The organism is Neobittarella massiliensis (ex Bilen et al. 2018) (genome assembly GCF_014269355.1).
GTDB lineage: Bacteria > Bacillota > Clostridia > Oscillospirales > Ruminococcaceae > Neobittarella > Neobittarella massiliensis.
In genome coordinates this window covers 57,672-115,342 of the sequence record NZ_JACOGI010000002.1, presented here as the reverse complement: position 1 = coordinate 115,342, position 57,671 = coordinate 57,672, and the positions used below count along the sequence as shown (strand labels likewise).

Here is a 57,671-nt window from a genome sequence, read left to right as displayed (position 1 = left end):
GCAATGCTGACCGTAGCGGTATCGGTCTGCAGGTAGGGGCACGCTGCAACAGTAGTGGAGATCTGCAGAGCTCCATCTTGCCCATACTGCAATGTGAGCCTTCCTGTGGCGGCGTCAAAAGTGAGGACGAGCGGTTTAGTCTGGCTCACGTTGGATGCATTGAGCTGTCGACTGGCATAAGTTACATCAAACAGACTCCCGTTCCAGTGGCGTATAAACATCCAGGGACCGATGTCATCGGTATAACCCACCTGTATCGTTATCATGCCTTTACTGCCTCTCAAGTAGATATCTGCCCGTGAATTGATGACCGACGACCGATTATCCATCGTGTAGTCTACCACCAGCTGCCAGCTGGATTCCATAGATACTTTTCGCTTGCTGTTGACAGATGTACTCTGCTCCCAGGCTCCTGAGTTCCAGCTAGGCACATACCACTTATCGCGGTTGTTCACAGGATCACAGAGCAAAAGGTTGTTCTCGTCGATAGCTAACGGGTTGCCCTGAAAGATCTCCTGCAGGTCAAAGCTGCCTACGAAGTCGCTGCTGTCGTCTTGGGCTGCGGCCGGAAACATACAGAGGCACAGCGCCGCCAGCATTAAAAAGGGGAGCAGGCGGCGCAGCGGGCGCCGCCGATATCGCCTATATCTTTTTCCCATCATATATCGTTTCCTCCTTGTGGGCGGTGCTGGCAGCCGTCCCCACACGGAGCTGCTCACCGCCTATATACTTTATGTGTGCGGCAGTGCGGCCAACATGTCACATTCTGTCAAAAAAATCAGCAGACGTTTTTCTTTTTGAGGTCGGCGTATACACGCTCTGGACGGTCATGGTATACTTGTAGAAACGACGCCTATCTACCCGCGGCACAAAGCAGGACCAAAGAGGAGCACATAGGATGCAGCAATTTACGCACCGGCAGCTGGCTTTACTGGTGGAGCGCGCCCAGAGACAGGAGCAGGGGGCATTTTCCGCCCTATATCACGCCACCTGTGACGCTCAGTACTATCAGGCGCTGGCCCTGCTGGGCGACCATCAGCTGGCGGAGGATGCACTGCAGGAGGTGTATTTGACGCTGCACAAAAATATAGCACAGCTTAAAAACCCGCAAGCGGTGGTGGCCTACCTGAACCGGACCACCTTTTTGGTGTGCCAGAACTACCGGCGCACGCAGAGCCGCCGATCGGTGGAACTGCCGTGCAGCGACTCTTTTCCCCAGCGGCCGGACGAGGACGTAACTGCGATGCCTGAGGAGCTGGCAAGTCGCCGGGAAATGATGGACGAGCTACAACAGGCGCTGTTGCAGCTCTCCCCTATGGAAAGACAGATCGTGGTATTGCGCTATCTGCAGGAGCGCAAGTTGGAGGAGATCGCCACTTTGACCGGTGTATCGCTGAGCACGGTACACCGCTGTTTGCGGCGGGGGAAAAAGCAGCTGGCCAAGTTGTTGCGGCCAAAACTGCCGGCTTTTGTTCCCGCCGGGCTGGTGTTGGCACGAGTATGGGGCCCCGGGCGGCTGGTGCCGGGAAAGAATGCCGCCAGACGCGCGGCACTCGCCACCGGGGCCGTAGTTCTGTGCGCAGTGACTGGTCTCGTGGCGGGCACCGCACTGCGGCCCCGCTTTGAAAATGTGGTGCTGGACACCAATTTTGCCCGCGACGGACAGCTGGTGCGTGCTTGGGCGGGCGGGTCCACCCAGGTTGTGTGGGCGGAAAACAGCGCTGGCCGGCACATAGAATTTACCGCTCACGCCGACGGCAAGTACAGCGGCGTGGTCACCGAAAACGGCAGGTGGGTACTGGTGGCACAGGGGGCTGGCGGCGACCGCGCCCGTTGCGAACTGCTTATTGACCGCGTAGACCGCCAGGCGCCTCACATTATAGAGGTGCGCGACGAAGGTGAACGGTTGGCGGTGGTACTGGGTGATGAAGGCGCCGGGGCAGACTTGTCGAGCGCTTTTATCACCGGGCCGGATGGCAGCCGGGTGGCGCCCATCCTAACAGATACCGCAACGAATACGGTGTATTTTTCTATTTATGACGGGATGCGCCCCTTCTCGGTGACCGACCGGGCGGGGAACACCGGGGCGGGCACGGTGGGCATCCCCGACCCGTAAAAGGTGATGTATAAAAGCGGTGAGCCACCCCAATGCCCGGGTCTGCTCACCGCTTTTTATTGTCAATTTTGGCTGCCGGTCACTGGCAGAGGTTGTACAGGTAGTCTTTAAAAGCCTTCTCGTCCAGGCGCTCACAGATGACGGCGTTATACTGCTCTTTGGGTGCATGGGTGGTATCGACGATCATCTGGCCATAGTTTTGCGGGCTTTTCGTCTCGATAAAGACATAGGCCGGAAAGCTCTCGGCGATACAGGCGGGGTGGATGGCGGCCGCCACGGCGGTGGGGTCGGGCAGGGTAATGACACTGCGGCCCCAGGTCTTTTCGTAAAACACCCGCAGCGAGTCGTTACAGCGCATACAGAACTGGGCCACCGGCCCGCCCCGATTAAAGCGGTCGATGTCCTCGGCGCGGAAAGCGCACTCGTTAAGACAGACATCCAGCTGCACGATCTGGATGGGGATGCCGCTATTCAAGACGATGGAGGCCGCCTCGGCATCGATATAGATGTTGTACTCGGCCATGGGGTGCCAGGCGGATGAGTGCGGTTTGGCGCCGCCCATGACGGTGATGCGCTTGAGCTTTTTCATGGTCTGGGGCGCCTGCAGGATGCACAGGGCCACATTGGTGAGCGGGCCCAGCGCGATGAGTTCCAGGTCGGAGGGGTCCTGCTCGATGCAGCGCAAAATGGCATCTACGGCGTGGCCGGGCTGCACCGGCACCTCCGGCTCGGGCAGGAACATATCGCCCATCCCGTCTTCGCCGTGTACTTTTTCACCGGTAATGAGGTCGCGGAACATGGGCTTAGATACGCCCTTGACAACAGGGGGGCGATAGGTGCCGGCCTCCTGTACCGAGCGGCGGGCATTGATGGTCGCCTGCTCCAGCGCCACGTTGCCGGCCACCACGGTGATGAGCTCGACCTTGACGGCGGGTTCACGCAGGGCCATGATAAGGCCGACGGCGTCGTCGGAGGCGGTATCGGTATCGATGATCAGTCGCTGCATAGTGGTTCTCCTTTTTTTACTGCTGGGCCGGGCTCCAGCGCAAACGGCTGGGGGTAGGGCTGAGCGTTTTTTGTCATTTGGATGGATAAGCAGTGTATGGCCGCTTTTCGGGTTCCCGTTGTATGCGGGACCTACGTATGTTATACTGGACTTGACTTCACCGGAATACACCGGGTGATAGAATTTGCTGCATACTAGGAGGTACATCTGTGTTTGGGATCTTATGGACGTGTAGGCGCACCCGCTAAAGCAAATTTTACCCAACGCGTGCTCAGGTTTACCTGGGCGCTGTTTGCCTTGTCATTTCCATAAGGAGAGAACATATGAATATAGCAGATAATATCCTGCGAGCACACCTGACAAACGTCTTTTTTGTGGGCGGGACCGCCTGTGGTGGAAAGACGACCATCGCACGGGCATTGGCCCAAAAACATGGTTTTACCCTATACGATATGGACGCCCGCTTTGCACAGCACCAAAAAATCGCCGACTGTGTCCACCAGCCCGCCATGACCCAGACTTTTGACAGCTGGGAGGCGTATTTCTGCCGCCCTTACTGGGCGTACAGCGCGTGGTTGCAGCAGAGCGTCGACGAGCAGCTTCAGATGGCGCTGATCGACCTGATCGAGTTGTCGAGAGAGCAGCCGGTGATCGCCGATTTGCACCTGTCGCTGGAAACGGCCAGACGGATCACCGACCGGCAGCACATGGTATTTTTGATCGCGTCGCCCCAGCGGGTGGCCAGAGACTACTACGCCCGGCCAGACCACCGGGATATCTGCGATTGCATCATGGGGCTGCCGGACCCACAAAAAGCGTTTGAAAATTGCAGCAAGGCGCTTATTTACACCACCCAGCCCTTTTATGATACCGTAAAAAGGAGCGAGATGTTTTGGCTGGAGCGGGATGAGAGCAGCACTGTAGCGGGTACGCTGGCCCGAGTAGAGCGGCATTTTGCCCTTGACGGGCAGCACCAGACAAAGGGCTGATCTGAACGCCCCCATCACCACGCTGCATTTTTATGCATAGCGGGTACTGGGCCGGGTGGCTAATCAGGCTGTCTGTGCGGGCAAGTCTTGCAGGTGCAACAGCCGCACAGCGTCTATTTTCTATTATAGTGTTATTTTAGCGGGGCTGCCAGAAGCAGCCCCGCTAAATTTGTCACGAAAAAACTGTTCACATAGCCCGGCACCCGCAGTGCGGGTACAAGCTGTCAGTTATGCCGGGCACGGCGGCGGTACCACAGGTGACCCGCAAGCGCGGCGGCCAGTATGGCGAACAGTACCAATACCAGCCCCAGCCAACCGGGGGCGGTGTGTCGATCCTGCTGGGGGTGGTAGTAGGCCCTTAAACGGGCATTGAACTGCTCGAGATCCAGCGGACCAGTACCGTTATCTTCGGAGAATAAAAAGTAACGGCGCTCCCCCTGCCCATTGACCGCGCTGACCGCCACCTGATCGCGGTAGGGTAGCAGCCAGACGTCACCGCCGTAACCGGCCTGCTCCCAGCAGAACTCCCGCTCCGCTGTGGAGGGCGCTTTGACCGGCTGTATTTTTTTGGTCTTGGGCCTGCCGCCGGCATCGACGGTAAAATAGAGCACGAATCCGCTCGGCCCGCCGCGGGCATCGTTGCCGACCAAAAACAGCGCGTAGAGCGGCTGCTCACGGGGGACCAGCACATCGCCCTGACCGTCGTAGCGGCGGTCCATCAGCGGCCTGGATACCTGCAATATCTGCTGGCTGTAGCTGGGAATATCGGTGATGGGGGCGGCGAGCTCATCGCTCTGCAGCTGCCGCCACACGGCGTCGCAGTCGCCCATAAAAAGCAGCTGGCGAAATACGTCGCCGGCATCGGGAAACAGCGGGTCCTGCGGCTCGAGCGCCCACACCGGCTGTTGGGCGGCGATGAGCAGACACCACAGCAACAACAGCATCCCAGTTGCCACACGTCGTACCTTGCCCATCCGAAAACAGCCCCTTTCTGACGGCGCCACATACAAAAGAACGCCATATGGTCTTTTGCACAGAATCAGTTCCTAGAATGTCCCTATTATACCAAAATTACCGGGCCCTCTCTAGTAAATAGCTGATTTTCTTTATATATGACCATTTTTCGACATTTGATTGGCAGAGATGCACAACTGCCGTTTAGCGGGCGCGCAAAAAAACAGGGCTCTGCCTACAGATAGACAGAGCCCTGTTTTAAATTGTGCATGTAGGAGGTAAAGACCTCTTTACAGGCCGCGCTTTACATAGCTGGTGTGCAGGATGCTGTGGGCCTTGTGGCTGCCAGGTTTCTCGAGGTACTCCTCGTAGACTTTTTTGATGACCGGGTTCTGGTGCGACTTGCGCAGCGGCAGGTTGCGGTCAGCCTCGTACAGGGCGGCTGCGCGCAGACCTTTGAGATCTATGTTGTTGCGGACCGCTGCGTGCTGGACCGGCTGGCCGCCGCCATTGACACAGCCGCCGGGGCAGCCCATGATCTCGATAAAGTGGTACTGCTTCTCGCCGGACTGGACCCGTTTGAGCAGCTCGTCGGCGTTGCGGGTACCGGAGGCGACCGCCACGTTGACATCCATACCGGCCACGTGATAGGTGGCCTCTTTGATGCCGGCAGTGCCGCGCACCTCGGTGAACTCGACGTTCTGCAGCTCTTCGCCGGTGAGGGTCTCGACGGCGGTGCGCAGGGCAGCCTCCATAACGCCGCCGGTAGCACCGAAGATGACGCCGGCACCGGTGGCCTCGCCCAGGGGATTGTCGAAATCCTCGTCGGGCAGATCGGTGAACTGGAGACCGGCGCGCTCGATCATGCGGGCCAGCTCGCGGGTGGTGAGAGCCACATCTACATCGGGCACGCCCGCTGCGGCCTGGTCGTCACGGCCGACCTCGAATTTCTTGGCGGTGCAGGGCATGATGCTGACCACGAAGATCTTCTTGGGGTCGATCCCCTCTTTCTCGGCGTACCAGGTCTTGGTGATGGCACCAAACATCTGTTGCGGCGACTTGCAGGAGGAGAGATTGCCGATCATGTCGGGGTAGTAGTGCTCGCAGAACTTGACCCAGCCGGGGGAGCAGGAGGTGATCAGCGGCAGCTGACCGCCGTTTTGCACCCGGTCGAGGAACTCGTTGGCCTCTTCCATGATGGTCAGATCGGCCGAGAAGTCGGTGTCGAACACCTTGTCAAAGCCCAGGCGGCGCAGAGCGGCGACCATTTTGCCCTGCACGTTGGTACCGATGGGCATACCGAAAGCCTCGCCCAGGGTGGCGCGGATGGACGGCGCGGTGTTGACCACCACGTATTTGTCGGGATCGGCCAGAGCCGCCCAGACCTCGTCGGTCTGATCTTTCTCGGCGATAGCGCCGGTGGGGCAGGCCACGATGCACTGGCCGCAGGAGATACAGCTGGTGTCGCCCAGACCCAGGTCGAAAGCCGAGCCGATGTGGGAGGCAAAGCCGCGGTCGTTGGGGCCGATGACGCCGACTTTTTGCAGCTTGGAACAAGCGGCTACGCAGCGGCGGCAGAGGATGCACTTGGAGTTGTCGCGGTACATGTGGGCGGCGGAGTTATCGATCTCGTACTGCTCGTTCTCGCCGTCGTAGTAGCCCTCGTCCTCGACCTTCAGGTCTTTGGCCAGCTTCTGCAGCTCGCAGTTGCCACTGCGCACGCAGGACAGGCAGCTGCGGTTGTGGGTGGAGAGGATCAGCTGCAGCGTCTTTTTTCTGGAATCCAGAACCTTGGGGGTGTTGGTGAACACCTCCATCCCCTCGTTGACCGGGGCACAGCAGGAGGCGACCAGACTGCGGGCACCTTTGACCTCGACCACGCAGATGCGGCAGGCGCCGATCTCGTTGATCTCTTTTAAATAGCACAGGGTGGGAATCTGGATGCCCGACAGACGGCACGCCTCGAGGATGGTGGCGTTTTTGGGGACAGAGACGGACATGCCGTTTATTTTCATGTTGATAGTTTCCACGTTTTGCACACTCCTTCTCTACTGGATCGAGATCGCGCCGAATTTGCACTTCTCGATGCACGCGCCACACTTGAGGCACTTGTGCGGGTCGATCTCATGGGGCAATTTGACCGTACCGGTAATGGCGCCGGCGGGGCACACTCTGGAGCAGAGGGTGCAGCCTTTGCACTTGTCGGGGTCGATCGAGTAGGTGAGCAGCGCCTTGCACACGCCGGCAGGGCACTTCTTGTCGACGATGTGGGCCACGTACTCGTCGCGGAAGTAGTGAAGGGTGGCCAGCACCGGGTTGGGCGCCGTCTGGCCCAGACCGCACAGTGCGTTCTCTTTTATGTAGTGGCAGAGCTCTTCGATCTTGTCCAGATCCTCTAAAGTGGCTTGGCCCTTGGTGATCTTGGTGAGCATCTCCAGCAGGCGCTTGGTGCCCACCCGGCAGGGGGTGCACTTACCGCAGGACTCTTCTACGGTGAACTCTAAGAAGAACTTGGCAATGTCCACCATGCAGGTGTCCTCGTCCATGACGATCATGCCGCCGGAGCCCATCATCGAGCCGATGGAGATGAGGTTGTCGTAGTCGATGGGGATATCGAAGTGCTCAGCCGGGATACAGCCGCCGGAGGGGCCGCCGGTCTGGGCTGCTTTAAACTTCTTGCCGCCGGGGATGCCGCCGCCGATCTCCTCGATGATCTCGCGCAGGGTGGTGCCCATGGGAACCTCGACCAGGCCGGTATTGTTGATCTTGCCGCCCAGGGCGAACACCTTGGTGCCCTTAGACTTCTCGGTGCCCATAGAGGCGAACCACTCGGGGCCGTTTAAGATGATCTGGGTGATGTTGGCGTAGGTCTCGACGTTGTTGAGCAGGGTGGGTTTTTCGAAGATGCCCTTCTGTGCCGGGAACGGGGGGCGGGGGCGGGGCTCGCCGCGCTGGCCCTCGACCGAGCGCATGAGCGCGGTCTCCTCGCCGCAGACAAAGGCGCCGGCGCCCAGCCGCAGCTCGATGTCGAAGTCAAAGCCGGTGCCGAAGATATCTTTGCCCAGCAGGCCGTACTCGCGGGCCTGATTGATGGCGATCTGCAGGCGCTTGACAGCGATGGGGTACTCGGCGCGCACGTAGATGAAACCGTGATTGGCGCCGGTGGCATAGGCGGCAATGGCCATGGCCTCTAAGATGGTGTGGGGGTCGCCCTCGAGCACCGAGCGATCCATAAACGCGCCCGGGTCGCCCTCATCGGCGTTGCAGGCCACATATTTCTGGTCGGCGTGGTTCTGGGCGGTGAGCTGCCACTTGACGCCGGTAGGGAAACCCGCACCGCCGCGGCCGCGCAGACCGGAGGCCTTGATGATGTCGATGACCTCTTGCGGGGTCTTTTCGGTCAGGCAGATACCCAGCGCCTTGTAGCCGTCCATGGCGATGTACTCGTCGATGTTCTCGGGGTTGATGACGCCGCAGTTGCGCAGGGCCACACGGTGCTGTTTTTTATAGAAGTTGGTATCGTTGAGGGAGATGACGCCGTTGTCGGTGACCGTCTCGTCGTACAGCAGGCGCTCGACCGGGCGGCCCTTAAGCAGGTGCTCAGACACGATCTCGGGGACGTCGGTCACCTCGACCCGGCTGTAGAAAGAGCCCTCGGGGTAGATGATGACGATGGGGCCCAGCGCACACAGGCCAAAGCAGCCGGTGCGGACGATCTTGACCTCGTCTTGCAGGTCGTTTTTTGCGAGCTCGGACTCGAACGAGTGGATGAGCTGGTCGCTGCCCGAGGACGTACAGCCGGTACCCCCGCAGATCAGTACTTGGGAACGAAACATATCTACTTCCTCCTCACTATTTTGCGTTGGCGCCGATGGTGTACTCGTGTACGATGTTGCCGCCAATGATGTGTTCCTCCACCACGCGGGCGGCCTTTTCAGCGGTCATCTTCACATAGGTGACCTTGGGCTCGCCGGGGACGAACACTTCGACGACCGGCTCGTACTGGCAGATGCCGATACAGCCCGTCTGGGAGACCATGACCTGGTGGGTGAGGTCGCGGTCGGCCACTTCTTTGGCAAAGGCATTGAGTACCGGGCGGGCGCCGGCGGCGATGCCGCAGGTGGCCATGCCCACGACGATGCGCTTGCAGTTTTTGTCTTCTTCGCGCAGCCCGATGCTGCCTTTCATCTTGTCTTTGATAGCCTGCAGTTCCGCTAAGCTCTTCATTATTCTATGACACCTCCGTAAAGTTCTGTAAGATGTTCCTGTATGTACTCTCTGATAAATTCCAGCACCTGCGGCGTTGCGAGGGGCACCCCCTCCAAGACCTGTTTAAACTCTCTGGTGTCGGCGGCAAAGCTGCGCCCGTCAACGGTGTGGGTGTACAAAAAGTCGGTCGACTCGTTGACCATGACGAGACTGCAGTAGGTGCCGGCCATGTCACCCAGGGGCATGCGGTCGATGTGACTGCGCACGAAAGTGCCCTGGATGAAAGTACCTTGCCCCACCCGCGAGCGGATGGAGAACTGGCCGCCGGCCATCTCGCTTTGCATTTTGAAAAACGGCACCCCCAGCCCCACCTTGCGGGTGGTGCGGGTAGTGTAAAACGGGTCGGTCACCCGGCGCTGCGTCTCCTCGTCCATGCCGCAGCCGTCGTCTATGACGGCGATGCGCATGAAGTCTTTGGCCCGGTCCTCCTCGATCTCGATCTGCACCAGCGAGGCGCCGGCCTTGATGGAGTTCTGGGCGATGTCGAGGATGTTCAGTGAGAGTTCCTGCATGGCTGCTACTTGTTCTGGTACTCGGCCAAAATACGATCTACATCGTCGACCACCAGGCGGCCGTACACCTCGTCGTTGATGGTCATGACCGGAGCCAGACCACAGGCGCCGATGCAGCGGCAGGCCTCGAGCGAGAAGCGGCCGTCGGCGGTGCACTCGCCGCCCACGATGCCCAGATTTTGACTGAGCTTATCAAAAATGTCGCCGGCGCCTTTTACGTAACAGGCGGTGCCCAGGCAGACGGAGATTTTGTATTTGCCTTTGGGATTGAGCGAGAACTGGGAGTAAAAACTCACCACACCGTAGATCTCCTCCAGCGGCACATCCATCTTATCGGCGATGATCTTCTGCACCTCGATGGGCAGATAGCCGTAGATATCTTGTGCCTGCTGCAGTACCGAGATGAGTGAGCCCTGTACGTCCTTATGGGCCTCGATCACCTCCAGCAGTTTCTGCTCCTGCTCTTGGGTGCCGCTGAAAGGCACCGATGAGATTTTTCCAGCCATGAAACTTGACCTCCTAACGGATTGTACAGATACAGGTGTAAAAACAACCTTCTCTATCTACTATAATTAACATATGAATTATATCAAAGCGCCGCGCGCAAAGTAAAGTGAAACTGGAAATAAGCGGAAATAAACAAAAAGTTCGACGTTTACGTCAATAAACCCATTTTTTCTTTGGTAGTATTGCCTGTTAAAATATTGTCATTTAGGGGGAAAAACGTTTGCGCCCGCCCGGGAGAAAATGCTATCATATCAGTAGATATTCTGTGCTGCCTCACCGCCCCACTGCGGCGGTGGGGCCGCGCGCATACCGGGCCGCACCGGCCCCGACTGGAGGGATACCAATTGACGATCCACGACATACAGCAGATACTCGACGCCCGCTGGATTTACGGCGAGGAGCTGGCTGACCGCGAGGTGCACACCGCCTGCGGCAGCGACATGATGAGCGATGTGCTGGCCTTTGTAAAGGACCAGTCGGTGCTGCTCACCGGCCTGGTCAACCCGCAGGTGGTGCGCACCGCCGAAATGATGGACATGGTGTGTATCGTGTTCGTGCGGGGCAAGACCCCGGACGAGAACATCACCGCTCTGGCACGGCGCGGCGAGATCGCTCTGCTGTGCACCGACGAGCGCATGTTCACCGCCTGTGGCAAGCTGTACGCCGCCGGACTGAGCGGCGGTGTGGGGGAGCGCCTCTCGTGAGCGGCGACTGACTGGCCGCGCCCGCAGCGGGCCGAGCCAGAGAAGGTGGGAGTTATAGTATGGGAGAACTGGTGAAACTGCATTACGACGTGCCGGGGGACGATTTTACCCGCGCGGGAGAGGCCTCCAGCGACGTGAAGAAAAAGCTCAAGACCCTGGGCATCGACCCGGGGTGTATCCGCAAGGTGGCCATCGCCATGTACGAGGGGGAGATCAACATGGTGATACATGCCCACGGCGGCACCGCCGACGTGGAGGTCACCACCGCCTATATCGACATTGCTCTGGCCGACCAGGGCCCGGGCATACCCGACGTGGCGCTGGCCATGACCGAGGGCTTTTCTACCGCCCCGGAGGAGGTTCGCAACCTGGGCTTTGGCGCCGGGATGGGCCTGCCCAACATGAAAAAGTACACCGACGACATCCGCATCGAGACCGAGCTGGGCGTTGGCACCACCGTGTATATGCGCGTCAACATCGCCTGATCGCGGGCCGCGCTGCAAGCGCCGGGCACCACCGCCCGGACACTTTTATTAAATAAGGTATACACGCAGAGAGGAGGCGCACAGAAATGGCCTACCGCAACAGCCAGATAGACCGGCAGAACTTCAGTTGGTTTGCCAGCGACCGCAAGGTAAATTCTCTGGTGGAGATCGAACTCGACCGGGGGCGCATCGCGCAGTTGGGGCCGCTGTGCGCCCACTTTACCTATCCTATGGCCGCCTTTTGCGGCGAGCGGGGGGCCGGCGGCAGCGCGCTGCTGGCGGTGGCGGCCTGCGCCTATCACGGGCGCAGCTGCCCGCCGGGGCGTCAAAAACCCTACTACACCTTTGGCGACTTCTTTACTTTTTCGGCCGATGACGCCCACATCAAGGGCTGCGTACTGCGCTATACCCTGCGGCTGCCGCTGATCGATGTGGTGGAGACCCGCCGCCGGGAACCCTGCCAGCGCTGGAACGACTACGCCCGCCGCAGCGAGCGGGCGGTGTACTACCTGGACCGCGACCGCGTGCCGGGCGCTGAGGCGGTGCTGGCGGCAGTGGCCGCAGTGGGCAGGGGCGGCATGGTGTGTGTAGAACAGCTGGAGTGGGGGCTCTCGGTCCCCCAGCAGAAAAAGCTGGTGACCGCGCTCAAGGCACTGTGCGCCAAAAATCACTGCCAGCTGCTGTGCACCACCCGCTCACCGGCCATACTGGCTGCACTGCCGCCGGCGGCGCGCTACCGGCTGGTGCAGCAGGATGGCCAGACGCTGCTGGAACACCCAGTGCCCCCGGAGGCGGCGCTGCCACAGCACCGTGAAAAGTTGCCGATATACCTGCAAAAAGAGGCCGGCCCCTGGTTTTGGGGGCTGGCACCGCTGGCGTTGCGGCAGCAACTTCAGCCGGTCTACTGCCATACAGCCGCCGAGCTGGCACAGCGACTAGGCGAAGACGACCGCGCCCCACTGGGGGCGTGTACCGCCCGCGCCGAAGGGCGCACCGCGGCACTGTTGCCGGTGGCAGCACGGCACAAGCTGCTATCGCTGCCGCCGCTGCTGGATGCGCCCAGCGAGCTGCTCAGCCGCCTGTGTCAGCTGTCGAGCCGCAGCCGGCTATGTGACAGCTGGGGCTGCGACGACACCGACTTGCAGCAGCTGCTATCTGACGCGGCAGCTACCGCCGACCCGCTGGGGGCGCTGGCTGCGACACTGGACGAACCCCGTGAGGCGCTGCAGCGGCAGCTGGCGGCAGCGGTGCGCGATACTGTTCACTGCCGGTCTTTTGCCAGCCGCTTAGAGGCACTGTTTGAATGAGTATTCTGCGAGAGGAGGCACCCCGGCCATGACCGACTTTTACCATTCGGTGACTTTGGACCCGGACAAGTGCAAAGGCTGTATCAACTGCATAAAGCGCTGCCCCACCGAGGCCATACGGGTGCGCAAAGGCAAGGCGTATATCATCAAAGAGCTGTGTATCGACTGTGGGGAGTGTATCCGCATTTGCCCCCACCATGCCAAACAGGCCACTTACGACCCGGTGACGGCAGTATTACAGGCACCTTACAAACTGAAGATCGCTCTGCCACCGCCGGCGCTTTTTGCCCAGTTCAACAACTTGGAGGACATGGATATCGTGGCCTCGGCCCTGCTGCGCATGGGCTTTGACCGGGTGTTTGAGGTGTCGCGGGCGGCGGAGCTGGTGAGCGACGCCACCCGACGCATCATGAAATACGGCGATATCAAGCGGCCGGTGATCTCGAGCGCCTGCCCGGCCATTACCCGGCTGATCCGGGTTCGTTTTCCCGAACTGTGCGACCACGTGCTGCCGCTGCACGCACCGGTAGAGGTGGCGGCGGCACTGGCTAAAAAAGAGGCCAGCGAGCAGACCGGTATACCGCTCGAGGAGATCTGCACGGCATTTATATCGCCCTGTGCGGCCAAGGTGACGGCGGCCAAGTCGCCCATTGGGGCCGAGCACAGCCAGATCGACTACGTGCTGGCCCTGAAAGACGTGTACCCGCTGCTGCTGGAACAGATGAGCGAGGAGCAGAACCAGCCGCTGACCAACACCGGCCGCATCGGCATCAGCTGGGGTTCCAGCGGGGGCGAGGGATCGGCGCTGCTGCTGGATAACTACCTGGCCGCCGACGGCATCGAGAACGCGATACGGGTGTTAGAAGATCTGGAGGACGAAAAATTTGACCGGCTGGACTTTATCGAGCTCAACGCCTGCAGCGGCGGCTGCGTGGGCGGGGTGCTGACGGTAGAGAACCCCTACGTGGCCAAGACCAAGCTGCAGCGGCTGCGCAAGTACCTGCCGGTGAGCTGCAACCGTCTGACATCGCCCATACCGGCCTTTTTTAAATGGGACCAGAAGCTGGAGTACCAGCCGGTAATGACGCTGGACAGCGATCTGTCGGTGGCTATGCAGAAGTTAAACGACATCGAGCAGCTGGCGGCGAGCCTGCCGGGGCTGGACTGCGGCTCGTGCGGGTCTCCCTCGTGTCGGGCCTTTGCCGAGGATGTGGTCCGCGGCAAGGCGGCGGTGGGGGACTGTATCTTCCGCATGCGCGACGAGATCGAACTGTTGGGCGGCGACCAGACCGACCTGCGCGACCTGGTGCCGCTGCCGTTTAGAAAGGAGGAGCGGGATAATGGATAACGTGTTGTTTTCGACCGCCGATCTGGCGGACTGCGCCGGCATTGAGCCGGTGTGCTGTAGCCAGGAGAGAGAGGTGACCGGGATCTACTGCTGCGACCTGCTGAGCATGGTGATGGGCCGGGCCCAGGAGGGGGATCTGTGGATCACGGTGATGGGCAACGTAAATGCGATCGCGGTGGCGGCGCTGGCTGACGTTGCCTGTATCGTGGTGGCGGAAGGGGCCGTGCTCGATGAGGAGGCCCGCACCAAGGCGCAGCAGCAGGGCATCAACGTGTACTGCACCGAGCTGCCGGTATACCAGACCGCTATGGCGGTGACCGCACTGGCCGCCGGAGGCGCGTGATGGGGGCGGGCCGGCTGGCCCGATACGACCTGCACCTGCACAGCTGCCTATCCCCCTGCGGGGACGATGAGATGACCCCGGCTACCATTGTGGGACTGGCCAAGTTGGGCGGCCTGGATTTTATTGCCCTGACCGACCACAACACCGTTAAAAATTGCCCCTATGCCCTGGAGGCGGGGCGGTTCTACGACCTGCCGGTGATACCGGGCATGGAGCTATGCACCCGTGAAGAGGTGCATGTGGTGTGCCTGTTTGACAGCCTGCCCGGGGCGCTGGCCTTCGGCGATGCGGTATATGAAAAGCTGCCGGATATTGCAAACGATGAGGAGATCTTCGGGCACCAGTATATCTGCAACACCGATGACGAGGTGGTGGGGAAGTTGGATAAACTGCTCATCAACGCCTGCGACATCTCCATTTACGATGCCGTGCCCATGGCCGCCCGGTTTGGCGGCATCGCCTACCCGGCCCATGTGGATAAGAGTGCCAACAGCGTGCTTTCGAACCTGGGTTTTTTAGACGCGGACATGGGGTTTACCATCGCTGAGTTGGCCGATATCGCCAAGGCGCCGGACCTCTTGCAGCGGGGGCTGTTGCCGCCGGATATCAAGACCATCACCAACTCCGACGCCCACTACGCCAAAGATATCAAAAATCCAGCTCGGCCGGAGTATCTGCCCAGTGAGATAGCAGGGTTGCTGGAGCGGCTGTTAAAAACTGCATAGCGGCAGTGCGCCGCGGGCAAACTGAGCTGTGAGCCCGTGGCCCGCGCCGGGACGAGGACGGCCCCTCGCCCCGGCTTTTTTCATATTTGTAAGCGGCAGATACCGGCGGCCACGCGCGGGGACAATAAAAATGCAGTGAGCGGTATTGACAAACTACACTGCTGTGGTATACTATACATACACCCCCTCCCCCTGGGGGTGTCTACCACACAGGAGGGAGACCTTATGAGACAGCAGAAATTTGACGTCACCGGTATGACCTGCTCGGCCTGCAGCGCCCACGTAGAAAAAGCGGTGCGGGGACTTGACGGGGTGGAGGAGGTCTCGGTCAACCTGCTCACGGGCAGCATGACGGTACAGGTGGACGACCAGGTGACCGACACCCAGATCGAGGCGGCGGTCGACGCCGCCGGCTACGGCGCTACCCCCCACGGACAGCAGATCGCCGACCGGACTGCGCCGGCTGGGCCCAGCCCGGTAGAGCTGCAGATCAAAAATATGAAGATGCGGCTGTGGGTGTCGTTTGGCTTTTTGATACCGCTGATGTACATCTCGATGGGACACATGGTCGGGCTGCCGCTGCCCGGTTTTTTGAGCGGCATCGAAAACGGCGTCACCTATGCTATGGCTCAGTTTTTGCTGACGCTGCCGGTGGTATATGTGAACCGCAAGTACTACCAGGTGGGTTTTAAGACCCTGTTTCGCGGGGCACCCAACATGGACAGTCTGATCGCCATCGGCTCGACGGCGGCGCTGGTGTACGGGGTGTTCGCCATTACCCGCATCGGCTACGGGCTGGGCATACAGGATATGCAACTGGCCCACCACTACCACATGGACCTGTATTTCGAGTCGGCGGCCATGATCCTGGCGCTGATCACCCTGGGCAAATATTTGGAGGCCCGCAGCAAGGGAAAGACCAGCGAGGCCATTACCAAGCTGATGGATCTGGCCCCCAAGACCGCCACTGTGGAGCGGGACGGCCAGGAGCTGGAGCTGCCGGTAGAGCAGGTGGTATCGGGCGACACGGTGCTGGTGCGGCCCGGCCAGAGCGTGCCGGTAGACGGGGTCATCCTCGAGGGCAACTCCAGCCTGGACGAGGCGGCCATCACCGGCGAGAGCATACCGGTAGACAAAGGGCCGGGGGATACGGTCATCGGCGCCAGCATCAACCGGGCCGGGTTTTTTAAGTTCCGCGCCACCAAGGTGGGCGAGGACACCACCTTGTCGCAGATCATCCGGCTGGTGGAGGACGCCAGCTCTTCTAAAGCGCCTATTGCCAAGCTGGCCGACAAGATCTCCGGCGTGTTCGTGCCGGTAGTCATCGGCATCGCCCTGCTGGCGGCAGTCGTCTGGCTGATCGCCGGGGCCACCGTGGAGTTTGCGCTCTCGGTGGGTATTGCGGTGCTGGTCATCTCGTGTCCCTGCGCGCTGGGCTTGGCCACACCGGTGGCCATTATGGTGGGCACCGGTAAAGGGGCCGAAAACGGCATCCTCATCAAGTCGGGCGAGGCGCTGGAGACGGCACACAGCATCGACACGGTGGTGATGGACAAGACCGGGACCATTACCCAGGGGCACCCGGTGGTCACCGATATCTTGCCCCTGGCCGGGCAAGAGGAGCCCGCTCTGCTGCAGTTGGCAGCCAGCCTAGAAAAGCGCAGTGAGCACCCGCTGGCCCAGGCCATTTTAGACCGGAGCGGCGAGATGGGGCTGACACTGGAGCCCACCGACGACTTTACCGCTATTTTTGGCAAAGGACTCACCGCCTCGATCGGCGGGCAGGCGTACTTTGCCGGCAACGAGGCCCTGCTGGCCGACAGCGGTATCGCCCTGAGCGAGCAACAGCAGGCCCAGGTGGCGGCGTTGGCCGAGGATGGCAAGACTCCGCTGCTATTTGCCGATAGCGAGCGACTGCTGGGCATCATTGCCGTAGCCGATACGGTAAAGCCCACCAGCGCTCAGGCTATTGCCGACTTTAGGGGGATGGGCATCGACGTGGTGATGCTCACCGGCGACAACGCCCGCACGGCTGGGGCCATCCAGCGGCAGCTGGATATCCCCCACGTCATCGCCGGCGTGCTGCCCCAGCAAAAGGAGCAGGAAGTAGCCAAACTACAGGCCGCCGGCAAAAAAGTGGCCATGGTGGGCGACGGTATCAACGACGCCCCGGCACTGGCCCGGGCCGATGTGGGTATTGCCATTGGCGCCGGCACCGATGTGGCTATTGAGAGTGCCGACGTAGTGCTGATGAAGAGCGACCTGCAGGACGCGGTGACAGCCGTACAGCTGAGCAAGGCGGTCATCCGCAACATCAAACAGAACCTGTTCTGGGCATTTTTTTACAACTCGGTGGGCATTCCGCTGGCTGCCGGGCTGCTGTACCCGGCGCTGGAGCTAAAACTAAGCCCCATGTTTGGCGCAGCGGCCATGAGCCTATCCAGCGTTTGCGTGGTGACCAACGCTCTGCGGCTGCGGGGCTTTCGGCCTAAGCGCACCGGTGCCAAGCTCCGCCACTCGGCAGAGCCGGCACCGGCCGATATACAGGAAGTACACCAGAGTGATCTACCCACACAACAAGAAGGAGAGAGTACCATGAAAAAGACCATTCACATTGAAGGTATGATGTGCACCCACTGCGTGGCGCACGTGGAGAAAGCACTGAATGCCATCGACGGCGTACAGGCCACTGTGAGCCTAGAGGACAAAAACGCTGTAGTCGAGCTGGAGCACGACGTGGCAGACGACGTGCTGAAAGCCGCTGTGACCGACGCCGGCTACACCGTCACCTCGGTAGAGTAACATGAAAGCCGACAAACAGACGGTGACCCGGCTGCTGAAGACGGCCCGGGGCCAGCTGGATGGGATCCTCTCGATGGTGGAGGACGACCGCTACTGCATCGATATCTCAAACCAGGTGATGGCGACCCAGTCGGTGCTGGCCAAAGCCAATCGGGAGATCCTAAAGGCCCACATGCTGGGCTGCGTAAAAGACGCCTTTGCCAGCGGCGATCCGGAGGAGAAACTGGACGAGGTGCTGGCTATCATCGACAAGCTGGCCAAATAGACAGGCTGCCTTGGGCGGCAAAAAGTGGGGCGGGCGACCAAATTGGTCGCCCGCCCCACGCTTATATGCAAGCTATATTACCTTTTTACTGGGTGCTTATTTACGAAATATCCATCCGGTGTACGGTGCACGAGTGTTCTTAGGCGCCTTTGACGATAGTGTAATCGTCATACTCCTCCTCGATCTCGGCCTCGGCCTGCTCCTGGGTCTCGATCTTGTCCCAGCTGCCGAAGTAAGTGCCGTACACATAGGCGTCGTCGGGGTCAAAATCAGAGTCGATACCGCTCATCTCGGTGTAGTAGTAAAAGTCGCCCTGCAGGTCCTCGTAGGTGGCACTGCTGCCGTAACCGTTTTTCTTCTGCCCCTTAACGGTGACCTTGTATAGCGCCACGTACACGTCGCTGTCGTAACCGCCCGGCTCACCTTTCATCAGGTACTGGGCCACCTTCTCGTACCCCACCAGCTCTTTATCCTTGTCGTAGGCAAAGTCGCCGGCATAAGAGATAGAGTCATAGCTGTTTTTTATGAGCTTTTCACTTTTTGCGTCTGACGTCTCGATCACTTCGTCGGGCAGGTCGGCCACATCTCCGTACCGCTCGGTAAGGCCCTGCACTTTAAAGGTGCGGGTATCTTTGGTGACCTTGATCTTGGCTTTTTTAGCTGTCTCTTTGGAGTAGACTGCTTTGACGGTGACCTTGTCGCCATTGGAGAGGCCCTCACTGGGCTCGATCTGGTATGTGACACTGCCGACGAAGATGCCCACCGCCGCGTCGTTTAGGTCGTAATCGATATCCTGTTTACTGACATAGGCCGTGCCGGCGCCCGACTCGTTATTGAAGGTGACCTCCACCCCCGAGACCAGGTCGAGCTTGGTGCGGGTGAGCACGCTCAGCAAAATACCGCCAGCGACCAGCAGCAGGATACCGCCGCCGATACAGCCCAGGGTGACTTTGCCCTTTTTGCTGCCCACGAACGCCCGCAATTTTTGAGCCGTCTGCCCCGGTGCCGCCACAGCAGGCGGCGCCGCGGTGGCTACCCCACCGGCGGCTTGGGTGGCGGTGACAATGGGCTGGCCGGTCATGGGGTCGAACCGCGGGGCCGGAGCACCCATCTGATGGGGCATTTTGCCCTTTTTTAGCTGCAGCAGATTATAGATATTATAGCCGGCCAGCGCCACCTGCAAAATGATGGCGAAGTAAAGAAAGTACAGCGCTGCCGCCATAGCCTGCAGCGACATGGCAGCCCCGATGATAGCCATATAGTCTCCGCCCAACAGGGCAAAGCCCAGGCCCACCAGGTGCAGATTAAACAGCAGGGCCAACGTGCCCACGATCCCCACCGCAAAGGTGGCGATCATGGGGATGGTGCGCTCTTTTGCCCCGAATAGCCGCAGGCCCGCCCCCGCCGCAAGGCAGAGGTTGGCGGCCAGTGAGACAAAATACACCAGCTCCAGCACCACCACGAGAAAGCCGGCCCCGCTCATGCTGCTGATCGCATGCTCGCTGACGGTGAGCAGCAGCCAGGCCAGTACGGCGCCGCCGCCCATGATCACCGAGAGCAGATAGAGCCGCTTAGCCGTTATAAAATCCCTCAATTTTTGCACGATATCTCCTCCTCTAGACAGCGCCACCGCCGGTATAGCTGTCTACCGACGGCGGCGTTTTACTGGTATCAGCATAGCATATATTTGCCGCTGCTGCCTATAGGGACATTCCTATTTCGCCAAAAATCGTCTATTTACACACTGGGCGACCCATTGGTTTGTAAATTCCGCCACCTGGAAGCTGCGCTCAATCCGCCGCCGGGTTTACATGCACCATGCAGTGCTTGACCTGGGGGAACTCGCGCTCGACCATATCGTGGACCTGGCGGGCGGTATCGTGGGCTTGCTGCAGAGTCTGCTGGCCGGGGGCGCTGATCTCTACATCCACGTATACCCGGTCGCCAAAGAGGCGGGTACTCAGCCGGTCCACCCCGGAGACCCCGGGCTGGGCGCCGATCTTTTGCCGCAGCTGACACTGTACCTGCTCGTCGCAGGCGCGATCGGTCATTTTGGCTATCGCCTCGCGAAAGATATCGATCGCCGCCTTGAGGATAAACAGGCAGATGAGTACGCTGGCGATAGGGTCGAGCACCGGCAGGCCCAGACGGGCCCCCAGTATACCGGCAAAGCTGCCCACCGAGGACAGCGCATCGGACCGGTGGTGCCAGGCATCGGCCATCAGGGCGCTGGAGGACAGCTTTTTGGCTGCTGCGCGGGTATACCAATACATGGCCTCTTTTATAATCACCGACAGCACCGCCGCCCACAGTGCCAGCGCCCCAGGCACCGCTAAGCTGCCGGCCGCACCGGAGAATATTTTTTGGCAGCCCGAGACGCCGATACCCAGACCGGTGGCAAACAGCACCGCTGCCAGCAGAAGTGCCGCCACACATTCCAGCCGCTCGTGGCCGTAGGGGTGGTCGTCATCGGGTGCCTTGCCGGCCATTTTGACCCCCACCATGACGATAACGGTGCTGAACACGTCGGAGGCGGAATGGACCGCATCGGACACCATAGCTCCTGACCTGGCCAGCAGCCCGGCAGCCAGTTTGCCCGCCGACAGCACCAGGTTCCAGCCGATGGTAACGGCTGAGACGTGCATAGCCAGCTGTTGGCCGAATCTTTGTTGTTTCATGAAAGTTACCTCCCTGTCGCTCGCAAAACAGCGGCATTTTTGATAACTCTGTGACACGCATCTGCCCAGATGACCGCAGCTTTTGGGTACCAAAAAAGCACACCTGCGGAACATACTACTGTCCCGCAGATGTGCCTGTGCATTTTCATCTGCTGCCGCGCGCTGCGGCCCGGCGCACCGTGCCCCACATGGGGGCGGCCGCCTGTTCAGTTTGTACTGTAGCGATATGCAGTGCAAAGAGATTACCCATTACTATACGGTATGCCGCGTGCGCTGTCAAGGGAACACTTAAGTTTTTTGGCCGTTCTGGGTTGCCCGCACCGGCGTGTAGGTGGAAAAGGCGGCCTCGACTTTCGCGCAGGCCTGATCCAGACTGTGCACCTCGTCGCGCCGGGAGAAGTAGCGGCCGGTGACCTGGGCTGCACCGGCCACAAAATCACTGTCGACACCACCCAGTTCGGTGTAATAATAAAAGTCCTGTTGGGCGGTGCGGTAGCTGCTCTCTTCTTTGACCTGGCCGCGTACCGTCACCTGGTAGAGCGCCACGTAGCGGTCGCTATTGTAGCCGCCGGGCTCGCTCTTCATCAGGTAACTGGCCACCTTTTGTGCCTTTACCAGCTCGCGCTCCCGGTCGTAGGCAAAATCGCCGGCAGCCGAGAGATAGCGCAGATTCTTTTTAATGAGAGAGCGGCTCTCACGGTCTGACAGGTCGGTGATCGCCGGGGGCAGGTCTTCGGGGGTGCGGTAGCGCTCGGTGAGGCCCTGCACCGAAAAGGTGCGGCTGGCGCGGCTGACCTGTATCCGCGCACGGCGGGCGGCAGCACTGTCGTACACCACCCGCACCTGGACCGGATCGCCGTTGTGCAGCCCCTCGCTGGGGGTCACCTCGTACCCGACACCACGCCAAAAATCAGCGGTGCGCCGATCGTCGGTATCGGGTAGCGGGGGCTGGTCTACGTAGGCCATACCGGCGCCCGACTCACCGTAAAATACCGGCTGTAGGCCGTCGGTGAGATCGACCCGAGTGCGCCCCAACAGCGCACCGCACAAGATGAGCGACCCCAGCAACAGCGCCCCAAAACCAGACAGCACCACCGCGCGCTGGCCGCCGGCGGTAGATGCCCGGCTGAGCCACCGGCCCAACCGGCTGCCGGCAGGGGGCGGGGCGGCCAGACCGCGGCCCAGCAGCTTGCCCAACGCCCAGACACCCACCACCGCCTGGGCGATAAGGTACAGCCGCAGCAGCGCGATACCCGCCCCCAGCGAGACCGGGTCCATCTCGGTGGCCAGCACCGACAGGTAGTCGCCCCGCAACAGCTGCCGGCCCAGGTGGGCCAGCGGGGCGTTGACCAGCAGCACCACCGCCCCGGCCACCGCGCACCAGAGCACTGCGCGCAGACCCGGTGGGCAGGGGCGTACAGCACTGCGGCGCAGGCCGGCCAGAACCGCCGTGCAGCACAGCAGTGCCAGGCCCAGCGCATAGAGCCCCTCCAGCAGCCACAGCGGGGCAGTGGCACCCTGCAGCTGGGTGATGGTGCCGCCGGCCACAGCCAGCAGCACGATTCCCAGCAGAGAGAGCGCGCCCGCCGCCGCTGTCAGCGCGTACAGGACGCGCGGCGCTATTTTTTTACCCAATGTGCGCACGGGCACACCTCCTTTTTTTAAACTGACACACCGGGGATATCCCCCCTTTTTGTGCGCCAAAACATCACTTACAGAGTACCACATCTAAAGCCTTTTTGCCTACACCTTTCGCCGGCAAATGACAAGTTTTGCCGGCTCGGGGCACAGCCAGAGGGCGCCGCCGCTCCCGCGACAGCGCCCCCAGCCTATGCCCGCCAAGCCGTTTGTGTGAAGACCTGCCGCCGGGCTATTTGAGCAGTTCGGTCAGCAGCTGCAGCACCCGCTGCTTATCCAGCTGGTAGACGATCTGCACATCGCCCTGCGGCTCGGAGTAGGAGCGGGTATCCACCACCAGACGGCCGTCGGCAATGTTGCCGCCAAAGTCGACGTCGCAGTTTTGACGGCGTTTTTGCAGCACGAAACTGTCGTCGATGAGATAGAGCACGCAGAATACATCGTGCATGGCGATGGAGTAGTCATCGTCGTTTTGCATGTTGTTGCGGATACCCAATAGCTTGAGCCGGTCGGTCCAGTGCTCGATGAGCGAACCGAAATACTCGGCACCGGGGGTGCCCACGGCGGCTATCTGGGCGGCGTCCGCTTTGTTAAAGAGGATGGAGGTGGTGGCGTCGAGGGGAAACACCACGATGGGGCAGTCGGCCCCCAGCATGATGTGGGCGGCCTCGGGGTCCCAGTAGAAGTTGGCCTCGGCGGCGCTGGTAATGTTGACCGCGTCGTGCCCGCCGCCCATGACGATGAGCCGGCGGATATTTTTGGCGATAGAGGGGTCCATTTGCAGGGCCATAGCGATATTCGAGGCCGGGCCCACTGCCACTACGGTGATGGGCTCGGCGGTATGGCGCAGGGTCTCGACCAGGTAGCTGACGGCGTGCTGGGGCTGGGGGGCGATGGTGGCTGCCGGCAGATCGAGATAGTCGTCGTGGATGGCGACCTGTTTGCCGCCGTGTTGCTGCTGGTACTTTTGCCGCCGCTGGTTTTGCAGCCGGCCGGGGGCCAGATGCTGTACCATAGGGCCGGGCATGCCGGCATACACCGGCACCCCGCCGCCCATGAGCTGCACCACCCGCAGGGTATTTTCGAGGGTATTGGGCAGCGGCCGATTGCCGTGGGTGACGGTGATGGCCAGCAGCCGCTCGCGCAGGGCGCTCATGGCGGTGATAATGGCCATGGCGTCGTCGGTGCCGGTATCCACATCTAAAATGATCTTGGAAGTATCTGTCTGCATACGGTATTCCTCCTACACGGGCTGGATGGACCCGACGAGCGGGCCGATGGGCGCTTACAAAATTATTATACCGCCACTGGCTAGACGGTGGCAATGACAGTTGTCCCGCAGCTCTGTCTCCCCTAAAATAAGCTATGGCCCCATCGCCGGGCGGCGGGGGCCATAACTGCCTGTATCATTTTTATAGCGCTGTCACCGGTCTGTAGGCCGGGTCAGGTCAAGGTCGGCATCGGCAGCTGCCGCTTTCTCCAGCTGCTGCCACAGCTGGGGAAAGCACTTTTTGACGCTGAGCGGCCGCATGTCGCGACCGACGAAACCGTGCTCTGTAAAACCGGTACTGATGGGGCTCATCTCACCCTGCCGCAGTACGGCGTACCCAAAGCGAATGCGCGCCGGGGTGAGCCGCTCTATCACCGTGCGCACGGTGAGCACGTCCTCATAGGTGCAGCTGCGCACAAACTTACAGCCCAGCTGAGACAGCGGCGTAAAGAGGCCCAACTCCTCGATGGCCGAGTAGGGCAGCCCCAGCGCGCGGAAATAGGCGCTGCGCCCCTCCTCGTACCACACTGGGTAGACCGCGTGATGGACGATGCCCATGCGATCGGTCTCGGCGTAGCGGACGGTGACCAAAGTCTCGTTCACGGCCGATCCTCCGCGTTGTCTGCATCGGCTGTCTCCTCGCAGGGCGGCAGCTTGCAGATGCGCACCTGGGCGATGCGGCGCTCCTCGACTTTGAGCACCTGGAACTGGTAACCGCCATACTCGATGGCCGGGGTCTCGTCGTCGTCGGGGATGCGGCCCAAAACATCGGTGATAAAGCCGGCTACCGTGTCGTAGAGCGAGTCGTCGTAGTCGATCGACAGGCCCAGCTCCTCGCAGATATCGTCGAGATCGGCAGCGCCGTCGACGATGTAGGAGTCGTCGGGCTGCTTTTGGATCTCCTCCTCCTCGGTGTCGTACTCGTCCTGGATATTGCCGACGATGCTCTCGAGGATGTCCTCCATCGAGACCAGACCGGCGGTACCGCCGTACTCGTCGGCCACCACCGCCACCTGGGCGTGTTTTTGGGTCATGACGGCAAACAGGTCACGGCACTTCATGGCCTCGGGCACGTAAAATACCGGGCGCATAAAGTCCTCGATCCTGCACGCCTGCAGGTCGGCCCGGCCCACCAGCTGAAGCAGGTCTTTGACAAAGACGATGCCCACGATATCGTCCAGGTCCCCCTGATAGATGGGGATGCGGGAAAAGCCGTTTTTCAAAGTGGCGCCCACCACATCCTGGATGCTGCCGGAGAGCTCGACGGCGGTGATCTCGGTGCGATGGGTCATGATGTCCTCGGCGGTGATGTCGTCGAGCTCGAAGATGCCGGCGATCATGTCTTTCTGGCTCTGCTCGATGGCGCCAGTCTCCCCGCCTTCATCTACCAGCAGGCGGATGTCCTCCTCGGTGACGGCGTCGGCCACCGTTTGCGGGCGCACCCCGAACAGGCGGCACAGCGCCCGGCCCAGCCCCAGCGCGACCGACCCCAGCGGGTAGAGCACCAGCGACAGCGTCCGGTACAGCGGCAGCAGCCCCAGGCCACAGCCCTGGCTGCGGGCGCGACCCAGCGCCGCCGGCAGCACCTTGCACAGCGCCACGAACAGCAGCGCATAGGGCACAAAAAGCCCCAGCGCCCACCAAAATGGAGCGAGATCCCACACCGGGCCGGGGAACAGCCGCTCGGCCAGCAGGGGATAGAGGGCCAGGTATAGGCAGAGGTAACCGGCCCCGCCCAACAGTAGCCACCCCAGACTGACACTGGCCTCTACCCGGTGGCGCTGGTCCATGAGCTGGGCCAGTTTTTTTGCCCGCCCGGGGCCCGGTTCCTGGCCGCGGCGCTCCTCGAGCCAAGTGAGCGCCCCCCAGTAAAAGGCCTGCAGCAGGCCGGCTAACAGCGCACACAGCGCCGCCCAAAAGAAAAACACGTTCATATTCCCGTCAGGGTCCATCCGTCGACTCCTCCCGATCGATAAGGCGGGTGCGCTTTGCCGGTACCCGCCAGGTGCCGTGCCGCCCACATATCTGCGGGCGCACTGTGCATATACAGAATTTATATTAACCGCTTTGGCAGCCGCTGTCAAATACCGATGGCGGCGGGTTAAAAGGTCCGCTGCGCCGCACACATCGCCCGGCGAATGCCACCGGGGCCCTCGACCTGGGCGCCCGCGGTGGAATTTTGCGTGTACAGGCTGGTTTTGCCAGGTTTTGTCCTTTACATCGCAGTTTAAAAGTGTTAAACTTTTTATTGTGGAAAGAAGGCTTTCGGTCTTCTTTTATTGTACTGTTTTCGCGCTTGTGTACCCAGGACAGGGCGCAAAAAGTGAAAGAGCTCATATTTAAAAGGAGGAAATCCAATGGCAAGAAAAATGAAGACCATGGACGGCAACACCGCTGCCGGCCACGTGTCTTACGCGTTTACCGACGTAGCTGCCATCTACCCCATCACCCCCTCTTCCCCCATGGCTGAGGTCTCGGATAAGTGGGCTGCCGGTGGTAGAAAGAACATCTTCGGTCACGAGGTAAAGATCGTCGAGATGCAGTCTGAGGGCGGCGCTTCCGGCGCTGTTCACGGCTCGCTGGCCGCCGGTGCTCTCACCACCACCTACACCGCCTCGCAGGGCCTGCTGCTGATGATCCCCAACATGTACAAGATCGCCGGCGAGTTGCTGCCCGGCGTCATCCATGTTTCGGCCCGTGCGCTGGCCAGCCACGCTCTGTCCATCTTTGGCGACCACTCCGACGTGTACGCCTGCCGCCAGACCGGCTTTGCCATGATGTGCGCCACCAACCCGCAGGAGGTCATGGACCTGGGTGCTGTCGCCCATCTGGCCACCATTAAGGGCCGCGTGCCGGTGCTGCACTTCTTCGACGGTTTCCGCACCTCCCATGAGATCCAGAAAATCGAGATGTGGGACTACGAGGATCTGGCTGAGATGGTCGACATGGACGCCGTCAAAGCTTTCCGCCGCGGCGCCCTGAACCCGGAGCACCCGGTACAGCGCGGCACCGCCCAGAACCCCGACATCTTCTTCCAGGCCCGCGAGGCCTCCAACCCCTACTACGACGCTTTCCCGGCCATCGTAGAGGACTACATGAACAAAGTCAACGCCAAGATCGGCACCGATTATAAACTGTTCAACTACTACGGCGCTGCCGATGCCGAGCAGGTCATCATCGCCATGGGCTCGGTGTGCGACACCATCGAAGAGACCATCGATTACCTCAACGCCAACGGCGGCAAAGTCGGTCTGGTGAAAGTTCGCCTGTACCGCCCGTTCTCGGCCGAGCACCTGATCGCCGCTCTGCCCGAGACGGTAAAGACCATCTCGGTCCTCGACCGCACCAAGGAGCCCGGCTCCATCGGTGAGCCGCTGTACCTGGATGTCGTCGCCGCCCTGAAGGGCAGCAAGTTCGAGAACGTGCCCGTGCTGACCGGCCGCTATGGTCTGGGCTCCAAGGACACCACCCCCGACCAGATCGCCGCGGTGTATGAGAACGGCAAGACCTGCGGTAAGCAGCGTTTCACCATCGGCATCGTCGACGACGTGACCGGCCTGTCGCTGGAGAACGTGGCTCTGCCCGACACCACCCCCGAGGGCACCACCAACTGCAAGTTCTGGGGTCTGGGTTCCGACGGCACTGTGGGCGCCAACAAGAACTCTATCAAGATCATCGGCGACCACACCGACATGTACGCCCAGGCGTATTTCAGCTACGACTCCAAGAAGTCCGGCGGCGTGACCATCTCGCACCTGCGCTTTGGCCACACCCCCATCAAGTCTACTTACCTGATCAACAAGGCCTCGTTCGTGGCTTGCCACAACCCCTCTTACATGGGCAAATACGACATGGTCGAGGACCTGAAAGACGGCGGTACCTTCCTGCTCAACTGCGGCTGGACCATGGAAGAGCTGGAGAAACACATCCCCGCCAAAGATAAGCGCTACATCGCCGAGCACAACATCTCGTTCTACACCATCGACGGTGTGCAGATCGCCAGAGAGATCGGCCTGGGCGGCCGCATCAACACCATCCTGCAGTCTGCCTTCTTCAAGCTGTCGGGCGTGATCGACGCCGACGACGCCGTGAAGTACATGAAAGACGCCGCCACCGCCTCTTACGGCAAGAAGGGCGAGAAGATCGTGGCCATGAACCACGCCGCTATCGAGCAGGGCATGGAGCGCGTCGTCAAGGTAGAGGTCCCGGCTTCCTGGGCCACTGCCACCGACGAGGCCGCCGAGGCCGGCGCCATCGAGGGCCGCCCCGAGCTGGTCGACTACATCACCAACATCCTGGAGCCGATCAACGCCCAGAGAGGTGACAGCCTGCCTGTCTCGACCTTTAAGGATTGCGCCGACGGCACCGTGCCGCTGGGCTCCTCCGCTTATGAGAAACGCGGTATCGCCGTGGACGTTCCCACCTGGAACCCCGACAACTGCATTCAGTGTAACTTCTGCTCCTACGTCTGCCCCCACGCGGTCATCCGCCCGGTGGTGCTGACCGAGGAAGAGGCAGCTGCGGCCCCCGCCGCCATGAAGACTGCCGATATGACCGGTATGCCCGGCTACAAGTTCGCCATGACCATCTCGGTCCTCGACTGCACCGGCTGCGGCTCTTGCGCCAACGTCTGCCCGGGCAAGAAGGGCGAGAAGGCTCTGGTCATGAACTCGCTGGACAGCCAGCTGGAGCAGGCCGACGTGTTTGCTTACGGCACCGAGATCGAGGCCAAACCCGAGGTGGCTGCCAAGTTCAAAGAGACCACCGTCAAGGGCAGCCAGTTCAAACAGCCGCTGCTCGAGTTCTCGGGCGCCTGCGCCGGCTGTGGCGAGACCCCGTACGCCAAGCTGATCACCCAGGTGTGCGGCGACCGCATGTACATCGCCAACGCCACTGGCTGCTCCTCCATCTGGGGCGGCAGCTCGCCCTCTACCCCGTACACCACCAACAAAGAGGGCAAAGGTCCTTCCTGGGGCAACTCGCTGTTTGAGGACAACGCTGAGTACGGCTACGGCATGTACCTGGCTCAAGCTACCCTGCGCAGCCACCTGATCGCCGATGTGTGCGCTCTGTGCAAAGACGCCACCGGCGACCTGAAAACCGCCTGCGAGGAGTACCTGTCCACCGTGGACGACGGCAATGCCAACAAGGCCGCGACCGAGAAATTGGTCTGTGAGCTGGAGAAAGACGGCTCTGACGCCGCCAAAGCCATCCTGGAGGACAAAGACTTCCTGGCCAAGAAATCCATCTGGATCTTCGGCGGTGACGGCTGGGCCTACGACATCGGTTTCGGCGGTCTGGACCACGTGATCGCTTCCGGCGAGGACGTGAACATCATGGTGTTCAACACCGAGGTGTACTCCAACACCGGCGGCCAGTCCTCTAAGGCCACCCCCACCGGCGCTGTGGCGCAGTTCGCTGCGGCCGGCAAAGAGATCAAACAAAAAGATCTGGCTGCCATCGCCATGAGCTACGGCTATGTGTACGTGGCCCAGGTCGGTATGGGCGCCGACTACAACCAGTGCATGAAAGCCATCGTCGAGGCCGAGAGCTACAACGGCCCCTCGCTGGTCATCGGTTATGCCCCCTGCATCAACCACGGTATCCGCGGTGGTCTGGTCAATGCCCAGGCCGAGATCAAAAACGCTGTTCAGGCCGGTTACTGGCACCTGTTCCGCTTTGATCCCCGCCTGAAAGCACAGGGCAAGAACCCGTTCCAGCTGGACAGCAAGGCCCCCACTGCCAACTACGGCGACTTCATCAAGAATGAGGTCCGCTACACCTCGCTGACCCGCTCTTTCCCGGATCGGGCCGAGGACCTGTTCGAGAAAGCCGAGAAGTTTGCAGCCGACAAGTACGAGCATCTGCTGAAACTGTCTAAACTGTACGACGTAGAGTAATCTACATCATCTATAAAAAGGTCGGAGACTTCGGTCTCCGGCCTTTTTTGTGCTGGGGCAGCTTGGCGTTTTGCACCAGTTACTGGCTGTTTGCACCGCTTACTGCCGCTGTGCTATACTCTTTATACTGGAGCGGTAAACACTGCACAAAAAGCCGGCAGTGCCCGAAGCGGGCGCTCTGCAGAGAGGGGCAACGGAGATGAGAGAAACGATCGATAACCAGGACCGCAGCGCGGTGATCCGGGAAGGTATCGCCCAGCGGGGAATGACCGTAAAGAGCTTTGCCGCACAGATCGGCATGCCGTACTCCACGCTGCTCTCGATCTTGAAAAGCGGGGTGGGGGGCGCTGCGCTGGATAACCTGCAAAAAATCTGCGCCGGGCTGCAGCTGCCCCTGGCGGCGTTACAGTCGCCGACACTGCCGCAACCGCCCATCTCCGGTCCGGCGCTGACCGCCGCGGAGCAGCGACTGCTCAAACAGTACCGCGCGCTGCCAAAGATGCAGCCGGCGGTGTGCAAGCTACTGGATATAGAAAAGCCGTGAATAGGTACCGAGAGGTGCTGCACTGCTGGACCCTGTAAAAAAGAGCGCCGGACAGGCAGACTGTTCCAGCGCTCTTTTTTGGCGCTGTATTTAGACAAGGATACCGTACCACTCCAATGCGGGAAAGCTACAAACCATCTGGCTGCAGCCGATAAAAATGCCTATCTAGGACGGTGTCGCGACATACTTTTATCGGCGTGGCGCATATCGCATAGAAAATAAGTATACCTGCCCAAACTTGCCCAAACCTGCCCAACAAATATCGTCACTACAGTATTTTCAAATATATTGCGTTGATAGGGTCGCAGTGATACAATATATAGTGTTACATGCTGAATTTTGCATGATGAATGCAGCGTGCTGATTTAGTTGGCGGGCAGCCGCCGCGATATAATACCACATAGAGGAAGAGGGAAAAAAGAGCATGTCAGTTTCTAAAAACGCCCAGACGGTACTGGAGCGGCGGTACCTGATCCGCGATGAGGAAGGAGCAGTCACCGAGACGGTGGACGGAATGTTTCACCGGGTGGCCAAAGCCATAGCCGCCGCCGACCTGCAGTACGACCGTGAGGCCGATGTAGCGGCCCTGGCCGACAAATTTTACCACATGATGACCGAGCTGGAGTTCTTGCCCAACTCGCCCACGCTGATGAATGCGGGGCGGCCGTTGGGGCAGTTGTCGGCTTGTTTCGTGCTGCCGGTGGCCGACTCGATGGAAGATATCTTCGAGGCCATCAAGCAGGCGGCGCTGATACACAAGTCGGGCGGCGGCACCGGCTTTAGCTTTTCGCGGCTGCGGCCCAACGGCAGCACCGTAAATTCTACCGGCGGGGTGGCGTCGGGGCCCATCAGCTTTATGCGGGTATTCAATATGGCCACCGAGGCGGTGAAACAGGGCGGCACCCGGCGGGGGGCCAACATGGGCATCCTGCGGGTGGACCACCCGGATATCCTGTCTTTTATAGACTGCAAAAAAGACAACGCCGACATCACCAACTTCAACATCTCGGTGGGCATTACCGAGGATTTTATGGCGGCGGTCATTGCCGGCGGCGACTACGACTTGATCGACCCCTCTACCAAAAAGGTAGTGGGCCACCAGAATGCCAAGCTGGTATTTGACAAGATCGTCGAGGGCGCCTGGCACAACGGCGAGCCCGGCATCATTTTTTTAGACCGGCTCAACCGAGACAATGTAGTGCCCGCACAGGGCGAGATCGAGAGCACCAACCCCTGCGGAGAGCAACCGCTTTTGCCCTATGAGAGCTGCAACCTGGGTTCTATCAACCTGGTGAAGATGCTCAAAAAGGGGGAGGACGGCCGCTACCGGGTCGACTACGACAAATTAAAAGCCACCGTACACGCGGCAGTTCACTTTTTAGATAATGTTATCGACGTGAATAAATACCCCATCGACAAGATCGATGAGGTGACCAAGGCCACCCGCAAGATCGGCCTGGGCGTAATGGGCTTTGCCGACATGCTGCTGTACATGGGCATCTCGTACAGTTCGGATGAAGGCGTGCAGATGGCCCGGGAAGTGATGCGCTTTATCAACGAGCAGGGGCATTTGGCCAGCCAGGAACTGGCCAAGGTGCGCGGCCCATTCCCGCTGTTTAGCCAGAGCATCTATAAAGACCAGGCGCCGCTGCGCAACGGAACCATCACCACCATCGCCCCCACCGGCACGCTGTCGATCATCGGCGGCTGCTCCAGCGGAGTAGAGCCGGTATTTGCCTATGTGTTCATTCGCAACGTGATGGACAAGACCGAACTCATCGAAGTAAACCCCATCTTAAAGGAACGGCTCATCCAGCGGGGGCTGTACTCTGACGAGCTGATGCGCAAGATCTCTAAAGAGGGGACCATCGCCCACATCGAGGAGATCCCGGCGGATATCCGCGACGTATTCGTGTGCGCCCACGACGTGACACCGGAGTACCACGTGAAGATGCAGTCGGCATTTCAAGAGTACACCGACAACGCCGTATCGAAAACGGTCAACTTCTCCAACAGCGCCACGCTAGAAGATGTAGCCCAGGTGTATATGCTGGCCTACCGGCTGGGCTGCAAAGGGGTGACCATCTACCGCGACGGCAGCCGTGACAACCAGGTGCTCAATATCGGCAAGGTAAAAGACGGCTCTCAGCCGGCTGCTCCCGCCGCTGCACCACTGCCCCAGCTGCCTACCGAGATCGGTCCGCGGCCACGGCCGGAGGTGGTGACAGGCTTTACCGAGCGAATGAAGATCGGCTGTGGGAACCTGTACATTACCGTAAATTACGACAAAGACGGCATTGTGGAGGTGTTCACCAATACCGGCAAAGCCGGCGGCTGCCCCTCTCAGTCGGAGGCGACGGCACGGCTGACCTCTATTGCCCTGCGCTCGGGCATATCGGTGGACGAGATCATCGACCAGCTCAAGGGTATCCGCTGCCCGTCGACCATCCGCCAGCAGGGGATGAGCTGCACTTCCTGCCCGGATGCTATTGCTAAAGTGGTCAAGAAAGTGGACCAGTTCATTAAAAACGGTGGGGCTGAGGGGGGCCAGATCATCCCCAGCTCATCGGTGACGCCGCCCCAGAAAGTAAAGCCCTCGGACCAGGGATTTATTGAGCGGCAGGACGGCTATGCGCTGCCGTCCCACGCACTGCGCACCTGCCCGGACTGCGGCAGCGCGCTGGAACATGAGGGCGGTTGCGTGGTCTGCCGCAACTGCGGTTTCTCCAAGTGTGGCTGAACCGGTGTTCCTAGCGACTCAAATTTATGAATAAACTGTAAAAATGCGCTGTGAACAGGTCGTTCACAGCGCATTTTTTTGCTTTTAATAGGTACTGATACTTTTTACCGACTGGGCTTTTTCGCCAAATAGAGTTTGATGGTATCGCTCAGGGCGTAACGGCCACCATGACGCTGGATGATGTCGCGTATCTCGGCGGCAAAGGCCTGTTTTGTTTTTGCTGGCAGCGAGAGCTGGTCGCAGTTGGTGGCGAGCAGGGCGACATAGCTGTCGGCATCGTAATTTAGCACCTGCTGGTAGGTCTTGTAGGTGATGCTCGTAAAGCCGTGGGCGGCCAGCTGATCGGCAAAACTGATCGCCGGACTCTTCTGGTCGGGGACAGGCGGCTGCAGAGAAGTGAGCACCTGCCGGTACTGCGGGTGGACCTTATCGAGCGATATTTTGGGGTCGGCGTAAAATTGAGGGCGATATTTTTCATACACCGCGTCCATGGCGGCGGTGAGCGGGGCATATTGTGGCAGGCGGTAGAGCGCGTGGCCAAAGCGGGCAAAGACACCGCCCGCCCGAAGCAGCGCATACACCTTGGGAAAGCCGATCTCTGGGTCTATCCACTGGAAAGCCGAGGCGGAATAGATGAGATCGTACCGGCCAAGCTGCAGGTCGACCGTCTCGAAATCGGCCTGCAGCACCTGCAAATTGGGGTAGGCGGCGTATTTTTTTCTGGCTACCGCCGCCATGTGTGCGCCCAGCTCGACGGCGGTGACCCGGCAGCCGGCCTGTAAAAAGGGCCGAGTGGCTTGCCCGGTGCCGATACCGATCTCCAGCGCCTGTTGGCCCTTGTTGTCGGGGCCGCAAAATTGCAGGATATCGGCAAACATCTGCGCGGTATACAGCGGCCGCTGCCGGTCGTAATCCTCTGCTATCTGGTCAAAAACGAGCCTTAGATCCATCTTTTACACCTCCATGACCCCAAAAAACAGAGTTCTGGAGCTATTTGGGGACTATTTTAAAGGGGTATTTACGCGTATACGACCTGTGCCGGACCAGTATTCCACACATTTTTAGAAAATGTGGAATACCGGGTGTTTGCCGACAAAAGACGACTGAAATACTCTGTATTTGATGAAAAATAAAATACCAGCTGTATAAATGCTGGTATTTTATCGTTTTTGTATTGTTGAAAGATGTTACTGATAGGACTTGCAGGCATCCAGCAGCATCTGCACGAAACGGGCGCGATCGGTGCAGTCGCTGGCCCAGTAGGTGGGCTTGGTGGGCTCTTTGTGGAAGCGCATGTCCACGTAGGTGCAGCCGTAGGTGTGATCCCCCTCGAAGTCGACCGAGATGTCGCGGTGCTCGACGGAAAACAGAGTGGGATCGATGAGCCAGGCGACCGGACAGGCATCGTGGATGGGACACAGCGACAGGCCGACTTTGGTGTGGGCCTTAAAGTAGAAATCGAGCAGCTGGGCCACCACGTTGCCCACACGGCCCCCCTCGGTGCGGAACTTCTCGACCTCGTCGAAGGTGACGCCGTTTTTCATGGTGAGATCGAGGCCGAACATGGTGATGGGGATACCGGCGTCGAACACATAGCTGGCGCTCTCGGCATCCTGCCAGACATTGAACTCGGCGGTGCGGCTGTAGGTGGAGAACTCTTTAAAGTCGCAGGCCAGGTTGGCACCGCCCATGTAGGCGATCTCTTTGATCTTGTCTTTTACCTCGGGGTGGCAAAACAGCAGGGTGGCGATGTTGGTGAGGGGGCCCAGGGCGATGATGGTCATGGGCTCGCTGGCTGCCGACAGCACCTCGTAGTAGTAGTCGACAAAGTTTTTGTCGACGACCGGGGTGGTGGGCTCGGGCAGGTCGGGGCCGTCAAGACCGGTAGAACCGTGGCCCTTAGCCGACACGTGCTCTTTGCGCATGGGTTTGACTGCGCCTTTGATGACGGGCACATCGGTGCGGCCCAGCAGCTCCAGCGCTTTCAGGGCGTTTTTGGTGACGTTATCCAGCGTGTTGTTGCCCATGACGGTGACGATGCCCCGAACATCCAGCTTGTCGCTGGACAGGGCCAGAGTGATGGCGATGACGTCGTCATGGCCGGGATCGCAATCTATGATGACCGGTAGTTTGCTCATACGAAAAATCCTCTCTTCCTAAGCGCAGGCCGACTGGCGGCGCCGTTAGTGCTCGCTGTAATACTTGACCATCTCTACGCAGAGCTGGCGGTATTTCTGCATATCCAGATCCTGGATGTCGTGGCAGTTGACCGGCAGCTTTTCTTTGCGGTAGCTGAAGTCGGGCAGGGTGGCGCCAAAGCCGCCTTTGGAGCTGGAACACTCCATATCAATATGGCAGTCTCTGGTGGTGACCATGTCGGGGTCGATGAGGGCCAAAAACGGCACCGCGTCGTAGATGATGCTGGAGAGGTTGCCGTCGGGATCGGGCTTGACGTCGGAGTAGCCGGCGACCAGGCCCTTGAGCACCTCGCTGATGCGGCTGGGCATCTCGGACAGCTCGGCCAAAAAGTCGAGCGGCAGACCGGTCTTTAAGCAGACGTTGCAGCCGGCCTGGGTGACCACGATACCGGATTTGTAGACGATATCGGCGGCGTGCACGTCGACCCAGATGTTAAACTCGGCCAGCTCGTTGACGTTGCCGGTGGTGGTGGAGCCGCCCATGATGTACAGGCCCTTTAACAGCTGCGGCAGGTCGGGGTACTTGAGCAGGGTGATGGCGATGTTGGTGAGCGGGCCGGTGGCGACGATGATCAGCTCACCTTTTTGCTCGACCGCTTTTTCATAGATAAAGTCCCACGCGGGCTTGGGGTAGACCGGATTTTTGGCCGGGGGCAACACCACCTGACCGATGCCGCTCTCGCCGTGGGTGCCGGTGGCGGGGCGATAGCGGTCGCGGGTGAGCAGCGGGCCGTCGGCGCCGTAAGCGACGGGGCAGTTGATACCCAAAAACTCGGAGATATCGCGGGCGTTGCGGCGGGTGTGTACCGCCGGCACGTTGCCGGCTACCGGGGTGATACCCAGGATATCGAACTTTTGGGTGGAGTGCGCCAGCATGATGGCGATGACGTCATCGATGCCCGGGTCGCAGTCGATGATGATTGGTATCTTTTTACTTTCCATAGGATGTTACCTCCAAATAGCGTGTACCGTGGCGGACAAGACCTGTCCTCTCGTGTACTCGTGTACAGGATATGCCGCCACAGGCCGCAGCAGCACTGTTTTGGGCATTCTATGTGTCCATTGTACATGAGCGCGGCGGCGGTTGGCAAATAGAAGTTTGCCGACCTTTTTCGTGCGGAATAGACAAAACCGGACGCCTATTTGTGTACGCTTGCGGTGGGGGTGACCCAGTGGTATACTAAAACAAATGTTTGTTTACAGCCAATGGGAGGGGGGACCACCGTGATCGTAAGTGCCAGCCGCCGCACCGACCTGCCGGCCCACTATGCAAAGTGGCTGGGCGAGCGGGCCAAGGCGGGCTATTTGCTGGTGCGCCACCCCCGCCGCTACCACCAGGTGTACCGGCTGGACCTGCAACGCGGGGTGGACGGCTGGGTTTTTTGGAGCAAGGACCCGGCCCCGCTTTACCCGCTGCTGCCCGCTTTTGACCACTGGCCCTACTACTTTCAGTTTACCCTGACCGGGTACGGGGCGGATATCGAGCCGGGACTGCGGCCTAAAAAGGCGCTGGCGGCCACCTTTTTGCAGCTGGCCGCGAGGCTGGGGAAGCGGCGGGTGATATGGCGGTACGACCCGATATTGCTGGGGCCGCAGTACACCGCTGCGTGGCACCGGCAACAATTTGCCCAGCTGGCCAAGGTGCTGCAGGGCGCGACCGAGCGGTGTGTCATCAGCTTTTTAGACGACTACAAAAACGCGCCGGCACTGTATGCGCGGGGCCTGCGGCCACCCACCGCCGACGAGGCCCGTCAGCTGATGGCCCAGCTGGCGCCCATTGCCCGGCGCCGCGGCATGACTGTATGTACCTGTGCGGAGGAGCTGGACCTGGCGGCGTACGGGGTGGCGCACGGGCGCTGTATAGACGGCGAACTGCTGGCCGCTATTGGCGGCACTGCGCTGAAGGTGCCCCGGGATACCGGACAGCGGCCGGCCTGTGGCTGCGGCAAGAGTGTGGATATTGGCCTTTACAACAGCTGCCCCAGCGGCTGCCGCTACTGCTATGCCAACTTTAGCCCCGGCAAAATAGCCAGCACGGTGGCGCGGTATGACCCCTATAGCCCGCTGCTGGGCAGCGAGCTGGGGCCGGACGATGTGGTGCGGCCCTACCCGATGACCAGTTTTGCCGACTTGCAGATGACGCTCTACTGACCGACATACGCCTAAAGAAGGGGCCTGCATGGCCCACACCCTAAGGAGGAACAAGAGATGAGCGCTTACCCCTGGCTGGAAGAATACCTGCTGCAGAGACCCGGCGTGACCAGTGACTTTAAGGTGGAGTGGGGCTGGCAGCGGTATATGGTGGGCGGCAAGCTGTTTGCCGCCCTGATGCACCCCACAGACAAATACGATGCCGCCTATGCGGAGAAAGACCTGCTAAACCTGAAATGTGACCCGCTGCTGGCGCCGCTGCTGCGCCAGCAGCACCCCGAGGTGCTGCCCGGTTTTTACAGCGACAAGCGGTGCTGGAACTCTGTTGACCTGGGCGGCGGGCTGCCCGACGATCTGCTGCGGCAGATGATCGACGACTCGTACCAGCTGGTGTTTGCCAAGCTGACCAAAAAATTGCAGCGCGAGATTGCAGCCGTGCCAGAAAAATGACCGGCCGGCGACCGCACTTTACAGGCGGCAGCCATGTTTGACTATTTTTAAGGACAGGGGGGAGCGAGGTGCGCGACGAGGTCGTACAGCTGCTGTTTTTCGCCCTGCTGCTGGCGGTGAACCAGTACTGCTGCCGCTGGATCTTTGCGGCGGTGTGCCGGTCGGCGGGGATGGGGCCGGAGCAGGTGGTGGCGTACCGCAAACACCTGCACCTGACGGAGCGGCCTTATTTTCATGTGAGCAGCCGACTGATCACCTTTTCCCCCGACCCCGCGAAGACCCGGCGGTGGCTTTTTTTGTACCAGATGAACCATGTACTGCTGCTGTTTGGCATGTTTTTTGCGGTGGTCGGCTGTATGACCCGCACTTTTGGCTGGGTACTGGGCCTTGTCGGGGCCGTGTTGGCCGCCTTTACTGCGATCTTGACGGTGGCGGGCGTGGTATACGGCCGGCCGCGGCCGGCCAGAGCAGCTGACACGGCGGCTGACCGCCCACCGCACGGAGCAAAAAAAGTGCGGCGGCAGTATGTGGACGCCGCGGCAAAGCTGGTATGTGCGGCGGGCATGCTGGGGCTGGCTCTGTTTATGCTGGGGGAGATGGCGCCCAAGACGCCGCCCACCGCCGAGCAGGTGCGCGCCGCGCTGACAGCACAGGGATACGCGCCCCAGGAGATGGGGGCGGATGAGCTGGCGGACTACCCGGGCCTTGCACGATATATCTCTGCCGGAGACGGTCAACTGCAGTTTTCGGTATATATATTTGATGATCCGGGCGCTGCGCGGGATACCTATGAGCGGGCGCACCAGCGCATCGTATCGCAGTGGATGCAGAGCCCATTTACCGACACGGTGACCCAGCGGTCGAACTATGCCGTTTACACGCTGCAGGCCGGAGATATGTACGCGGTGGCGGCGTATATAGGGCAGACTGTGGTATACGGGTACTGTGACTTGGATCATAAAGAGCAGCTGGTACGGTTGTTGCAGGAAATCGGCTATATGGATGCCGCCTAACTTATAATGAAAGCACCGATCTGCAGGCTGATTGTTATTCGCCGGACTAAAGAGCACTGGTCCAGGAGGCTATCAGATCTGTACATGAGGGATAGGAGGCGTTTTTTTGCCGCGGTATACCTATTTTTTTCTGTGGATGATCTTAAATTTTATAAGTTCCCTCTGGATGATCGACTGGTTGCTGCAGGTGGCGGGTATGCCGAGGCTGGAGGCCAAACGGTTTATGCTGCGCCAGAATATAAGACGCTTTCAGCGGCTGCTCGATCAGATATGGCGGCATGCACCCGACCGGGGACGGCTGAACCGGGTGTACCTGGTCATGGTTTTGTGTACGGCACCGGGTGTTGTGTGTATGATGGCGTCCCTATCCCCCCACACCGATACCCTGGATGTCTTTTTGCGTTGGGCGGCGGTGCTCTTACCAATATTTGTATGCATTTTGGCCGCCGTGGGCGTTTGTTATAGATGGAAGAAAAAACACACCCACCGGCGGTAAGACCCCTTTTGACAAAAAGGAAGAGGAGGACGGTATATCCTCCTCTTCCTTTTTAGAGACTGGCAGATATGGCTAGTGATGCCCCCCCTTGGGACACACCCGCATGCAGATGCCGCAGACCGCGCCGCGGCCGATGTGCTGGAAGGCGCGCTTCATGTGCTGGCTACAGGCGGCGGGATCGAACATCTCTTCGCGGCAGCGCACCTCGTTCCAGTTTTTGCCCAAAATGGCCAGCGCCGGGCAGGCCTGCTGGCAGATCGTGCAGCTGCCGCAGCTCTCGCCGGTGGGGCGGGGCGGCGTATCCAGCGCGGGGCAGTCGCAAAACAGGGTGCCCAGGCGCACCCGCGGGCCGTACTGGTGATGGATGAACAAACAGCTTTTGCCGATGTAGCCCGCCCCAGCCATGCAGGCCACCTTTTTGTGGGAGTAGCGACCCTGGTAGCTGGAGCCGGGCAGATTGACGCTCTGGGAGGCGCCGATGGGGATATACCGGTAGCCGTGTTGCCCCAGCAGCAGACCGATACGCAGCAGGCAGTGGTCGATATAGGCGTTGACGGTGCGATAGTGGTGAAAGTAGGAGTGGGTGGGAGCGCCGTCGATCTCGTCGACGATGGCATTGGACAGCGGCACGGCAATGCTGACTGCATAGGGGGTGCCGGGCATATCGGGCACGGTGACGAATTCTGCCCCCGCCAGCCCCAGCTGGCGGCAGAGCGCCTGTATTTTTTCTCGCATGATGATACCTCGCAAAAAACATGGATCGCTGTGGCCATCTGTAAATAGCGCACAGCCGTGATCGACCTCATTTATATACTTTCGACAGGCTTCGCCGGACGCATTTTGAGACCTGCCGCGCGGGTAAAAAAAATTTTAAAGAGACCCCTACACTGGATATTGTGGTCTGATACACAGTATAAAATTTTTGCGTACCACTGTAAAGCAAAGTGGCAAAAACCGCATGGATATGGGAAACAAGAGTAAATAAGTATACATTCTATCTGTATTTATTTTTTGTAATATTACATTTTGTATATCTCACTTTCACAAAAGCTTGCTTTGCAGCAACACAATATATAGTGGTCCAAATAAAAAACACCTACTAATTATAGGATTTTCCTGTTGACATCCCCTGAGGGTTGGCTTAAAATAATGCTAGCACAGACCGATCTGCATGTCGTGGCTACTTTGCGTGGTGGTCACGGTATTTTTTCGCAGTCGTTCCCCTGGCTATTTTGCTTATCGACCGGCTGGCTGCCGGTGCACAGTATGTGATATAGAATGGTACTACAAAAGGAGACAGCGACATGATCGAGACCATTGTGAAGAGAGACGGGCGCACGGTCCGCTTTGACAGCGATAAGATCGCCAACGCCATCTTTCTGGCCGCCGCACAGCTGGGCGGGCAGGACTACCAGACGGCCAAGGAGCTGGCCGGCATGGTGGAGCAGTACCTGGAGGGGGAACTGCACAACACCTCTCCCACAGTGGAGGACATTCAGGACGCGGTGGAGAAAGTACTGGTGGACCAGGGGCACGCCCGCACCGCCAAAGAGTACATTTTGTACCGGGCCGAGCGCAGCAAGGTGCGGGAGATGAACTCGCGCCTGATGAAGGTGTATGAGGACCTGACCTTTCAGGACGCGGCGGAAAACGACATCAAGCGCGAGAACGCCAACATCGACGGCGACACCGCCATGGGCACCATGCTCAAGTACGGCTCGGAGGGGGCCAAGCGCTTTTACGAGATGTTTATTCTCGACCCCGAGCACGCGCAGGCCCACATCAAGGGCGATATCCACATCCACGATATGGATTTTTACACACTGACCACCACCTGCTGCCAGATCGACCTGGATAAGCTGTTTACCGGCGGTTTTTCTACCGGACACGGCCACCTGCGTGAGCCCAACGACATTCAATCCTACGCGGCGCTGGCCTGCATCGCCATCCAGTCTAACCAAAACGACCAGCACGGCGGCCAGTCGATCCCCAACTTTGACTATGCGCTGGCCAAAGGCGTGATCAAGACCTATAACCGGCTGTACCGGCAGAACCTGGGTAAGTGCCTGGAGCTGCTGGCCGACCTGCCCGACGGGCAGCAGGCCGCCGCAGCGGTGCTGGATAAGCTGCAAAAGGCCGGTTTTGCCCCGGCGCTGGAAGACGCCGAGGGCTTTGAAGATGCGCTGAAGGCGGCGCTGCAAGACGGCATTTGCAGTGCCGAGACCGCCGCGACGGTAGCTGCACACACCAAGACCTACGCGGTGAAAGAGACCCGCCGCGCCTGCTACCAGGCCATGGAGGCGCTGGTACACAACTTAAACACCATGCATTCGCGCGCCGGGGCACAGATCCCGTTTAGCTCGATCAACTACGGCATGGACGTGAGCCCCGAGGGCCGGCTGGTCATCGAGAGTGTGCTGCTGGCCACCGAGAAGGGGCTGGGCAACGGCGAGACCCCCATCTTCCCCATCCACATCTTCAAGGTAAAAGAAGGGGTGAACTACAACCCCGGCGACCCCAACTACGATCTGTTCAAGCTGGCCTGCAAGGTATCGGCCAAGCGGCTGTTCCCCAACTTCTCGTTCTTGGACGCACCGTTCAACGCCATGTACTATAAGCCCGGCCACCCGGAGACCGAGATCGGCTACATGGGCTGCCGCACGCGGGTGATGGCCAACAACTACGACCCCGAGCGGGAGATCGTGAGCGGGCGGGGAAACCTGTCATTCACCTCGATCAACCTGCCGCGCATCGCCATAAAATCCCACGGCGACATCGACTGGTTCTTTGAGGAGCTGGACCGCAAGATCGACCTGGTCATCGACCAGCTCAACCACCGCTTTAAGATCCAGTGCCAGAAAAAAGTGAAGAACTACCCCTTCCTGATGGGGCAGGGGGTATGGATCGACTCGGAGAAGCTGGGGCCGGAGGACACGGTGGGCGAGGTGCTCAAACACGGTACCCTGACTATTGGCTTTATCGGTCTGGCCGAGTGCCTGAAAGCGCTGATCGGCGCCCACCACGGCGAGAGCAAAGAGGCCCAGAACCTGGGGCTGGAGATCATCGGGTTTATGCGCAAGCGCTGTGACACCGAGAGTAAGCGTACCGGGCTCAACTACTCGCTGATCGGCACCCCGGCCGAGGGGCTGTCGGGCCGGTTCGTGCGCATCGACCGCGAGGTGTACGGCGAGATACCCGGTGTGACCGACCGCGACTACTACACCAACAGCTTCCACATTCCAGTGTATTTTCCCATCGGCGCCTTTGACAAGATAAGGCTGGAGGCCCCGTACCACAATCTGACCAACGGCGGCCACATCTCGTATGTGGAGCTGGACGGCGACCCCCTGCAGAACCTGGACGCCTTTGAGCAGATCGTGCGCTGTATGAAAGAGGCGGGCATCGGCTACGGGTCGATCAACCACCCGGTAGACCGCGACCCGATCTGCGGCTATACCGGCATCATCGGCGACGTGTGTCCCCGCTGCGGCCGGCGTGAGGGGGAGGGGATCAGCCCCGAAAAGCTCAGGGAGCTGCAGCGCCAGTACCCCGGGGTGCCCCAGTTCGTGGGCATTGAATAGACAGAAGGAGCGGCACTGGCGACAACACCACGCACACATGAACACCGGCATCAACGCCTACACAAGCACCGGGCCGACTGCCGAGCGCGCAGCCGCGCACCGCGAAGATAGACATACACTTTTTATAAGCAGCAAACAGGAGACCGTACAGGGCCTGGGGCCCTGCCGCGACCAGGGAGGTAACGACTATGGCACAGAAAACCGCGACCAATGAAAAATACATCGGCGAAGGGGTGGGCTTTGAGCGCATCCGCCGCATCACCGGCTATTTGGTGGGCACCATGGACCACTGGAACAACGCCAAGCGCGCCGAGGAGCACGACCGGGTAAAACACGACGTGCAGATGCAGAAGCTGTAAGCGCAGATGCCGCTTGAGAGAGCGCCTGACTGAGCCCCGCCCGGGGCCGGCCGGGCGCTCTTTTTTTGCCGGGTGACAGGACATAGAAAAGAGCGACTAAAAATGCCGCACCTTTCACAAAAAAAGCAGGGGAACAGACGGGGTGGCAGCCGCTTTTTTGTGCACTATAGCGCATGTGGCCGGCGGGTGTCTGTAGCCTTTAACAATGTGAGAAAAAGGCCTTGCAAAAGGATTTATGGCAGCTTATAGTAGGGATATGACCGACACACAGCGGGGTGGGGTTTCTCTCCCGCGCTGTTTTTTATGTAGCGGCAGGACTTTGGAGGAGGTTTTTATATGGATTATATCGTAGCTGGCATCACCATCACCAACGACGTGGTGTTCGCCGACGGCACCAAGAGCGACTGCCACCTGGGCGGGGCCATCTTTGCCCTGGAAGGGGTGCGGCTGTTTACCGACAATGTGCTGTACGTCTCGAACGTGGGACCTGACTTTGAGAAGTATTACGGCCAGTGGATGGACGACAACAACCTGAAGCGCGACGGTCTCTCTGACGTGTTGGAGCACACCCACTACAACATCGTCAAGTACTATCCCGACGGCCAGTACTACGAGTACTCCATCTACGGGGAGGAATTTTCCAAGCGCAACCGCGAAAAGACCGACATTACCGGCGAACAGATACTGGCGGTGTGCAAAGGCGCCAAAGCCATGTATCTGGACTGCCACGAGAGCGAGCCGGTCATGGCCCATCTGGGGGACATTCGCGCCACCGGCTGCAAGATCATGTGGGAGCCCCCCTCGAACATGCTGATAAAGCCCGAGCTGCGGCAGAAGGCCTGGGAGATCATCGACCAGGTGGACATGTACACCATGAACAAGCCCGAGTCGTTTGCGCTGTTCGGCGTAGAGACCGAGGAGGAAGTGCTGGAAAAACTGCTGGCCTACGGCAAGCCCTGTTTTTACCGGGTGGGCTCGAAGGGCTCGTACATGGTGGCCGACGGCAAATACGCCTTTGCCCCCAGCATAGATGTGGGCGAGTTCGTAGACCAGACCGGCTGCGGAAACTGCTCTACCGCCGCCTCGATGTACGCCTGGTTCGAGGGCAACGACCACCTGATGACCTGCATCATGTCGAACCTGGCCGCCGCCTACAACCTGCTGCAGTACGGCCCCTACCCCAAGACCACCGCCGAGACCAGCGCCCACATTATGGAGCTGGCTCACAAGTACTACGACGAGCTGAAGGACAAGTAGACCTCTGTTTGCAAAACATGAGAGGACCGGCCATTTTTGCGGCCGGTCCTTTTTGTATTGGCCGCATTTTATGCTATAATAGCAGGTATACGGCCGCGCCCGGTACCGGGCGGCGGACAGGCCCGGGACAGCTGTGCCGGGCACACCGGGAAAGAGGAACGAGGCACCCATGTACTTACACGCCAAAGACCTGTATCTACAATACGGCCAGCGCCCGCTGCTGCGGGGCTGCAGCCTGTATATCGGCCAGGGGGACAAGATCGGTCTCATCGGCCAAAACGGCACCGGCAAGAGCAGCCTGCTGCGCATTTTAGCCGGACTGGAGCCGCCGGACAGCGGGCACATCGACCGCGCCGGCGGGGTGCGTATCGCCTACCTGGCGCAGGATACCCGCATCCCGCCGGAGCACACGGTGCTCTCGTACGTATTGTCGGCCATTGAGCCGGGACAGCGGGAGCAAAAGGCCTATGAGGCCAAGTCGATCCTCAACCGGTTGGGGCTCAGCCAGCACGATGCGCCGGCGGGCAGATTGTCGGGCGGGCAACAGAAGCGGGCGGCCATCGCCGCGGCGCTGGTGGCCCCCAGCGAGCTGCTGATACTGGACGAGCCCACCAACCACCTGGACACCGACATGGTTACCTGGCTGGAGAGCTATTTGGCCGGCTACCGGGGCGCTGTTTTGATGGTGACCCACGACCGCTACTTTTTAGACCGGGTGGTGGGCCAGATCGCCGAGCTGGACCGCGGCCAGCTGCACCTGTACCCGGGCAGCTACAGCGCCTATGTACAGGGTCGGGCCGAGAGGCAGGAGATGGCCGCCGCCAGCGAGAGAAAGCGCCAGAGCATTTTGAAAAAAGAGCTGGCCTGGCTGCAGCGGGGCGCCCGCGCCAGAGGTACCAAGAGCCGCGGCCGCATCGAGCGGTACCAGCAGCTTTCTGAGAGGGAGGCGCCGGCCGCCGAGGGGCAGGTGGCGTTTTCTTCGCTGAGCTCTCGCCTGGGGCGCAAGACGCTCGACGCCGAGCACCTGAGAAAACAGTACGGCCAGCAGGTGCTGGTGGACGACTTTTCGTATTTGATGCCGCGGGACGACCGGGTGGGCATTATTGGCCCCAACGGCTGCGGCAAGACCACCCTGCTGGGCATGTTGGCCGGCGATATACTGCCCGACAGCGGCAGTGTGGACGTGGGGCAGACGGTAAAGCTGGGCTATTTTCGCCAGACCTGCGACGAACTCGACCAGACACAGCGGGCCATCGACTACATCCGCGAGATCGCCGAGAACGTACAGACTGCCGACGGTACCCTGACGGCCAGCCAGATGATGGAACGCTTTTTGTTTGACGGCGACATGCAGCACACCGAGATCGGCCGCCTGTCGGGCGGGGAGCAGCGGCGGCTGTATTTGCTGGGCATTTTGATGCAGGCGCCCAATGTGCTGTTTTTAGACGAGCCCACCAATGACCTGGATATCCAGACGCTGACCATTTTAGAGGACTACCTGGACAGCTTTTCGGGGGCGGTGGTGACGGTGTCGCACGACCGCTACTTTTTAGACCGGGTGGCACAGCGCATATTTTGTTTTGAGGGGCAGGGGCAGGTGCGCCAGTACCTGGGCGGCTACACCGACTACCTGCAAAAGCGGCCCCAGCCCCAGGCCGCCACTGCCGCCCCAAAGGAAAGTAGGGCCGCGCCCCGCCCCAAAAAGGAGCGGCCGCTGCGCTTTTCGTTTAAAGAGGAACGGGAGTTTGCCGGGATAGACGGCGATATTGCCGCGCTGGAAGAGACGCTCAGCGAGCTGGAGGGGCAGATAGAAAAAGCTGCCCGCGACTTTGCCAAACTGCAGGAGCTGCTTGACCAAAAAGAAGCGCTGCAGGCCCAGCTGGACGAGAAGATGGAGCGCTGGGTATACCTAAACGACTTAAACGACCGCATTACCGCCCAAAAGGGGCAATAGCGCCACTATACCAACTGCTTGAGACACCGAAAACCGGCGGCTGGGCGGTGTGCCCGCTGCCAGAGATAAAGGAGCGTACCCATGAACTATGCAGATATCACCCTGCGCATTGCCGGTGTGGTGCAGGACTCGATCGTAGACGGGCCGGGCCTGCGCTTTACGCTGTTCGTGCAGGGCTGCCCCCACCGCTGCCCCGGCTGCCACAACCCCCAGACCCATGACCCGGCGGGGGGATACGACTGCTCGCTGCAGAAGATCTTAGACGCGGTGGACAAAAACCCGCTGGTATCGGGCGTGACGCTGAGCGGCGGCGAGCCGTTTAGCCAGCCGGAGCCGCTGGCGGTGCTGGCCGGCGCGCTGCGGCAGCGGGGAAAGAACATCATCGTCTACTCGGGCTATACCTTTGAGGAGCTGCTTTCGCGGGCTGAGCGCGAGCCGGCGGTGATAGAGCTGCTGAGCCGGTGTGACTACCTGGTGGACGGCCGCTTTATTTTGGCGCAGAAAAATCTGCTTTTGCGGTGGCGGGGAAGCGACAACCAGCGCATCGTATACCTGCCCGACAGCCTGCGGGAAAAGAGAGCTGTTACCCGCGAAGATATGACGTTTTCAGATGACCGTACCGATGTAGAGATGTAAAAAGGAGATGGACCATGCCAAAGAAAGTAAAGAGAACTGTGCAGACCCACCCCTATAAGATGAGCCCCAACGTAAAGCACTTTGTGTGGACCATGCTGCTGGCGGCCATAGCCGCCGTGGTGGTGCTGGCCATCAGCACCGCGCTGCACGCGCTCAAGGGCGATGCGAATCTGGTATCGCTGGAGGAGTTTAACACCTCGTATACCAAGATCTGCGAGGAGCGCGGACTGACGGCAGCCGCTCAGCGGCAGGCTGAGGGCAAGCAGGGCAAAGAGGAGCTGTATCAGTATAAGATCGCCACCGAACAGGGAGACCTGCTGCTGAAGGTGCAGCTCAACGACGACGGTAAGGTCATCAGCGCCAACTACCAGTGGCCCACCGGCCAGACCGACCTGGATGCGGTGGCCCAGTACGCGCCGCCGCTGTTCTTGGCGCTGGATAAGACGCTGCCGGTAGAGGGTAGCGGCGAGGTGATCGACGCGCTGCAGGACGATAAATTCAAAAAGAAAAAGGACAAGGACGACACCGGCGACACCTGGGAGTACAGCCGCGAGAAGATCCACTACCTGTACTACGCCGACGACAGCTACTGCGCGCTGTTCGTATCGAACCTGGCCAGCGCTTAAAATATTGAGCGGATGGGGGCAGGCACAGGAGCAGCGCTCGCGGCCGGGACGCACATCGAGCTAATGCTGCCGGTACCGGATGGCCGGCGGGCGGTGCTCGCTTGCCGGACAACTTTTATAGGGCGGGGCGATAGCCTGGATGATGTTGCTGCGCCGGTGGGGCACGGACTACGACCGCTGGTACCGGTGGGTGCGTGCCAGCCGCAGTGGCGGTGGGGACACGGTGCCCACCGAGCCGGCGCTGGCCAACTACGCTGCTTGACCGGCGCCGGTCAGGTGGGCAGCTGGTGGGGGTGACGATATTTGCCGCCGACAAAACAGCTGCCTGCAACAGTTTGGCGGGCGTATCGGATACAGATACAGCATCTGCCCCCAATGGCGGCGGCAGGATGGCGGCGACGAGAGGCTGCTTTTGGCGTTACCGGAGTGCCGCGAACGGGGATTGCGGCGGGTGCTTTTTGCCCGTGACAGTGAAAACATCACCTTTGCAGAGCACGACGCGGCACTGCGGCGCCGGGTGGCCGGACCAGCTGCCTTAAGGTAAGTTTTTGACAGACCGCTATCGGACAGACCTGGGCGCCGGTATACGGTAGCTGTACCCTGTGAGAAAACCCAAACGGACCGCCGGGCGGACGGCGGCACATTTAATAAAGAGAGAGGCATGACCCATGGATGATAAAACCGCACTGGTACTAGAGGGCGGTGGCCTGCGCGGCACCTACACCGCCGGTGTACTGGACTACTTTATGGAGCACGAGCTAGCTTTTCCGTATGTGATCGGCACCTCGGCCGGAGCCTGCAACGCCACCGGTTATTTGTCGGGGCAGATCGGGCGCACCAAAAAGATCAACACCGAACTGCTGCACACCAGCAAATATAAAGGGCTGGGGCAGCTGATGAAAAACGGCACCTTTTTGAACCTGGACTACCTGTTCGACGAGATACCCAACGAGATACTTCCCTTTGACTACGACGCCTACGAGCAGAACCCCGCCCGTTTTGTGAGCACCTGCACCAACTGCTACACCGGCCTGTGCGAGTACTACGAAAAAGCGGATATGGGCCGCGACATGACGGCGGTGCGGGCCTCCTCCTCGCTGCCGCTGGTGGCGCCCATGGTGGTGATGGGGGACGGGGCCTATCTGGACGGCGGACTCTCTGACTCTATCCCCTATGGACACGCGCTGGCCGACGGCAACGACCGGTGTGTGGTCATCCTCACCCGGCCCGACGGATACCGCAAAAAGCCCTCGATCAGTTACCTGTTTATCAAGAGTCTCTACAAGGACTTTCCGCTACTGCTCAAGAGCATCAAAGACCGGCCGGAGACCTACAACCGCCAGCTGGAAGAACTGGCCGCGCTGGAGCAGGCGGGCACAGCCTTTGTTATCAGGCCCTCAAAGGCCATTAAGATCGGCCGGCTGAGCGCCAAAAAAGAGGAGCTGCTGGCGCTATATGATCTGGGCTATCAGGACGCGGCCAGCCACTATGCTGCCCTACAGGACTTTTTACAAAAAGAAGCTCCAGAAAATGAACGGGCAGATACTGTGCCGGAGGCCGAGCAGTGAAGGCGGTGGTGCTGGACGGGTACGCGCTGAACCCGGGCGACCTGAGCTGGGACGGGCTGCGCGACCTGTGCGACGAATTTACCTGCTACGACTACACTGCCCCCGCCGATACCATCGCCCATATCGGCAGCTGCGAGGTGGTGTTTTCTAACAAGACGGTGATTACCCGGGAAATACTCGACGCCTGCCCGCAGGTGCGCTTTATCGGCCTGCTGGCCACCGGGTACAACATCATCGATATCGAGGCGGCGGCCGAGCGGGGCATACCGGTGTGCAACGTGCCCAGCTACTCCACCGCCTCGGTGGCGCAGATGACGATTGCTCTGCTGCTGGAGATCACCAATGCGGTGGGCCTGCACAGCCAGTCGGTCCACGGCGGAAGATGGCAAAACTGCGACGGTTTTACCTACTGGGAGACCCCGCAGATAGAGCTGGCAGACAAGACCTTTGGCATTGTGGGGTTTGGCAATACCGGTATAGCCACCGCGGCCATTGCTCAGGCGTTGGGCATGCGGGTACTGGTGTACACCCGCACCCCCAAGCCCCAGTACCAGAGCGAGACGCTGCGCTTTTGTGCGCTGGATGAGGTGCTGGCGGGCAGCGATATTTTGTCGCTGCACTGCCCGCTGTTTGCCGAGACCGAAAAAATGATCGACGCTGCGGCTATCGCCAAGATGAAAGACGGGGCCATTTTGCTGAACACCGCCCGCGGCGGACTGTTAGACGAGCAGGCGGTGGCTGATGCGCTGGATAGCGGCAAGCTGTACGCAGCGGGGCTGGATGTGGTGGCGGTGGAGCCCATACTGCCCAATAACCCGCTTTTAAAGGCCAAAAACTGTCTGCTGACCCCACACATAGCCTGGGCCACCTTTGCCGCCAGAAAGCGGCTGATGGGGGTGCTGGAAGAAAATCTGCGCGCCTTTTTAGAGGGCAGGCCGCAAAATGTGGTAAACAACCTCGATTAAACGAAAATGCCGGGCGAAAATCGCCGGGCATTTTTTTAAAGAAAAAGTGGGGGGAGGGGGGACACAGCGATACGCCTGCATATGCTAGTCCCCAGTGGAGCGGGCAAGACCTATTTGACCGAGCGGTCGACCCGCAACCCGTGGGTGCCCGGGTTACCCGGGTACATAGTTTGCCTCACTGCAACCTGTAAGACTGTTTTGGACCGCACTGCAGCGTATGGTACGCGGTGCGACCCGGCAGAGCGAGACGCGCTGCTGCGGGCATTTTTACAGTGGCCAAACTTGGGTGATAGAGGGGGTATATAGATTGTCTATCACCCAATTTTGAGCGGGCTGACACCGTGATTTTTCTGAGTCTGCCCCGATCTATCTGCCGGCGGCGTATTTTAGGGCGCTTTATAGAGCGCAAGCTGGGCATGTTGCCCGACAAAAAAGGGGGACCTGCGCTCACTGCGGGATCTGCCGCGGTGGCTGGGTAGCTGGGTGGCTTTTATATGCATACGCTGCCCCATATACGGCAGGTACTGCCGGCCTACCCGCACAAAGAGGTAACTCTGCACAGTTGCCGGCGGGCGCGGCAGTATTTTGAGGATGGTAGGGACCGGGCGCCGCCGGCCAGCGATATAGAAAAATAGGCACGCAGTGCGTGGACATATAGGCAGCTACGGTATGGCTATGATGCCCCAAAAAAGGACCTGGCGCTGCCTAGTTCAAGCCGTTTCCACCAGGAGCGGCCGGATAAATGAAAGAGACCAGTGGCACCACAGGTAGATCACCGTGCTCGGCACAGGCGGCAGAGGTCGCAGGGCCGTTGACAAAACAGAAAAACAGTGCTGGATGGGAGCATGTTCCCATCCAGCACTGTTTTTTTAGATTTTGATGCCTGTCACCAGCTGCTTTTTTGGCGTATTAGAGGGCGCAGATAGCGGTGGCCAGACTGCGCAGGTCGTAGCGATTGACCGCGTCGATGAGATCGATATAGTGGGCGGGAAAAGCACCGGCGCCGCGGTAAGCGCCCATGATAGCCCCGATCATGGTGGCCACGGTGTCGGTATCGGCGCCGCCGTTGACCCCGTACTGGATGGCCTGCAGCGCGTTGCCGCCGCTGGCGGTGATGTAGCCGAACACCGCCGGCACCGACTCCAGTGCCGGCAGTCCGGTGCCGATCACTTCGGATATCGCCCGCAGGGCGCCCTCGAAATCGCCCTGATGGGAGAGCCCCAGAGACACAGCCAGACGAATGCGCTTTTCGTAGCTGGCGGCGGGGCCTGGTTTGGCTACCTTTTGTGCCCGCCGGGCCCCTTCTGCGGCGCCGTAGATACCGGTCTCGATCAGGTCGTCGAGCGATGCGCCGGGCTGCAGCGCCTGCCACACCGCCGCCGATACGGCGCAGGCCCCGGCCAGCGCCGCCACATTGGGGTGGGTGCACAGACAGGCGGTGATGGCACCGTCGATGGTATCGCTGAGACTGTGAGGGGTAAACAGGGCAAAGGGGCCGGATTTCATAGCCGCGCCGTTAGAGGTGTAGAGGTTGTCGCACAGCGGTCCCCGGCCTATATCGGGCTGCGGCTGGCCGGCCTCGATACGGGCGATAGCGGCCAGCGTGGTGGGACCCACGTAGGGGTCGCAGAACTCGGGCAGGTGAGACCACTCTACCAGCGCCCGGTGGGCGGCACTGGCGGTGATGCCACCATCTTTTACAAAAGCCCAGCAGGTGAGGTAGGAGAGGGAAAAGTCGTCGGTGACGTGGCCGGCGGGAGCGCCGTTGGCGTATGCGTCGAGGGGGGAATTGATCAGGTCGGTGACGAAACCGCCAAAGTTGTGCTTGATCATATCGATGGTGCGGGTCTCGGTGGGGGCGCCCATCGCATCCCCCACCGCGGCGCCGAGCAGGCAGCCCAGCACCTGGTCGTAGGTGGCGGCCATCTAGATCTCCTCCTTTGGGCCCAGAGGGGCAAGGTGGGCAAGCTGCTCGGCCAGCGGCAGCAGGTCGAGAGCATTCTCCCGCTCAATGTAGGTGAGACTGTCGGTATCGGGCAGGGCCTGGGGCCATACCGCACCGGCGAGCAGGCCGGTGATGGCGGCGATCGTGGGGCTGTCGTCACCCAGGTTGGCCGCTATCTGCACGGCTTGCCGGGCATTGGTAGCGGCACAGAGACATCCAAACACCGCCGGCACCGCATCCACCACCTGTTGGGTGGCACCGATGTAATCGCCCAGCTGCTGCACCGCGCGGTCGAGATCGCCGCGGCAGTCGTTCCCCAGCTGTACGGCCAGTTGGATGCGCCGGTACAGAGAGGGGCCTGCCGTGGGGCGCAGGCGCTCACAGCCCACCGTTTGCCCCAGCCGCCCCAGCGCCTGCCGGTAGCCGTTTTGGGCGGCAGCCAGCCCGTGCTGTATGGCGGCCAGCCGGCTGCCGGTAGCCAGTGCTGCCGACAGCGCGCTGCCCACTGCGGCGGCGCCGGTGACCGACAGCAAATTGGGGTGGGTGGACTGGGCGGCGGTAATGATATCATCTACCAGCCGGCTGTCGCCGGGATGGCAGAGCGCCACCGCCAGACCGGCAGCGCAGCCGCCACTGGTGGCGCTGCGGTTAAAGCAGGCCACCCGGTCTTGTTTGGTAAGGGGCAGCTGCTGGCCGGACAACAGCTTTATGCCCCGCTGGGTGATGGGCTCGCGCTGGGTGGCATAGCGGACATTTTTTGACCAGCGCAGCGCACCGGCTTTGGCCTGTTCGACACCCCAGCTGCCGTCTGCCGCCATCTGCTGGAGCATGGCGGTGAGCAGAGTAAAAAAGTCGCTGAGAGAACCCCTGGGGCTGCCGGCGTTTACGCTGTCGGCCGGGATGGCCGACAGCGCCGTGACCGGGCCGCTGTTTTGCCGGTATAAAACGGCGCTGCTCTTTCCCTCACAGATCATGCCCAGCGCATCTCCGTAGGCGCCCCAACTCAGGGCGGCGTAGTATCTATTGGCTCTGTCCATTGGCGTGACCCCCTTAAACGATATTTTTATAGCGGTCCATCAGCTCGGTCACTTGGCGGCGGCTGACGGCGCCGCTGCGGCCGCCGACCGACGAGACGCACACGGCACTGGCCGCACAGGCAAACTGGGCCGCCTGGACCGGATCTTGCTGCTGCAGCAAGGCGTGCATAAAGGCGCCGCTAAAGGTATCGCCGGCACCGGTGGTGTCTACTGCCCTTACCGGGTAGCCGGGCACCGCCGTACAGCCATTACGGGTGCAGACCAGCACCCCGTCTTTGCCCCGGGTGAGCAGCGCGATCTTATCGCTGTCGCCGATGAGATCGAGCACGCCCTGTTGACCCCGATCGCCAAAATAGTAATCGACCGCGCCCTGATTAAAGCTGATGACCGACGCGAGCTGCAGGTAGAAATCGTCGTCGCTTTTATCGGTGGCGGAGGTGGGCTCGGCGTCGACGAAGATACGGGTACCGCCGGCGGCCAGCTGCGTCAAGAGCTGGTGATCGTTTGGCAGAAATTTATAGGAGAGCATATCGGAGTACACGAAACTGGCGCCCTGCAGCAGTGCCCGCTTGGCCGGTGTATCGCGCACCATGAGACGGTAAGGCATTTTTTGCAGCAGGATGATGCGCTCTTCGCCGTAGAGCAGTATTTGGTGCACGACATTGGGGCGGCCGGGATAGATATCGAGGTAGTCGGTACACACACCGTATTTAGCCACCGACTGGATCAGCGGCTGGGTGTAGTCGTCTTGCCCCATGCCGCCCAGCATATAGCAGCGGCTGCCCAGAGCGGCCACTACGCTGGCGGTATTGGCCATACCTCCGCCGGGACGCCACTCGAGATAGCTGGCATTTACCTTGCCGCCCAGCACCGGCAGTGTATCGATGCGGTAGTAATCGTCGCGGATACTGCGGCCGATACACACTACATAGCCGCTGGATACCATAAAAACCACCTCCAAGGCCCATTATAGCCCTGGAGGTGGCGGTTTGTATACCGGCACAGTGCCTACCGTTTGCCGCTGTTTTTTGACATCTAGCCCACCATAAGTTGGAGCAAGATACCGGAAAGCGAGCCCACGGCAAACAGGGTGAGTACGATCTTGCCGTTTTGGCGCAGATCTTTGTTGTAGCGAAACAGCATGACCAGGCCCACCCCGGCACCGGTGGTGAGGCCGGCGATGACCGAGCCAAAGGTGATGCTGCCGGCCAGGTACAGCTCGGTGAGCAGTACCGAGGCGGCGCAGTTGGGTATAAAGCCGATGACCGCTGCCAGCACCGGCTGCCACAGGCTGTTTTGCAGCAACAGCTTTTCGATAAAGGCGGTACCCACCAGAGAGATGAGCAGATTAAAGGCCAGCATGAACAGCAGGATAAAGACAAAGATCTGCAGTGTGTGGCTGATGGCCGAGCGCCAGATAGAGTGCTGGTGACCGCGGTGGCAGCTGCAGCCGGCGCCGTGCTGCTGGCAGTCGTGCCCCTCGGGAGACTGCTCCTCACCCAACTTGCGCACCACTACCGGCCGGTGCAGCAGCAGATCGACCACAAAGCCGACGATGAGAGCCAGTACCGTTTTTACCGCCAGCAAAAAGAGCGTGTCCTTCATGCGGTCGGGGTGGGCCAACATGACCGGCAGCGCCTCGTCTGAGGTGGAGATGAATACCGCCAGCAACGTGCCCACAGTGACCAGGCCCCGACTGTAGAGATTGGCGGTGGCCGCCGAGAAACCGCACTGGGGAATGACCCCCAGCACGGCGCCGCCCAGAGGGCCGAACCTATCGAGCACGGCGTGCAGTTTGACGGTGGAGCGGTGTTCAAAATACTCGATGAGCAGGTAGGCCCCCAATAAAAAGGGCAGCATTTTGGCCGCATCTTTGAGGGTGTCTAAAATGACGTCTAAAAAGTCCATAATGCCTCCGAAAATGGGGCGGCCGGGGCAGAGGAGAAAGCTGCATCTTCTGCCGGGCGGCCGCCCTGGATACATCTTTATTATAAACCACCTGTCAAATGTTTTTTGTAACAATGTGCAGGTGTCGGCCGCGCCGCTGAGCCCTGTGCCGCCCCAAAAAGCGAGTATAAAAACAGGGACAGGCGGCCCTGTTTTTGGCCGCCTGCCCGAATATTTTTGGCGCTATGGAGCTGTAGTAGAGAGCCCTACAGTTACAGCTGCATCTGCTGTGTGTATTTTTTCCAGTAGGCGCGCTGCAGCTGGCCGAGCAGCTGCGGGGCCCGCCCGCCGACCGGGCACCCGTCGATACTGGCTACCGGTGCGCCCATACAGCCGGTGGAGAGCACCAGCACCTCGTCGGCTGTCATGAGCTCCTCCAGGGTAAAGGGCTGCTGGCTGGTGGGGATACCCAACTGTTCGCACAGCTGCAGGCAGTGTTTGCGGGTAATGCTGGGCAGTATATAGGCGTCTAGTGGCGGGGTGCAGAACACGCCGCCGCGAAACATGGCGATGCCGGAGTGGGCCCCTTCGGTGACCCGGCCGTATCGGTGAAACACCACCTCGTCACAGCCGTGCTCGACTGCCTGCTGGTAGGCCATCACATTGGGGATGAGGTTGAGCGTTTTGATGTTGCAGTGCAGAAAACGGGTGTCGGGCACGGTGATGAGACGCATGGGCTTTTTTACGTCGTCCAGCGGCATCAGCTGAATAAAAGCCATGAGTTTTGGCGCGCTGTTTTGGGGAAAGGCATGACTGCGCGGGGCCGCACCGCGGCTGGCCTGCCAGTAGCACAGGTAGCTGTGGGCCGGGTCGACCCGGCCGGCCAGATCGCACAGCAGCTGGGACAGCCTGCTTTTTTCCATGGGGGCGGGGATGCGCAGCAGGCGCAGGCTGTCATAAAAGCGGTCCAGGTGTTCATCGAGGGCAAAAAGGCGGCCGTTTTGACAGACGGCGGCGTCGTACACGCCGTCGCCAAAGTAGAGCGCCCGGTCGGTGATGGGTGCTTTGAGGGTATCGATAGGGCCGATCTGCCCATCGTAATAGCCGATATCGGTCATAGAGTTCCACCTCGCTGATCTTATAAAAAACAGTATACTATGTATTCAACCCATTGGCAAGTACCCTGCGCAGTGCTATACTATTGGTGTGCGATACGACAAGGTGCCTTTATGGCCATGTTAGGTATTGCCTTTATACGATAAGGGCGCATCTTGAAAAAGGAGAGTTATTGCTATGCCTAAAAAAGTGATACTAGATGTGGATACCGGTTCGGACGACGCTGTGGCTATTATGGCCGCTATGCGGTCGCCGCAGATCGAGCTGATGGCGGTGACTGTGACCCACGGCAATCAGCCGCTGTGCTACACGCTGGACAACACCTTGCGGGTGGTATCGTACATGGGGGGCGGGGTACCGGTATATGCCGGCAGCAGCGAGCCCATGGTGAAAAAGCTGTTGCCGGGCCGCTCGCAAAACGGCGGGCAGCAGGACGTGCAAAAAATGATAAAAGACGGCAAGGAGTTTTCGCTGCACCAGAAGACGCTGGACCTGCCGGAGGCCACCTGCCGCGCCGAGGAGATGCCGGCGGCGGCCTATCTGGTACAGGCGCTGCGCCACAGCACCGAGAAGGTGACGCTGATACCGGTGGGGCCCTGCACCAACATTGCTATGGCTCTGCGCATGGACCCCAGCATTGTGGAGCACATTGAGGAGATCGTGTGTATGGGCGGGGGAGATAACCTGGGCAACCGCACCGCCGCGGCGGAATTTAACTTTTATGCCGACCCGGAGGCGGCCAAGATCGTGTTGGGCTGCGGCGCCAAAGTGCGCATTTTGACCCTGAACGCCACCGGCTCGGCCCGCTTCGACTGGGCGGATGCACAGAAATTTTTAGATCTGGGTACCCCGGCCGGTGAATTTGCCGGCCAGCTGATCCGCCATCGGCTGGAATTCGAGGAGATGAAAGGCAACGCCGATACAAATGGGACGGCGGTGCACGACGCGCTGACGGTGTGTGCAGTCATCGACCCGTCGGTGATCAGCTGTCAGGAGCAGATCCCCTGCGATATCGATATCGGGGGCAGCATATCGGATGGGCAGCTGCTGTGCGACCACCGGGCGACGGCGAAAAAGGATGCGCCCACCTCTGTGGCCTACACGGTGGACAAAGAGCGGGCGCTGGCAGTGCTGCTGGCGGCGATGGCCGAGCGGTAAAGAGCACCGCTTTAAATGTTACCAAATTGTAAAAACGGGGCGATCTACCACGAAATAGACAAAAAAAGAGGCGCTGCCATGACAGCGCCTCTTTTCTTTTTTATGCTTTTACGCCTGCTCGGTATCGGGGGACTCGGAGCCGGCAGCAGGGGACTCGGTCTCTGGGACCGGC

Annotated in this window: 50 protein-coding genes and 1 riboswitch (2 of these 51 cut by a window edge); of the genes, 26 read left to right on the top strand and 24 right to left on the bottom strand. The window is 60.2% G+C overall.

The window, feature by feature from the left end; translation table 11 throughout:
• Positions 1–662: the 5' portion of a DUF5011/hyalin repeat domain-containing protein gene (locus H8K20_RS09645; protein WP_186488290.1), read on the bottom strand. It extends 2,281 nt beyond the left edge of the window; the window shows 662 of its 2,943 coding nt (coding positions 1–662); it begins with the start codon at positions 660–662; the stop codon falls past the left edge of the window.
• Between the two features lie 236 nt (positions 663–898).
• Between H8K20_RS09645 and H8K20_RS09640 the strand changes: the two genes are divergently transcribed.
• Positions 899–2,116, top strand: a complete 1,218-nt coding sequence (locus tag H8K20_RS09640) for an RNA polymerase sigma factor (RefSeq protein WP_186488289.1) — start codon at positions 899–901, stop codon at positions 2,114–2,116.
• Between the two features lie 79 nt (positions 2,117–2,195).
• Here the strand turns inward: H8K20_RS09640 and H8K20_RS09635 are convergent, their stop codons facing one another.
• Positions 2,196–3,122, bottom strand: coding sequence for a nucleoside hydrolase (locus H8K20_RS09635; protein ID WP_186488288.1), 927 nt, complete (start codon positions 3,120–3,122; stop codon positions 2,196–2,198).
• A gap of 323 nt (positions 3,123–3,445) precedes the next feature.
• Between H8K20_RS09635 and H8K20_RS09630 the strand changes: the two genes are divergently transcribed.
• On the top strand, positions 3,446–4,111 hold the full coding sequence (locus H8K20_RS09630) for an AAA family ATPase (RefSeq protein WP_105205912.1): 666 nt from the start codon (positions 3,446–3,448) through the stop codon (positions 4,109–4,111).
• Positions 4,112–4,335: 224 nt separating this feature from the next.
• Here the strand turns inward: H8K20_RS09630 and H8K20_RS09625 are convergent, their stop codons facing one another.
• From H8K20_RS09625 to H8K20_RS09600, 6 genes are all read right to left on the bottom strand, one after another.
• The gene (locus tag H8K20_RS09625) at positions 4,336–5,085 is read right to left on the bottom strand and encodes a hypothetical protein (RefSeq protein WP_186488287.1); all 750 of its coding nucleotides are present in this window, start codon (positions 5,083–5,085) and stop codon (positions 4,336–4,338) included.
• Positions 5,086–5,355: 270 nt separating this feature from the next.
• Positions 5,356–7,095: an NADH-dependent [FeFe] hydrogenase, group A6 gene (locus H8K20_RS09620; protein ID WP_186488286.1), complete on the bottom strand. Its 1,740-nt coding sequence runs from the start codon at positions 7,093–7,095 to the stop codon at positions 5,356–5,358.
• Between the two features lie 18 nt (positions 7,096–7,113).
• Positions 7,114–8,901 carry an NADH-quinone oxidoreductase subunit NuoF gene (gene nuoF, locus H8K20_RS09615; protein ID WP_186488285.1) on the bottom strand — a complete coding sequence of 596 codons (1,788 nt, stop codon included), beginning with the start codon at positions 8,899–8,901 and terminating at the stop codon, positions 7,114–7,116.
• Between the two features lie 16 nt (positions 8,902–8,917).
• The gene (locus H8K20_RS09610) at positions 8,918–9,292 is read right to left on the bottom strand and encodes a (2Fe-2S) ferredoxin domain-containing protein (protein ID WP_105205908.1); all 375 of its coding nucleotides are present in this window, start codon (positions 9,290–9,292) and stop codon (positions 8,918–8,920) included.
• Positions 9,292–9,846 carry an ATP-binding protein gene (locus tag H8K20_RS09605; protein WP_154866579.1) on the bottom strand — a complete coding sequence of 185 codons (555 nt, stop codon included), beginning with the start codon at positions 9,844–9,846 and terminating at the stop codon, positions 9,292–9,294. The genes H8K20_RS09610 and H8K20_RS09605 overlap by 1 nt, the downstream gene beginning before the upstream one ends.
• 5 nt (positions 9,847–9,851) lie before the next feature.
• The gene (locus tag H8K20_RS09600) at positions 9,852–10,352 is read right to left on the bottom strand and encodes an NADH-quinone oxidoreductase subunit NuoE family protein (RefSeq protein WP_105205906.1); all 501 of its coding nucleotides are present in this window, start codon (positions 10,350–10,352) and stop codon (positions 9,852–9,854) included.
• A 345-nt stretch (positions 10,353–10,697) separates the two neighbouring features.
• On the opposite strand from H8K20_RS09600, the gene H8K20_RS09595 reads away from it, so the two are divergent.
• From H8K20_RS09595 to H8K20_RS09560, 8 genes are all read left to right on the top strand, one after another.
• A complete protein-coding gene (locus tag H8K20_RS09595) occupies positions 10,698–11,057 on the top strand; it encodes a DRTGG domain-containing protein (RefSeq protein ID WP_105205905.1) in 360 nt (119 codons plus the stop codon).
• Between the two features lie 59 nt (positions 11,058–11,116).
• On the top strand, positions 11,117–11,542 hold the full coding sequence (locus tag H8K20_RS09590; RefSeq protein ID WP_105205904.1) for an ATP-binding protein: 426 nt from the start codon (positions 11,117–11,119) through the stop codon (positions 11,540–11,542).
• An 86-nt stretch (positions 11,543–11,628) separates the two neighbouring features.
• Positions 11,629–12,849 carry a hypothetical protein gene (locus H8K20_RS09585; protein WP_186488284.1) on the top strand — a complete coding sequence of 407 codons (1,221 nt, stop codon included), beginning with the start codon at positions 11,629–11,631 and terminating at the stop codon, positions 12,847–12,849.
• A 28-nt stretch (positions 12,850–12,877) separates the two neighbouring features.
• Entirely contained in the window at positions 12,878–14,197 is a 1,320-nt protein-coding gene (locus H8K20_RS09580) for a [Fe-Fe] hydrogenase large subunit C-terminal domain-containing protein (protein ID WP_154866576.1), read from the top strand.
• Positions 14,190–14,540, top strand: a complete 351-nt coding sequence (locus H8K20_RS09575; protein ID WP_243206434.1) for a hypothetical protein — start codon at positions 14,190–14,192, stop codon at positions 14,538–14,540. Before H8K20_RS09580 ends, H8K20_RS09575 begins: the two co-directional genes overlap by 8 nt.
• Positions 14,540–15,265, top strand: a complete 726-nt coding sequence (locus tag H8K20_RS09570; RefSeq protein WP_105205901.1) for a PHP domain-containing protein — start codon at positions 14,540–14,542, stop codon at positions 15,263–15,265. The genes H8K20_RS09575 and H8K20_RS09570 overlap by 1 nt, the downstream gene beginning before the upstream one ends.
• Before the next feature lie 225 nt (positions 15,266–15,490).
• Positions 15,491–18,067: a heavy metal translocating P-type ATPase gene (locus H8K20_RS09565; protein WP_186488283.1), complete on the top strand. Its 2,577-nt coding sequence runs from the start codon at positions 15,491–15,493 to the stop codon at positions 18,065–18,067.
• A 1-nt stretch (position 18,068) separates the two neighbouring features.
• On the top strand, positions 18,069–18,332 hold the full coding sequence (locus H8K20_RS09560) for a metal-sensing transcriptional repressor (protein ID WP_105205899.1): 264 nt from the start codon (positions 18,069–18,071) through the stop codon (positions 18,330–18,332).
• A 139-nt stretch (positions 18,333–18,471) separates the two neighbouring features.
• On the opposite strand, the gene H8K20_RS09555 is transcribed toward H8K20_RS09560, so the two are convergent.
• From H8K20_RS09555 to H8K20_RS09530, 6 genes are all read right to left on the bottom strand, one after another.
• On the bottom strand, positions 18,472–19,935 hold the full coding sequence (locus tag H8K20_RS09555; RefSeq protein WP_186488282.1) for a hypothetical protein: 1,464 nt from the start codon (positions 19,933–19,935) through the stop codon (positions 18,472–18,474).
• A 187-nt stretch (positions 19,936–20,122) separates the two neighbouring features.
• Complete coding sequence (locus H8K20_RS09550) at positions 20,123–21,010, bottom strand: cation diffusion facilitator family transporter (protein WP_105205897.1); 888 nt, start codon at positions 21,008–21,010, stop codon at positions 20,123–20,125.
• A gap of 116 nt (positions 21,011–21,126) precedes the next feature.
• A riboswitch (NiCo riboswitch) is annotated at positions 21,127–21,230 on the bottom strand.
• A gap of 68 nt (positions 21,231–21,298) precedes the next feature.
• Complete coding sequence (locus H8K20_RS09545; protein WP_186488281.1) at positions 21,299–22,654, bottom strand: ABC transporter permease family protein; 1,356 nt, start codon at positions 22,652–22,654, stop codon at positions 21,299–21,301.
• Between the two features lie 226 nt (positions 22,655–22,880).
• Positions 22,881–23,879, bottom strand: a complete 999-nt coding sequence (locus H8K20_RS09540) for a nucleoside hydrolase (RefSeq protein ID WP_154866568.1) — start codon at positions 23,877–23,879, stop codon at positions 22,881–22,883.
• Between the two features lie 192 nt (positions 23,880–24,071).
• The gene (locus H8K20_RS09535; RefSeq protein WP_186488280.1) at positions 24,072–24,521 is read right to left on the bottom strand and encodes a hotdog domain-containing protein; all 450 of its coding nucleotides are present in this window, start codon (positions 24,519–24,521) and stop codon (positions 24,072–24,074) included.
• The gene (locus tag H8K20_RS09530) at positions 24,518–25,870 is read right to left on the bottom strand and encodes a hemolysin family protein (protein ID WP_186488279.1); all 1,353 of its coding nucleotides are present in this window, start codon (positions 25,868–25,870) and stop codon (positions 24,518–24,520) included. Before H8K20_RS09530 ends, H8K20_RS09535 begins: the two co-directional genes overlap by 4 nt.
• A gap of 405 nt (positions 25,871–26,275) precedes the next feature.
• On the opposite strand from H8K20_RS09530, the gene nifJ reads away from it, so the two are divergent.
• From nifJ to H8K20_RS09515, 3 genes are all read left to right on the top strand, one after another.
• A complete protein-coding gene (gene nifJ, locus H8K20_RS09525; protein ID WP_186488278.1) occupies positions 26,276–29,818 on the top strand; it encodes a pyruvate:ferredoxin (flavodoxin) oxidoreductase in 3,543 nt (1,180 codons plus the stop codon).
• A gap of 199 nt (positions 29,819–30,017) precedes the next feature.
• Positions 30,018–30,362 (top strand): helix-turn-helix domain-containing protein, encoded by a 345-nt coding sequence (locus H8K20_RS09520; protein WP_186488277.1) that lies wholly within the window; start codon positions 30,018–30,020, stop codon positions 30,360–30,362.
• Between the two features lie 424 nt (positions 30,363–30,786).
• The gene (locus tag H8K20_RS09515; RefSeq protein WP_186488276.1) at positions 30,787–33,102 is read left to right on the top strand and encodes a vitamin B12-dependent ribonucleotide reductase; all 2,316 of its coding nucleotides are present in this window, start codon (positions 30,787–30,789) and stop codon (positions 33,100–33,102) included.
• Between the two features lie 104 nt (positions 33,103–33,206).
• Here H8K20_RS09515 and H8K20_RS09510 read toward each other — a convergent pair whose 3' ends face one another.
• From H8K20_RS09510 to H8K20_RS09500, 3 genes are all read right to left on the bottom strand, one after another.
• On the bottom strand, positions 33,207–34,052 hold the full coding sequence (locus tag H8K20_RS09510; RefSeq protein ID WP_186488275.1) for a class I SAM-dependent methyltransferase: 846 nt from the start codon (positions 34,050–34,052) through the stop codon (positions 33,207–33,209).
• 237 nt (positions 34,053–34,289) lie between these two features.
• The gene (locus H8K20_RS09505) at positions 34,290–35,240 is read right to left on the bottom strand and encodes a nucleoside hydrolase (protein ID WP_105205888.1); all 951 of its coding nucleotides are present in this window, start codon (positions 35,238–35,240) and stop codon (positions 34,290–34,292) included.
• Positions 35,241–35,285: 45 nt separating this feature from the next.
• Positions 35,286–36,242, bottom strand: coding sequence for a nucleoside hydrolase (locus H8K20_RS09500; protein ID WP_105205887.1), 957 nt, complete (start codon positions 36,240–36,242; stop codon positions 35,286–35,288).
• A 282-nt stretch (positions 36,243–36,524) separates the two neighbouring features.
• Between H8K20_RS09500 and H8K20_RS09495 the strand changes: the two genes are divergently transcribed.
• The 3 genes from H8K20_RS09495 (at position 36,525) to H8K20_RS09485 (ending at position 38,914) form a co-directional block, all read left to right on the top strand.
• Positions 36,525–37,451 (top strand): DUF1848 family protein, encoded by a 927-nt coding sequence (locus tag H8K20_RS09495; RefSeq protein ID WP_186488274.1) that lies wholly within the window; start codon positions 36,525–36,527, stop codon positions 37,449–37,451.
• Between the two features lie 57 nt (positions 37,452–37,508).
• Entirely contained in the window at positions 37,509–37,901 is a 393-nt protein-coding gene (locus tag H8K20_RS09490; protein ID WP_186488273.1) for an MmcQ/YjbR family DNA-binding protein, read from the top strand.
• Positions 37,902–37,969: 68 nt separating this feature from the next.
• The gene (locus H8K20_RS09485; RefSeq protein ID WP_105205884.1) at positions 37,970–38,914 is read left to right on the top strand and encodes a hypothetical protein; all 945 of its coding nucleotides are present in this window, start codon (positions 37,970–37,972) and stop codon (positions 38,912–38,914) included.
• A 568-nt stretch (positions 38,915–39,482) separates the two neighbouring features.
• Here the strand turns inward: H8K20_RS09485 and H8K20_RS09480 are convergent.
• Positions 39,483–40,145, bottom strand: a complete 663-nt coding sequence (locus H8K20_RS09480; protein WP_186488272.1) for a 4Fe-4S double cluster binding domain-containing protein — start codon at positions 40,143–40,145, stop codon at positions 39,483–39,485.
• Positions 40,146–40,714: 569 nt separating this feature from the next.
• Between H8K20_RS09480 and H8K20_RS09475 the strand changes: the two genes are divergently transcribed.
• The 9 genes from H8K20_RS09475 (at position 40,715) to H8K20_RS09440 (ending at position 50,356) form a co-directional block, all read left to right on the top strand.
• Positions 40,715–42,991: an anaerobic ribonucleoside triphosphate reductase gene (locus tag H8K20_RS09475; protein WP_186488271.1), complete on the top strand. Its 2,277-nt coding sequence runs from the start codon at positions 40,715–40,717 to the stop codon at positions 42,989–42,991.
• A gap of 188 nt (positions 42,992–43,179) precedes the next feature.
• Entirely contained in the window at positions 43,180–43,350 is a 171-nt protein-coding gene (gene nrdD / locus H8K20_RS09470) for an anaerobic ribonucleoside-triphosphate reductase (protein ID WP_186488270.1), read from the top strand.
• A gap of 336 nt (positions 43,351–43,686) precedes the next feature.
• On the top strand, positions 43,687–44,607 hold the full coding sequence (locus tag H8K20_RS09465) for a carbohydrate kinase family protein (protein ID WP_105205880.1): 921 nt from the start codon (positions 43,687–43,689) through the stop codon (positions 44,605–44,607).
• A 169-nt stretch (positions 44,608–44,776) separates the two neighbouring features.
• Positions 44,777–46,561, top strand: a complete 1,785-nt coding sequence (locus H8K20_RS09460; RefSeq protein ID WP_186488269.1) for an ABC-F family ATP-binding cassette domain-containing protein — start codon at positions 44,777–44,779, stop codon at positions 46,559–46,561.
• Between the two features lie 81 nt (positions 46,562–46,642).
• Positions 46,643–47,197, top strand: a complete 555-nt coding sequence (gene nrdG, locus H8K20_RS09455) for an anaerobic ribonucleoside-triphosphate reductase activating protein (protein WP_105205878.1) — start codon at positions 46,643–46,645, stop codon at positions 47,195–47,197.
• A gap of 14 nt (positions 47,198–47,211) precedes the next feature.
• Positions 47,212–47,823 carry a hypothetical protein gene (locus tag H8K20_RS09450; RefSeq protein WP_186488268.1) on the top strand — a complete coding sequence of 204 codons (612 nt, stop codon included), beginning with the start codon at positions 47,212–47,214 and terminating at the stop codon, positions 47,821–47,823.
• Between the two features lie 139 nt (positions 47,824–47,962).
• A complete protein-coding gene (locus H8K20_RS14060; RefSeq protein WP_279287498.1) occupies positions 47,963–48,085 on the top strand; it encodes a hypothetical protein in 123 nt (40 codons plus the stop codon).
• 406 nt (positions 48,086–48,491) lie between these two features.
• Complete coding sequence (locus tag H8K20_RS09445) at positions 48,492–49,391, top strand: patatin-like phospholipase family protein (RefSeq protein WP_105205875.1); 900 nt, start codon at positions 48,492–48,494, stop codon at positions 49,389–49,391.
• Entirely contained in the window at positions 49,388–50,356 is a 969-nt protein-coding gene (locus H8K20_RS09440) for an NAD(P)-dependent oxidoreductase (protein ID WP_186488267.1), read from the top strand. Before H8K20_RS09445 ends, H8K20_RS09440 begins: the two co-directional genes overlap by 4 nt.
• 909 nt (positions 50,357–51,265) lie before the next feature.
• Here H8K20_RS09440 and H8K20_RS09435 read toward each other — a convergent pair.
• The 5 genes from H8K20_RS09435 to H8K20_RS09415 all read right to left on the bottom strand — a co-directional run bounded on the left by H8K20_RS09435 (position 51,266) and on the right by H8K20_RS09415 (position 56,343).
• The gene (locus tag H8K20_RS09435) at positions 51,266–52,282 is read right to left on the bottom strand and encodes an ADP-ribosylglycohydrolase family protein (RefSeq protein WP_186488266.1); all 1,017 of its coding nucleotides are present in this window, start codon (positions 52,280–52,282) and stop codon (positions 51,266–51,268) included.
• On the bottom strand, positions 52,283–53,338 hold the full coding sequence (locus H8K20_RS09430; RefSeq protein ID WP_186488265.1) for an ADP-ribosylglycohydrolase family protein: 1,056 nt from the start codon (positions 53,336–53,338) through the stop codon (positions 52,283–52,285). It abuts the gene before it with no gap.
• Between the two features lie 13 nt (positions 53,339–53,351).
• On the bottom strand, positions 53,352–54,284 hold the full coding sequence (locus H8K20_RS09425) for a carbohydrate kinase family protein (protein WP_186488264.1): 933 nt from the start codon (positions 54,282–54,284) through the stop codon (positions 53,352–53,354).
• 89 nt (positions 54,285–54,373) lie between these two features.
• Complete coding sequence (locus H8K20_RS09420; protein WP_186488263.1) at positions 54,374–55,246, bottom strand: putative manganese transporter; 873 nt, start codon at positions 55,244–55,246, stop codon at positions 54,374–54,376.
• A gap of 251 nt (positions 55,247–55,497) precedes the next feature.
• Complete coding sequence (locus H8K20_RS09415) at positions 55,498–56,343, bottom strand: aminotransferase class IV (protein ID WP_186488262.1); 846 nt, start codon at positions 56,341–56,343, stop codon at positions 55,498–55,500.
• Between the two features lie 175 nt (positions 56,344–56,518).
• On the opposite strand from H8K20_RS09415, the gene H8K20_RS09410 reads away from it, so the two are divergent.
• Positions 56,519–57,499, top strand: coding sequence for a nucleoside hydrolase (locus tag H8K20_RS09410; protein WP_105205868.1), 981 nt, complete (start codon positions 56,519–56,521; stop codon positions 57,497–57,499).
• A gap of 108 nt (positions 57,500–57,607) precedes the next feature.
• On the opposite strand, the gene gyrA is transcribed toward H8K20_RS09410, so the two are convergent.
• Positions 57,608–57,671 carry the end of a DNA gyrase subunit A gene (gyrA, locus tag H8K20_RS09405; protein WP_186488261.1) on the bottom strand. It continues 2,465 nt past the right edge of the window, so the window shows 64 of its 2,529 coding nt (coding positions 2,466–2,529); its start codon lies off the right edge, out of view; its stop codon occupies positions 57,608–57,610.

Coding starts and splice junctions, on each gene's coding strand:
- H8K20_RS09630 (WP_105205912.1), top strand. CDS start 3,446: ATGAATATAGCAGATAATATCCTGCGAGCACACCTGACAAACGTCTTT.
- H8K20_RS09480 (WP_186488272.1), bottom strand. CDS start 40,145: ATGCGAGAAAAAATACAGGCGCTCTGCCGCCAGCTGGGGCTGGCGGGG.
- H8K20_RS09460 (WP_186488269.1), top strand. CDS start 44,777: ATGTACTTACACGCCAAAGACCTGTATCTACAATACGGCCAGCGCCCG.
- H8K20_RS09465 (WP_105205880.1), top strand. CDS start 43,687: ATGGATTATATCGTAGCTGGCATCACCATCACCAACGACGTGGTGTTC.
- H8K20_RS09540 (WP_154866568.1), bottom strand. CDS start 23,879: ATGCAGACAGATACTTCCAAGATCATTTTAGATGTGGATACCGGCACC.
- H8K20_RS09610 (WP_105205908.1), bottom strand. CDS start 9,292: ATGAAGAGCTTAGCGGAACTGCAGGCTATCAAAGACAAGATGAAAGGC.
- H8K20_RS09435 (WP_186488266.1), bottom strand. CDS start 52,282: ATGGCCGCCACCTACGACCAGGTGCTGGGCTGCCTGCTCGGCGCCGCG.
- H8K20_RS09635 (WP_186488288.1), bottom strand. CDS start 3,122: ATGCAGCGACTGATCATCGATACCGATACCGCCTCCGACGACGCCGTC.
- H8K20_RS09425 (WP_186488264.1), bottom strand. CDS start 54,284: ATGGTATCCAGCGGCTATGTAGTGTGTATCGGCCGCAGTATCCGCGAC.
- H8K20_RS09585 (WP_186488284.1), top strand. CDS start 11,629: ATGGCCTACCGCAACAGCCAGATAGACCGGCAGAACTTCAGTTGGTTT.
- H8K20_RS09430 (WP_186488265.1), bottom strand. CDS start 53,338: ATGGACAGAGCCAATAGATACTACGCCGCCCTGAGTTGGGGCGCCTAC.
- H8K20_RS09590 (WP_105205904.1), top strand. CDS start 11,117: ATGGGAGAACTGGTGAAACTGCATTACGACGTGCCGGGGGACGATTTT.
- H8K20_RS09410 (WP_105205868.1), top strand. CDS start 56,519: ATGCCTAAAAAAGTGATACTAGATGTGGATACCGGTTCGGACGACGCT.
- nifJ (WP_186488278.1), top strand. CDS start 26,276: ATGGCAAGAAAAATGAAGACCATGGACGGCAACACCGCTGCCGGCCAC.
- nuoF (WP_186488285.1), bottom strand. CDS start 8,901: ATGTTTCGTTCCCAAGTACTGATCTGCGGGGGTACCGGCTGTACGTCC.
- H8K20_RS09510 (WP_186488275.1), bottom strand. CDS start 34,052: ATGGATCTAAGGCTCGTTTTTGACCAGATAGCAGAGGATTACGACCGG.
- H8K20_RS09515 (WP_186488276.1), top strand. CDS start 30,787: ATGTCAGTTTCTAAAAACGCCCAGACGGTACTGGAGCGGCGGTACCTG.
- H8K20_RS09570 (WP_105205901.1), top strand. CDS start 14,540: ATGGGGGCGGGCCGGCTGGCCCGATACGACCTGCACCTGCACAGCTGC.
- H8K20_RS09505 (WP_105205888.1), bottom strand. CDS start 35,240: ATGAGCAAACTACCGGTCATCATAGATTGCGATCCCGGCCATGACGAC.
- H8K20_RS09500 (WP_105205887.1), bottom strand. CDS start 36,242: ATGGAAAGTAAAAAGATACCAATCATCATCGACTGCGACCCGGGCATC.
- H8K20_RS09565 (WP_186488283.1), top strand. CDS start 15,491: ATGAGACAGCAGAAATTTGACGTCACCGGTATGACCTGCTCGGCCTGC.
- H8K20_RS09420 (WP_186488263.1), bottom strand. CDS start 55,246: ATGGACTTTTTAGACGTCATTTTAGACACCCTCAAAGATGCGGCCAAA.
- H8K20_RS09600 (WP_105205906.1), bottom strand. CDS start 10,352: ATGGCTGGAAAAATCTCATCGGTGCCTTTCAGCGGCACCCAAGAGCAG.
- H8K20_RS09580 (WP_154866576.1), top strand. CDS start 12,878: ATGACCGACTTTTACCATTCGGTGACTTTGGACCCGGACAAGTGCAAA.
- H8K20_RS09640 (WP_186488289.1), top strand. CDS start 899: ATGCAGCAATTTACGCACCGGCAGCTGGCTTTACTGGTGGAGCGCGCC.
- H8K20_RS09450 (WP_186488268.1), top strand. CDS start 47,212: ATGCCAAAGAAAGTAAAGAGAACTGTGCAGACCCACCCCTATAAGATG.
- H8K20_RS09520 (WP_186488277.1), top strand. CDS start 30,018: ATGAGAGAAACGATCGATAACCAGGACCGCAGCGCGGTGATCCGGGAA.
- H8K20_RS09530 (WP_186488279.1), bottom strand. CDS start 25,870: ATGGACCCTGACGGGAATATGAACGTGTTTTTCTTTTGGGCGGCGCTG.
- H8K20_RS09550 (WP_105205897.1), bottom strand. CDS start 21,010: ATGAAACAACAAAGATTCGGCCAACAGCTGGCTATGCACGTCTCAGCC.
- H8K20_RS09415 (WP_186488262.1), bottom strand. CDS start 56,343: ATGACCGATATCGGCTATTACGATGGGCAGATCGGCCCTATCGATACC.
- H8K20_RS09445 (WP_105205875.1), top strand. CDS start 48,492: ATGGATGATAAAACCGCACTGGTACTAGAGGGCGGTGGCCTGCGCGGC.
- nrdG (WP_105205878.1), top strand. CDS start 46,643: ATGAACTATGCAGATATCACCCTGCGCATTGCCGGTGTGGTGCAGGAC.
- nrdD (WP_186488270.1), top strand. CDS start 43,180: ATGGCACAGAAAACCGCGACCAATGAAAAATACATCGGCGAAGGGGTG.
- H8K20_RS09575 (WP_243206434.1), top strand. CDS start 14,190: ATGGATAACGTGTTGTTTTCGACCGCCGATCTGGCGGACTGCGCCGGC.
- H8K20_RS09490 (WP_186488273.1), top strand. CDS start 37,509: ATGAGCGCTTACCCCTGGCTGGAAGAATACCTGCTGCAGAGACCCGGC.
- H8K20_RS09625 (WP_186488287.1), bottom strand. CDS start 5,085: ATGGGCAAGGTACGACGTGTGGCAACTGGGATGCTGTTGTTGCTGTGG.
- H8K20_RS14060 (WP_279287498.1), top strand. CDS start 47,963: ATGATGTTGCTGCGCCGGTGGGGCACGGACTACGACCGCTGGTACCGG.
- H8K20_RS09475 (WP_186488271.1), top strand. CDS start 40,715: ATGATCGAGACCATTGTGAAGAGAGACGGGCGCACGGTCCGCTTTGAC.
- H8K20_RS09560 (WP_105205899.1), top strand. CDS start 18,069: ATGAAAGCCGACAAACAGACGGTGACCCGGCTGCTGAAGACGGCCCGG.
- H8K20_RS09605 (WP_154866579.1), bottom strand. CDS start 9,846: ATGCAGGAACTCTCACTGAACATCCTCGACATCGCCCAGAACTCCATC.